The organism is Curvibacter sp. GW821-FHT01G03 (assembly GCF_059422285.1).
In genome coordinates, this window is the sequence record NZ_JBWKWP010000004.1 from 226,791 (window position 1) to 284,273 (window position 57,483).

Sequence of the window (57,483 nt, forward strand, 5' to 3'; positions counted from 1 at the left end):
CTGGCCGGCGAAGCCGGGGCCTCCGATGCCCAGTTCGTGGCCCAGCTGCGCAAGGAATTCGGGCTGGACCAGCCCCTGTCCACCCAGCTCGGCAGCTACCTGGGACACGTGGCCACGCTGGACCTGGGCTGGTCGTACCGCCAGCAGCAGCCCGTGCTCAAGTTGATCGCCGACCGCCTGCCCGCCACCTTGCTGCTGACCGGCAGCGCCTTTGCCCTGTCGCTGCTGTTCGGCGTGGCCCTGGGCGCCATGGCGAGCCGCAGGGTGGGCAGTTGGCAGGACAGTGTCATCACGGTGGTGGCGCTGATCTTCTTTGCCACACCGCTGTACTGGCTGGCCATGATGGCGGTGCTGATCTTCACCGTGCAGCTGGACTGGCTGCCGGGCTTCGGCTTCTTCACCGTGGGCACCCAGCTCAGCGGTCTGGATCAGGTGCTGGACATCGGCAAGCACCTGATCCTGCCTGCGCTGACACTGGCCCTGTTCTACATGGCCGTCTATGCCCGCATGACCCGCGCCTCGATGCTTGAGGTGGCACAGATGGACTTCGTCAAGACGGCCCGCGCCAAGGGCGTGCGCCCTGGCCGCATCCAGCGCAACCACATTCTGCGCAACGCCCTGCTGCCCGTGGTCACCCTGGCCGGCATCCAGGCCGGCGGGATGATCGGTGGCGCCGTGCTGACCGAGACCGTGTTTGCCTGGCCCGGCATCGGCCGGCTGATGTTCGACGCCCTGCTGCAGCGCGACTACAACCTGCTGCTGGGCTGCTTTCTGGTCACCGCCGCGGTGGCCGTGCTGTTCAACCTGCTCACCGACCTGGTCTACACCCTGGTCGATCCGCGCATCGAAATGGCCTGAGGTCCTCCATGAGCTCCCCCTCCAAGAACTCTTTCTGGCGCCGTTTCCGGCGCAACCGCGGCGCCCTGTTCGGCCTCATCGTGCTGATGCTGGTGGCGCTGGTGGTGGCCTTCGGGCCGCTGCTGGCGGCCCACGACCCCTGGGACATGGTCGAACAGCCCTTTCTGCAGCCCGGACAGCAAAGCGGCTTCGCGCTGGGCACCGACACCCTGGGCCGCGACATCCTGTCAGGGGTGGTCCTGGGGGCACGGGTCTCGCTGCTGATCGGCATTGTCTCCACCCTGGTGTCGCTGCTGATCGGCGTCAGCGTCGGTGCCGTGGCCGGCTACTTCGGGCGCTGGGTGGACGCCACGCTGATGCGCTTCACCGAGCTGTTCCAGGCCATCCCCAGCTTTGCACTGGCCATCGTGCTGGTGGCCATCTTCGAGCCCTCGGTCAAATCCATCGTGGCGGCCATCGCCATCGTCTCGTGGCCGCCCGTGGCACGCCTGGTGCGCGGTGAATTCCTCACGCTGCGCCAGCGCGACTTTGTGGCCGCAGCCCAGCTGTCCGGCCAAAGCACGCCGCGCATCATCCTCACGCAGATCCTGCCGAATGCGGCCTCGCCCATCGTGGTGATGGCGTCGCTGATGGTGGCCACCGCGATCCTGCTGGAGTCCAGCCTGAGCTTTCTGGGCCTGGGCGATCCCAACCAGATGAGCTGGGGCTACATGGTGGGCTCGGCCCGCACCGTGCTGCGCCAGGCCTGGTGGATGGCCGTGTTTCCAGGCGCTGCCATCGTGCTCACCGTGCTGGCCCTCAACCTGGTCGGCGAAGGGCTCAACGATGGCCTGAACGCCCGACTCGATGGGAGACGCTGATGAACGCCGTGATGCAAGACACCCCCAAGCCCAACGCGCTGCCTCACGATCTACCCAACGATCTGCCCACCCCCCAGCCCCGTGCCGAGGCCCTGACCGGAAGCCACCCCATGCCTGCCAACGATCCCCTGCCCGACACCCCTGTGCTGGAAGTGCGCGGCCTTGACATCAAGCTGCCCTCGGGCGGCGACCGTCGCCTGGCAGTGCAAGGCGCCTCCTTCACGCTCCAAGCCGGCCAGACACTTTGCGTGGTCGGCGAGTCGGGCTCGGGCAAATCGATGATTGCCAATGCCATCATGGGCCTGCTGCCACGCCCCCATGTCGAGCCGGTGGCTGGGCAGATCCTGTTTGACGGGCAAGACCTGCTGCAACTCAGCGAAGCCCAGATGCGCGAGCTGCGCGGGCACCGCATCGGCATGGTGTTCCAGGAGCCCATGACCGCCCTCAACCCGGTGATGCGCATTGGCGAGCAACTGGCCGAGGTGTTCGACGCCCACTTGAAGCTCGGTGCCGCCGAGAAGCGCAGCCGCATCCTGGCCGCCCTGGCCGATGTGGGCCTGCCCGACCCGGCCCTGCTGATCGACAGCTACCCCTTCCGCCTCTCCGGTGGGCAGCGCCAGCGGGTGATGATCGCCTGCGCCATGCTGCTGGAGCCCCGGCTGCTGATCGCCGACGAACCCACCACCGCACTCGACGTCACCACGCAAGCGCAGATCCTCAAGCTGATGCGCGAGCTGCAACAGCGCCGCGGCATGGCCCTGCTGTTCATCACCCACGACTTCGGCGTCGTCTCCGAGATCGCCGACCACGTGGTGGTGATGCAGACCGGCCAGGTCGTCGAGGCCGGCCCGGCCCGCCAGGTGCTCAGCCAGCCCAGCCACCCCTACACCCGCAAGCTGATTGCCGCCATTCCCCAGGGTGCGCCGCTGGTGCGCGAAGGCGAGCCCGACCTGATGCACGTGCTGCAGGTGCAGGACCTTTGCAAGACCTACACCTCGGGCGGCGGTCTGTTCCGCAAAGGGCGGCAGGTCAGCGCGGCCAAAAACGTCAATTTCGAACTGCGCCGCGGCCAGACGCTGGGCCTGGTGGGGGAGTCGGGCTCGGGCAAATCGAGCGTGGGCCGCTGCATCGTCGGCCTGGCCCCCTTCGAATCGGGCCGCATCCTGTTCAAGGGACGCAACCTGATGTCGGGCGCAGCGCTGCGCCAGCAGGCCAAGGGCAAGATCCAGATGGTCTTTCAAGACCCCTACGCCTCGCTCAATCCACGCCACCGCATCGGCCCCACCCTGGCCGCCGGGCCCATCGCCCAGGGCGTGCCCCGCGATGTGGCCATGGCCCGGGCCCTGGAGCTGTTGCAACTGGTGGGCCTGGGCCCCGAAGCCGCCGACCGCTTTCCGCACGAGTTTTCAGGCGGCCAGCGCCAGCGCATCGGCATTGCCCGGGCCCTCGCCATGGAACCCGAACTGCTGGTGGCCGACGAGCCCGTGTCGGCCCTGGACGTGTCGGTGCAGGCCCAGGTGCTCAAGCTGTTTGCCGAAGTGCGTGAGCGCTTCCAGCTGGCCATGGTGTTCATCACCCACGACCTGCGCGTGGCCGGCGAGATGTGCGACCACATCGCCGTGATGCAACGCGGCCAGGTGGTCGAGTACGGCCCCAGTGCCGAGGTGCTGGGCAACCCACAGCACGACTACACGCGCCGGCTGATCGATGCCATTCCGCGCCTGAATGCCCACCAAGCCTGAGCCCGACCCAGCCATGTCCGCCCCCCTGACCATCGCCTTTCTCAGCAGCAACCTCGACTTCAGCTACCTGCTGCCCGCCTTCCGAGCCCAATTCCCCCAGGCGCGGCTGCGCCTGGGCACCGAGCTAGGCCCCCTGGAGGAGATCGATGCCGCCGTCTGCTGGTACCCGCCCGAGGGCCTGCTGGCCCGACTGCCCCGGCTGCGCCTGATCCAGTCGGTGGGTGCCGGCATCGACCACATCACGGCCGACCCGGCCCTGCCCGCTTTGCCGGTGTGCCGCATCATCGACCCCGACATGGGCCAGGGCATGACCGCCTACGTCACCTGGGCCGTGATCCAGCACCAGCGTCACATGGGGGCCTACCTGCACAGTGCCGCCGCGCGCCGCTGGGAAGAGCAGCCGGTGCAGCCACCGCGCCAGCACCGGGTCGGCATCGCCGGCCTGGGCACCCTGGGCCTGGCCTGCGCCGAGGCGCTGTTGAGCATCGGCTACAGCGTGCGCGGCTGGAGTCGCTCGCCTAAAAACGGGCTGCCCGCCGGCCTGCAGGCCTTCCATGGCGAAGCCGGGCAGGCCGAGTTCCTGGCCGGTTGCGACACCCTGGTGTGCCTGCTCCCCCTCACCGAAGACACCCGCGGCATCCTGTGCCAGCCCTTGTTCAATCAGCTGCCTCGAGGCGCCCACCTGATCAATGTCGGGCGCGGAGCCCACCTGGTCGAGGCCGACCTGCTGGCCGCCCTGGCCAGTGGCCAGCTCGCCGCCGCCACCCTGGACGCCCTGACGCAAGAGCCCCTGCCGCCCGAGCACCCGTTCTGGGCCGACCCACGCATCCTCATCACCCCGCACATCGCCACGCGCACCGACCCCTCGGTCATCGCGCGCCAGACCGCCGACAACCTGGCCCGGATCGACGCTGGCCACGCTGCCGAGGTCGCGGTGGACCTGCGCCGCGGCTACTGAGCCCCTACACCTTCCCGCCCCCAAGAAAGCCCCAACATGAACACCCCCAGCGAGCTGGCCGCCAAAGACATTGCGGCCCACCTGCACCCCTTCACCAACCTGGCCACCCATGCCGACGTCGGCCCGTTGGTGATCACCCGTGGCGACGGCATCCATGTCATCGACGAACAGGGCCGCCGCTACATCGAGGGCATGTCGGGCCTGTGGTGCAGCTCGCTGGGCTTCAGCCACCCGCGTCTGATCGCGGCTGGCACCCAGGCCCTGCAGACCCTGCCGTACTACCACACCTTCAACCACCGATCCAACCCAGCCGTGGCGCAACTGGCCGAGAAGCTGCTGGCCCTGGCCCCGGTGCCCATGGCCCGGGTGTTCTTTGCCAACTCGGGTTCCGAGGCCAATGACAGCGCGGTCAAGATGGTCTGGTACTACCACAACGCCATCGGCCAACCGGCCAAGAAGAAGATCCTGGCACGCCAGCGTGCCTACCACGGGGTGACCGTGGCGGCCGCCAGCCTCAGCGGCCTGCCGGCCAACCACCAGGACTTCGACCTGCCGATAGACCGCATCAGCCATGTCGAGTGCCCGCACCACTACCGCTACGGCCTGCCCGGTGAAAGCGAGGCCGACTTTGCCACCCGCCTGGCCGATTCGCTGGAGCAGCGCATCCTGCAGGAAGGCCCCGACACCGTGGCCGCCTTCTTTGCCGAGCCGGTGATGGGCGCGGGCGGCGTGATCGTGCCGCCCGAAACCTACTTCGAGAAAGTGCAGGCGGTGCTGCGCAAGTACCAGGTGCTGCTGGTGGCCGATGAGGTGATCTGCGGCTTTGGCCGCACCGGCAACATGTTCGGCTCCACCACCTTCGGCCTGCAGCCCGACATCCTGACCTGTGCCAAGGCCTTGTCCTCGGGCTACGTGCCGATCTCGGCCGTGATGGTGTCGCCCGCGATCCACGATGCCCTGGCCGCCAACAGCGGGCGCATCGGCACCTTTGGCCACGGCTATACCTACTCGGGCCACCCGGTGGCCTCGGCCATCGCGCTTGAAACCCTGAAGGTGTACGAGGACGACCACATCCTGGAGCGGGTGCGCGAACTCGCGCCCGGCTTCCAGGCCCGCCTGCGCCAGTTCGGCCAGCGCCGCTGTGTGGGCGAAGCCCGCGGCGTGGGCCTGATCGGCGCCCTGGAGCTGGTGGCCGACAAAGCCAGCCGCCAGCCCTTTGCCCCCGCCCTCAAGGCCGGCCCGCGCCTGGCCCAACTTGCCCAGGAGCAGGGCCTGATCGTGCGTGCCATGGGCGACACCGTGGCCCTGTGCCCGCCCTTGATCATCAGCGCCGCCGAACTCGACACCCTGTTCGCTCGCCTGGACCAGGCCTTCGACCTGTTCGAAGCCAGCCTGCCCGCCTGAATCGCAAAAACCGCCAGAACCGCCCCAAGCCACCGGAGCGCCCCATGCAAGCCTTCTTCTCGCCCGACCAGATGCTGCACACGCCGCAGCAGTTCATGCGCCTGGGCCGCCTGATGCCCGCCGCCGACCTGCCCAGCCGCGCCAGCGCCCTGCAGGCCACGCTGCAGGCCTGCGGCGTGCCGGTGCACGAGCCCCCTGAGCTGGGCCGCGAACCCCTGGCGGCGGTCCATGCCCCGCACTACCTGGACTACCTGGAAACCGCCTGGGACCGCTGGCAAGCCCTGCGCCGCCCCGGCGTCGAGCCCGGCATCGAGGTGCTGCCCAACCTGGCGCCGTACCCGGCACCGCAAACCGGCCTGCGCCGCAGGCCCTGCCCCTCGCCCTCGCTGGTAGCCCAGACCGGCTACTACCTGGGCGACCTGTCCTGCCCCCTGGGCGCGCCCAGCTGGCGCGCCATCCTGCGCTCGGCCCACAGCGCCGTGGCCGCCGCCGACGCAGTGATCGCCGGGGCCCCCGCCGCCTATGCCCTGTGCCGCCCCTCAGGCCACCACGCCCACAACGACCGGGCCAGTGGCTTTTGCTTTGTCAACAACAACGCCTGCGCAGCGGCACGCCTGCAGGCACACTTCGGCCGCGTGGCCGTGCTTGATGTCGACGCACACCACGGCGACGGCACCCAGAACATCTTCTACGACCGCGCCGAGGTGATGACGGTCTCCACCCACGCCGATCCGGCCCAGTACTTTCCGTTCTACACCGGCTACGCCGAAGAACGCGGTACCGGGCCCGGTGCCGGTTGCAACCTGAACCTGCCGCTGCCGCACGGCAGCGGCAACGCAGAGTTCGCGCAGGCACTGGACGCGGCGCAAGCCGCGCTGCAAGCCTTCGCGCCCCAGGCCCTGGTGCTGGCCCTGGGCTTTGACACCTACAAGGACGACCCGATCAGCGTGCTGCGGCTCGACTTTGACGCCTACCGCGACGTCGGCCGCCGGGTGCGCCAGCTGGGCCTGCCCACCGTGGTGGTCCAGGAGGGCGGCTACATGGTCGAGGCCATCGGCCCCGGCCTGAAGGCGTTCCTGGAAGGCTTGCATGGCTGACACCCTCGCCCCCAGGGCTCAGGCGGCAGCGCCCCAGGCCGCTGCCGCGGCGCAACAGCGCCAGGGCATGCTGCTGTTCCTCGCCGCCCTGCTGGCCTTTGCCTGCTACGACGCCTTTGCCAAACACATGCTGGCCCATTACCCGGCCACGCTGATGAACCTGACCCGCTACGTGGCCGTGGGCAGCATGGCCGCGGTCCTGCTTTGGCGGCATGGCGACTGGCGGCTGTGGCGCCAACCGCATCAGAAGCTGCTGTTCCTGCGCAGCCTCATGCTGGCCATCGTGGCAACCAGCTTCATGACCGCGTTGGCCAGCATGCCGCTGGCCGAGGCCACCGCGATCTACTTCACCGCCCCGCTGATCATGGTGGCCCTGTCGCCCTGGGTGCTGGGCGAGCAGGTCGGGCGCGTGCAGTGGGTGGCTGTGCTGGTCGGCTTTGCCGGCATGCTGCTGATCGTGCGTCCAGGCAGTGCCCTGCCCCTGGCCGGCACGCTGCTGATGGCGCTGGCCGCCGTGTGCTACGCCCTGTTCCAGGTGCTCACGCGGCGCCTGTCAGGCCTGGTGCCGGCCCCTGCGCAATACGCCTACATGGCCGCCATGTGCCTGGTGGTGACCAACCTGCCCGCCCTGTTCACCGGCCCCATGGCCTGGCCGGGCTGGCTTGAACTGGCGGCGCTGGTGGCCGGCGGCTTCGTCAGCGGAGCGGCCCAGTTGCTGCTGTTGGCCGCCTTTCGACGCGTGTCGGCCTCGGTGCTGGCCCCGATGAACTACCTGCAACTGCTGTTGGCGGTGTTGATCAGCACCTTCTGGTTCCAGCGCCCGCCCGACGCCCTGGCCCTGGGGGGCATGGCCCTGATCGGCGCGGCCGGGGTCTATCTGGCCTTGCCCAGGCGCTTAAAGTAACGGCCCTGACAAAGACCCCGTCGAGACAACGCCGCGCCACACCATGAACCCCATCGCCGCCCCTCAACCCGAAACCCGCGCTGTCCCCTCTGCTGCCCCCGGCTTTTCGTCCATCGATCTGCCCGATCTGGTGGCCGTGGTCGAGGCGCAGTTGCAGCAGGCCATCGTCGAAGGCCGTCTGCCCCCCGGGGCCCGCATCGTCGAGGCCGAACTGGCGCGCCAGATGGGTGTCAGCCGTGCCCCGGTGCGTGAAGCCGCCCGACGCCTGGAAAGCCAGGGCCTGTTGGTGGCGCGCCCGCGCTATGGCTTCACGGTGCGCACCCTGGACCTGCAGCAGATCAACGACCTGTTCCAGGTGCGCATCGGACTGGAGGTCCTGGCCACCGGCCTGGCCTGCCGCCAGGCCAGCGACGAACAACTGGCGCAACTGCAGGCCCGCGTCGACCACATGGTGGCCCAGGCCCCGCACCTGGGTCAGGCCGAGCGCGTGGCCCTGGACCTGGGCATCCACGCCTGCATCTGCGAGATCTCAGGCAACGCCTACCTGCACCGGCTGTTCAGCAACATGCAGACCGAGATCCGCATGATCCTGGCCCTGACCGAGGGCAGCTACCGCGACCCGAACCTGATCGCCGAGTCGCACCGCCCGGTGATCGACGCCATGCGCCGACGCGATGCCGCCGCCGCCGAACACGCCCTGCGTCACCACCTGATCGAGGGGCAGGAACACGTGCAAGCCCTGTTCCTGCACGCCCAGCACAGGGCCACCACGGCGCCCCCCACCCCACCCTGAACTCCACCCTGCTCCAACGCCATGAAGATCGTCCACTCCGACCAGCACCAGGGCCACGACCCGCAACAGTTCATCGTGCGCGGCCGCATGAAGCGCAGCAACGAGCAACCCGAACGCGCCACCCGGCTGCTGGCCGCAGCCCAGGGGGCCGGCCACACGGTGCTGACCCCGGACGACCATGGCCCCGGCCCGCGCGCCGCCATCCATACACCACAGTACCTGCACTTTCTCGAAACCGCCTGGGAGCGCTGGCAGCAGCTCGAGAACGCCTCCGACGAGGTGATGCCCAACGTCTACCCCTTTCCGGGCCAGCCCTTCACCTACCCCGATCACCTGGTGGGCCAGGCCGGCTACCACATGGGCGACAACGCCTGCAGCATCGGCCACCACACCTGGCAGGCGGCCACCGCGGCGGCCCACAGCGCCACCCACGCCGCCGAACTGGTGCTGGCCGGTGAACGCGCCGTGTACGCGCTGTGCCGCCCCCCGGGGCACCACGCCTACACCGACCGGGCGAACGGCTTTTGCTACCTCAACAACAGCGCCATCGCGGCCCAGCACCTGCGCCAGCGCCATGCCCGGGTGGCCGTGCTGGACATCGACGTGCACCACGGCAACGGGACCCAGGGCATTTTCTGGCGCCGCAATGATGTGCTGACCGTCTCGCTGCATGCCGACCCCCATGTGTGCACGCCCTACTTCACGGGCCATGGCCATGAGCACGGCGAGGGCGAGGGCCTGGGTTACAACATCAACCTGCCCTTGCCGCGTGGCACGGGCGATGAAGGCTACCTGCAAACCCTTCAGAAGGCCCTGAACAGCCTGCGTGCCTACGCCCCCGGCGCGCTGGTGGTGGCGCTGGGACTGGACGCCCACGAAAACGACCCCTACCGCATGCTGGCGGTCAGCACCCCGGGCTTTGCCCGCATCACGGCCGAGATCGCGCGCCTGGGCCTGCCCACCGTGCTGGTGCAGGAGGGCGGCTACCTGGGCGATGACCTGGGGCCCAACCTGGTGAGCGCCCTGCGCGGCTTTGAGTCGGTGGCTTGAGATGAGCAGGCTCGCACCCGCCGCCTCCCTGAAACACCCGGCACACGACAGCGCGGCCCTGCTGCCCGGCGCCGCCCTGCTGAGCGCGCCCCCCGCCCCGGTCTCCCTGGACGAGGCCCGTGGGCTGCTGCGCCAGCACTATGGCCTGCACGAGCTTGAGTTGCAGGCCCTCAGCGGCGAACGCGACGCCAACTTCCTGGTCCAGCCCCGGCAGGGAGCCGCCTGCATGCTGAAGATCTCGCACCCCCAGGAAAGCGCGCTGGTGGCCGATTTTCAGACCCAGGTGCTGCTGCACCTGGCGAGCCAGGCCCCCGAGCTGCCGGTGCAGCGCCTGCTGCCCACGGTCAACGGCCAGCCCAGCCTGACCCTGGACTGGCCCGACGGAGGCCATCGCGTGGTGCGCCTGTTCAGCTACCTGGAAGGGCTGCCCATGCCCCAGGCCCCACGCTCCGAGGCCCAGCGCCTGAACGTGGCCCGCCTGCTGGCCCGCCTGGACCATGCCCTGGCCGACGTCAGTCACCCGGCCGGCGAGCAGGCCCTGCCCTGGGACATCCAGCGTGCCGATCGGGTGCGAGGCCTGCTGGTGCATGTGAACGACCCGGCCCGTCAGGCCCTGGCCCACCGGGCCCTTGACGGCTTTGTCGAGCGCGTGCTGCCCCGGCTGGGCCACCTGCCACGCCAGGCCATCCACAACGACTTCAATCTCTACAACCTGCTGGTCGATGCACAGCACACCGATCAGGTCAGTGGCATCCTTGACTTTGGCGATGTGGTGATGGGCCCCCGCGTGAACGACCTGGCCGTGGCCGCGTCGTACCAGCTGGATGCGCGCGGTGAGGGGGGTGCCCCCCAGGCGCTGGCGGCCATCGCGGGCTTTGCCGCGGCCTACCACGCTGAATGGCCGCTGCAGCCGCTGGAGCTGGAACTGCTGACCGATCTGGTGCGAGCCCGCCTGGTGATGGTGGTGGCCATCAGCGGTTGGCGCGCCGCCCGCCAACCCGACAACGCGCCTTACCTGCTGCGCAACAACGCCATCTCCTGGGCCCGCCTGCAAGCCCTGGATTCCGCCACCCCGACCCAGGCCGAGGCCGCACTTCGGCAAGCCTGCGGCTGAAAGTCATCCCCATGCACCACCCCACCGCATCGTCCGACACCGCCGCCCTGCTGGAACGCCGCGCCCGCCTGCTGGGCCCCGCCTACCGCCTTTTCTACGAAGAACCCCTGCACCTGGTGCGCGGTGAAGGGGTTTGGCTGTACGACGCCCAGGGCCGCCGCTACCTGGATGCCTACAACAACGTGGCCAGCGTGGGCCACGCCCACCCCCAGGTGGTGCAAGCCCTGGCCCGCCAGGCGGCCCAGCTCAACACCCACACCCGCTACCTGCACGAGGGCGTGCTTGACTACGCCGAGCGCCTGCTGGGCCACCTGCCCAGCGAGCTGGGCCAGGCCATGTTCACCTGCACCGGCAGCGAGGCCAATGACCTGGCGCTGCGCATCGCACGCGCCCACACCGGGGCGCAGGGCCTGGTCATCACCCGCTGGGCCTATCACGGCGTGACCACCGTGCTGGCCGAGGCCTCGCCCTCGCTGGGGGCCGGCATGAAGCTGGGCGCCGCCGTGCGCACCGTGGCCGCCCCCGACAGCTACCGTGAGCCTGCCACTGATCTGGGCCAACGCCTGGCCCGCGATGTGCGCGCCGCCATCGCCGACCTGCAAGCCCAGGGCCTGCGCCCCGCGGCATTGCTGGTCGACACGGTGTTCTCCAGCGACGGTCTGTGCACCGCCCCGGCCGGCTTTCTGCAGCCCGCCGTGCAGGCCATGCGCGAGGCTGGCGGCCTGTTCATCGCCGACGAGGTGCAGCCCGGCTTCGGCCGCACGGGCGAGGCCTTCTGGGGCTTTGAACGCCACGGCTTGGTGCCCGACATCGTGACCCTGGGCAAGCCCATGGGCAACGGCCACCCGGTGGCGGGCCTGGCCGTGCGGCCCGAGGTGCTGGCCGCCTTCGGGCGCGAGTGCCGTTACTTCAATACCTTTGGCGGCAACCCGGTGTCGATGGCCGTGGCCAGCGCCGTGCTCGACGTGATCGAGCAAGAGGCCCTGCAGGCCAACGCCCTGGCCGTGGGCCAGTACCTGCGCGATGGCCTGCAGTCACTGGCCGCCCGCCATGAGGCGGTGGGGGATGTGCGCGGTGCCGGCCTGTTCGTGAGCGTGGAGCTGGTGAATGACCGGGCCCGCCAGCAGGCAGACGGCCCGCTGGCCGCCCGGGTGGTGAACGGCCTGCGCCGCGCCGGCGTGCTGCTCAGCGCCTCGGGCCCGCAGGCCAACTGCCTGAAGATCCGCCCGCCCCTGGTGTTTTCAAAAACCAACGCCGACGAGCTGATCGACAAGCTGGATGGTGTGCTGAAAGACGGCGGCTGAGGCCCAACTTCCCATCACCTCTCCATTTGAATGGCCCCGAAATGACCTCTCACCCCGCACCGACAGCCGCAGCGCTGCAACAGGCCGTGGCGCAACTCGACGCCGAGATGATCGACACCCTGAGCGCCTTCGTGGCCGCGCGCAGCCCCTCGGGGGCCGAGCAGCCGGCCGCCGATTTTCTGGAGGCCCAACTGCAGGCGCTGGGCCTGGACTGCGAACGCATCGTGCTCGACAGCGATCGCATCCGTCGCTCGCCCCTGTTCTCCTGCCCCTGCGACCCCGATGGCGGGCGCTACAACCTGCTGGCCCGGCACCTGCCACGCAACAAGCAAGGCCCTCGCGGGCGCTCAGTGCTGTTCAACGGGCACCTGGATGTGGTGCCGACCGGCCCTGAGGCCCTCTGGAGCGCACCGCCCTTCCAGCCCCATGTGAAGGACGACTGGCTGTTTGGCCGGGGCGCGGGCGACATGAAGGGGGGCATCGTCTGCGCCCTGATGGCCTTCAAGGCCTTGCGCCGGCTCGGCCTGCAACCGGCCGGGGTGGTGGGCTTCAATGCCGTGCTGGACGAAGAGAACACCGGCAACGGCACCTTGGCCACGGTACATGCCCTGCAGAACGCCCTGGCCAAGGCGCGCCTGACCGACTTTGACGCGGTGATCATCCCCGAGCCCTTTGCCGAAACCCTGATGGCGGCCCAGGTGGGTGTGAGCTGGCTGTTCGTCACCCTGACCGGGCGGCCGGCCCATGTGGCCTACATGGGCCAGGGCCTGAACCCCATCGAGGCGGCCCACGAACTGATGGCCGACCTGAAGCTGCTGGAAGCCGAATGGAATGCACCGGAGAACCGCCACCCGGCCTTCCGGGACGTGGCCCACCCGATCAACTTCAACCTGGGGCGCATCGAGGGGGGTGAATGGAACTCCTCCGTGCCTTGCACCTGCACCCTGGGCCTGCGTTGCAGCTACTACCCAGGCACCGAACCCGATGCCGCGGTGGCCCTGATCAGCCAGCGCTTGCGCGCCAAGGCCCAGGCCCTGAACCCGGCCCTGCAAGTCGAGATCAGCACCCAAGGCCATCGCTCGCCAGGCTGTGTGTATGACCTCGATCACCCGGCCATGCAGGCGCTGGCCCAGGCCCACCGGGCGGTGAACGGCCGCGAGGCCGAGCGCCTGGCCTGCACCGCCACTACCGACGGCCGGCACTTCAGCCTGATGACCGACATCCCGGTCACCAATTACGGCCCGCTGGCACGCGACATCCACGGCATCGACGAAGCGGTTTCGCTGGCCAGCATGCGCCGGGTCACCCTGACGCTGGCGCACTACCTGGTGAACTGGTGCGGGGTGGAATCCGTCTGAGAACGGTCGACGGTAAAAAAGCCTTGAGCCGGCTGTCAGAAAAATGGGATAATCGAGGGCTTTTGGCGAAAAGTGCTGTGCAGTGGTTTGTGCAGTGGCTCTCGCAACTTCCTAAAAGGTAAGACCATGGCCAAAGAAGGCATTCACCCGAACTACCGCGAAGTCCTGTTTGTGGACCTCTCCAACGGTTTCAAGTTTGTGACCCGTTCCTGCGTGAACACCAAAGAAATGGGCAAGACCGAAGACGGTCGCGAACTGCCCCTGTTCAAGCTGGACACTTCCAGCGAATCCCACCCCTTCTACACCGGCACCCAAAAGTCGGTGGACAACATGGGTGGTCGCGTCGAACGCTTCCGCAACCGTTTCGGCAAGCTGGCCACCGCCAGCAAGTAAGTCAAAGGCGGCGACTCTCGCCGCTCCGACTTCTGCTAAAAAGGCAGCCCGGTCCCCGAGCTGCCTTTTTTCTTGCCCGCTGCATTTTGCCCCCCGCAGCGGGCGGCCCGGTTGCCACGAATCTTCCCTACCCGCACCTTGAACTCGACCTCACCCGCCATCGTTGCCCAGAGCGCTGTCCGTCGCCTGCCCCGCTGGGCCCTGATCGGCCTGTGTGCCGCCTACGTGCTGGCCGGCTTCTGGGGCCGCGCGCCCTGGAAAGGCGCCGACATCGCCGAACTGGGCTACATGATGGAAATGGCGGCCGGCCACACCAGTTGGCTGCAGCCCACCCTGGCCGGGCTGGCCCCCGAGAACGACGGCCTGCTGGCTTACTGGATCGGCGCCTGGATGCTGCAACTGGCGCCGGCCAGCTGGGCCCCCGAGTTGGTGACCCGCTTGCCCTTCATGGCCATGCTGGCCCTGACCCTGGTGGCCACCTGGTACGGCGTGTATTACCTGGCCCGCAGCCCGCGGGCCCAACCCGTGGCCTTCGCCTTCGGAGGCGAGGCCCGCCCCAATGATTACGCCCGCGCCCTGGCCGATGGCGGCCTGCTGGCGCTGATGGCCTGCCTGGGTCTGGCCCGGCCCAGCCATGAAGTCACCTCTTACCTGGCCCAACTCACCTGCACCACGCTCACCTTCTATGCGGTCGCCGCCAGCCCCTATCGGCGCTGGGCCCCGCTGACGGCCCTGGTGCTGGGGCTGGCTGGCCTGGCCCTGAGCGGCGCCCCCACTGTGGCACTGGTGCTTGGGGCGGCCAGCGCGGTACTGGTCCGCCTGCAGACCGACGCCGACACCGAAGGCCGCCAACGCCCGGCGTGGCCCCGCGAGGCCTCGCTGGCTGCCGCCTGCGTGACGGCTGGCGTGGGCGTGCTGGTCTACCAGCTGGATCTGGCGCACTGGCGCATGGTGTGGCCCAGCTTTGGCGAGGCGCGCAGCCTGGCCCGCCTGCTGCTGTGGTTTGCCTGGCCTGCCTGGCCGCTGGCGCTGTGGTCGCTGTGGCGCTGGCGCCATCAGCTGCGCACGGGCCCCTGGCCGTTGCACCTGGGGCTGCCCATCTGCTTCGTGGCCGTGTCGGTGGTGATCACCTTCACCACCCCGCCAGCCGACCGGGCGCTGCTGCTCGGCCTGCCGGCACTGGCCACCCTGGCCGCCTTTGCCCTGCCCACGTTGAGCCGCAGCATGGGGGCGCTGATCGATTGGTTCACGCTGCTGTTCTTTACCAGCGCCGCGCTGGTGATCTGGGTGGTGTGGCTGGCCATGCAAACCGGCTTTCCGGCACAACCTGCAGCCAATGTGGCACGGCTGGCGCCTGGATTCCGGCCCGAGCTGTCGTGGTTCCCCCTGCTGTGTGCAGTGGCCGCCACCGGCGCCTGGCTGTGGCTGGTGAAATGGCGTGCCGGCCGCCACCGCGCCGCGATCTGGAAGAGCCTGGTGCTGCCCGCCAGCGGTGCCGCACTGGGCTGGATCCTGCTGATGACGCTGTGGCTGCCCCTGCTCGATTACGCGCTGAGCTACGCCAGCATGGTGCAGTCGGCGCGGGCCCTGATGGGCACGGCCACCTGCGCCGAGGTCTACGGCCTGAGCCCCGACCAGACGGCAGCCTTCCAGGTGCACGGCGATCTGCGCCTGGTGCCCACCGGCGCCAACACCCGCTGCGACTGGCTGCTGGTGGACCGCAACCAGTTGGTGGGCTGGCTGGAAACCCACGACGGCCCGAACTGGATTTACGAAACCAATGTGTGGCGCCAGGGTGAGCAGCGCGAATCCGTGCTGGTCTACCGCCGGGCCGGGAGCTGAACTTGAGCGAGTTGCGCCTGATTGCCCGCCATGCGGGCACGGTGCTGGCCGGCCAATTGGCCGTGATGGCCTTCGGCGTCACCGACACCCTGGTGGCCGGCCGCCATTCACCCGAGGCCCTGGCCGCGCTGGCCGTGGGTTCGGCCGTGTACATCAGCGTCTACGTGGGCTTGATGGGGGTGCTGCAGGCCTTGCTGCCAGTCTGGGCCGAATTGGAAGGCGCAGAGCGCCCGCTGGCGGTGGGGCGTTCGGTGCGCCAGTCGCTGTACCTGTGTGCTGTCGCTTCGGTGCTGGGCATGGGCGTGCTGCTCCAGCCCGACGCCTTGCTGCGCTGGACCGGGGTGCCCGACGAATTGCGCGCCGATGTGGGCCATTACCTGCAAGTGCTGGCCCTGGCATTGCCGCCGGCGCTGCTGTTTCGCGTCTACAGCACGCTGAACCAGGCCCTGCACCTGCCGCGCCTGGTCACCTGGCTGCAGTTGGCGGGGCTGGCGCTGAAGGTGCCGCTGTCGATGTGGTGGGCCTGGGGAGGCGCCGGTGTCACCGCGCAGGGCGCCACTGGCTGCGCCTGGGCCACCCTGGCCGTGAATGGCGCAATGGCCGCCCTGGCTGCGCTGATGCTGAGCCGGCAGACGGTTTACCACCCTTACCGCCTGTGGCAACGGCCCGAGCCCCCCGACTGGCAACAGTTGGGCCAGTTTCTGCGCCTGGGCCTGCCGGCCGGCCTGTCCATCCTGGTCGAGGTGACTTCCTTCACCCTGATGGCGCTGTTCATTGCTCGCCTGGGCACCACCGCGGCGGCCAGCCATCAGATTGCGGCCAACCTGATGGCCGTGCTGTACATGGTGCCGTTGTCGATTGGGATCGCCACCAGTGCCCGGGCCAGCTACTGGCTGGGGGGGCGCCAGCCAGCCCGGGCCCGGCAGGCGATCCGAACCGGCCTGCTGCTGGCCATGGGCTTGGCCACGCTGTGCTCAGCCGCGCTGTGGCTGGGTCATGCCGAGCTGCCCCGGCTCTACACCCAGCAGGCCGAGGTGGCCCGCCAGGCCGCGCCTTTGCTGGTTTGGGTGGCGCTGTACCACCTGTTCGATGCGGCCCAGACCCTGTGCGTATTTGTGCTGCGCTGCTACCGCGTGACGGTGGTCACGCTGGTGGTGTACGGCGCCTTGCTGTGGGGTGCCGGCCTGGGCGGCGGCTACTGGCTGGCCTACCGCGGCCTGGCCGGCTGGGCACCCTGGGAACGGCCCGATGCCTTCTGGGCTGGCAGCACCGTGGCGCTGGCCGCCGTGGCGGCCATCTTCATGCCGCTTCTTTGGCGCGCTGTGCACCGCCCGATGGCATCGCCCCGGTGAGTGCGGGAACGGCCTGCCGCAAGCGGCTGGCAGGGAACACGATCGAGAACCGCGAGCCCACGCCCAGCGTGCTTTCGATGTTGAGCTGGGCCCCGTGGCGCTGCACCACGTGCTTGACGATGGCCAGGCCCAGGCCGGTGCCACCGGTTTCACGCGAGCGGCTGCGATCCACCCGGTAGAAGCGCTCGGTGAGGCGCGGAAGGTGCTCAGGCGCAATGCCAGGGCCAGAATCCCGCACGTCGAACTCGGCGCGCCCGTCCGGCAGCATGTGCCAGCTGACCTGGATGCTGCCGCCACCCGGGGTGTAGCGCACGGCATTGCTGACCAGGTTGGACAAGGCGCTTTGCAACTCGTTGTGCGAACCGGCCAGATCGAGGCCGCGGGCCGCCTCGATGTCGAAGTGGATCTGGTGACGACGCCCGCTGTGGCTGCCAATCACGCCCGACAGGGCCTGGGCCTCTTGCTCGCAGTGCATGAGCAGCCCCAACACCCCCACCCATTCGGTCAAGCCCGGGGCCGGGCTGCCTTCCAGACGCGACAACGTGAGCAGGTCGCTCACCACGGTCTGCATGCGGCTGGCCTGCTGGGACATCAGGTTCAGGTAGTGCTGACGCTCGTGGTTTTCGAGGTTGAGGGTCTGCAGGGTCTCGATGAAACCCGACAGCACCGTCAATGGGGTGCGAATTTCGTGCGACACGTTGGCCACAAAGTCACGGCGCATGGCGTCGGCCTGGTCGAGTGCGGTGATGTCGCGCGACAGCAGCAGACGCCGTCCTTCGCCATAGCCGTGCAGGTGCACCGACAGGCGCACCGGCCGGGACAAGGTGCTGCCACGGCCGTTCATCACAATGTCGTGGCTGTAGTCGCGCGAGGCGTAATAGGCGGCAAAAACCGGCTCGCGCAACAGGTTGCCGATGGACTGCATCAGGTCCCGATCCGGATCGAAACCGAAATGCTCGGCTGCGGTCTGGTTGCACCATTCGATGTGACCTTCGGGGTCCAGCAGCACCACGCCGTTGGGCGAGGCCTGGATGGCCAGCAGAAACTCCTGCAGCCGGGCTTCGCTGTCCTCGGCCTTCTTGACCAGTTGGCGCAGCATGCGTCGCGCCCGGTCGGCCACCTCGCCCCACAGGCCGCCCAGGGCGGGGGCCTCATCGAGTTGGCCTTTGCGCAACCAGCGGCGCACCCGCAGGCCACGCCACAGGTCAAGCAGAAACCACAGCCAGGTGCCCAGCAGCAAGGCCAGCAGGGCCCCCAGGGCGTCGCCCAGCGACCACCCTGCCAGGACCGCCAACAGCTGGGCCCCGGCAAAAGTCAAGAACCGGAATGTCATGAGAAAGGCCAGTCAGGCCGTCAGGCGGAAGCAACAGAAGCAGCAGAAGCCACAGGAGCAACCGACGCGGGGGCAGACACCGCCACCTGGGGCTGACCGGTGAGCCGGTAGCCCGCGCCGCGCACGGTTTCGACCATGGTGCCGGCCCCACCCAGGGCCTCACGCAGGCGTTTGACGTGCACGTCGACGGTGCGCTCTTCGATGAACACATGGTCGCCCCACACCTTGTCGAGCAATTGCGAACGGCTGTGCACGCGCTCGGAATGCTTCATGAGGTAGTGCAGCAGCTTGAACTCGGTGGGGCCGACCTTGAGCGGCTGGCCCGAGAACGTGACCCGGTAGGTGGCTGCATCGAGCACCAGTTCACCGATGGTCACCGTGTCGGACACCTGCTCCGGGGCCCGGCGGCGCAGCACGGCACGGATGCGCGCCAGCAACTCCTGGGTGGAAAAGGGCTTGGTGATGTAGTCGTCGGCACCCGCGTCAAGACCCGCCACCTTGTCGGACTCGTCGCCGCGCGCGGTCAGCATCAGGATCGGGACACCCTTGGTGCGGGCGTCGGCGCGCCATTTGCGCGCCAGGGCCACACCGCTCTGGCCGGGCAGCATCCAGTCCAGCAGGATGACATCAGGCAGCACGGCATCCAGCTCGCGCTGGGCCGAAATGCCGTCTTCGGCCCACACCGGCTGAAAGCCGTTGTGGCGCAGGTTGACCGCGATCAGCTCGGCAATCGCCGGCTCATCTTCAACGATCAGGATATGGGGCAGCTTCTTCATGGCAGATCACCGGACGGCGGACTCCACGTCGTCGATGGACGCGTGGCGCACATCCGTGCCCTTGACAACGTAAATGATGAACTCGGCAATGTTCTTGGCATGGTCACCGATGCGCTCGATGGCCTTGGCCAGGAACAGCAGATCCAGGCTGGGCGAGATCGTGCGGGGGTCTTCCATCATGTAGGTGATGAGCTTGCGCACGAAACCGTCGAACTCGCGGTCGATCAGGTCATCCTCTTTGAGAATGGCCACGGCCGTGGAGGTGTCAAGCCGGGCAAAGGCGTCGAGCGCCTTGCGCAGCAGGCCGGCCGCCAAGTCCGCCGCCACACGCAGGTCGGTGGAAGGCAGTTGGCGGGCCGAGCCGCTTTCGATGATCGACTTGACCATGCGGGCGATCTTGCTGGCCTCGTCGCCCACGCGCTCCAGGTTGGCCGTGGTCTTCGAGATGGCCAGCAACAGGCGCAGGTCGCGCGCCGTGGGCTGGCGCCGCGCAATGATGGAGGCGAGATCTCGGTCGATCTCGATCTCCATGGCATTGACCCGCTGTTCGATGTCGATCACCTGGGCCGCAGCCTCGGTGCTGAAGTTCGACAGCGAGTAGATGGCTTGATGGATCTGGGATTCAACCAGGCCGCCCAGCTCCATGACCCGCGACGAAACGCCGTTGAGATCACTGTCGAACTGGGTGGAAAGATGTTTTTCAGGCATGCTGCCCTCCTCAACCGAAACGGCCTGTGATGTAGTCTTCTGTTTCTTTGCGGGTGGGCTTGAAGAACATCTGTTCCGTCTCGCCGAACTCGACCAGATCGCCCAGGTACATGTAGGCGGTGTAGTCGCTGCAGCGTGCCGCCTGCTGCATGTTGTGGGTCACGATGACCACGGTGTAGTCATCCTTCAATTCGGCGATCAGCTCTTCCACCTTGGCGGTGGAGATCGGATCAAGCGCCGAGCAGGGCTCGTCAAGCAACAGAACCTCAGGCTTGATGGCAATGCCGCGGGCAATGCACAGACGCTGCTGCTGGCCACCGGACAGGCCCGAACCGCTCTGGTTGAGCTTGTCCTTCACCTCGGTCCAGAGTGCCGCCTTGCGCAAGGCCCATTCAACGCGATCATCCATGTCGGTGGCGCTGAGGTTCTCAAACAGCTTCACACCGAAGGCGATGTTGTCGTAGATCGACATCGGGAAGGGCGTCGGCTTCTGAAACACCATGCCGACCTTGGCACGGATCAGGGCCACGTCCTGCTTGGAGGTGAGCAGGTTCTCGCCATCCAGCACGATCTCGCCTTCGGCCCGTTGCTCGGGGTACAGCTCGAACATGCGGTTGAAGGTGCGCAGCAGGGTCGACTTGCCGCAACCCGACGGGCCGATGAAGGCGGTGACCTTCTTCTCGGGAATGTTCAGATTGATGCCCTTGAGGGCATGGAATTTGCCGTAGTAGAAGTTCAGGTTGCGCACCGCAATCTTGGCTTGCTCGTCGGGCACGGTGAATGTGGTCATGAAAAATCCTTGCCTTTACTTCTGACGGGTCAGCACGCGCGCCAGGATGTTGAGCCCCAGCACCGCCATGGTGATCAGGAACACGCCTGCCCAGGCCAGTTGCTGCCAGTTTTCGTACGGGCTCATCGCAAATTTGAAGATGGTCACGGGCAGGCTGGCCATGGGTTTGGACAGGTCCGAGTTCCAGAATTGATTGTTCAGCGCGGTGAACAGCAAGGGGGCGGTCTCGCCCGAGATGCGGGCCACTGCCAGCAACACCCCGGTGATCACGCCCGACTTGGCAGCGCGCAGCGTGATCGTGATGATCACCTTCCACTTGGGCGTGCCCAAGGCGTAGGCGGCCTCGCGCAGCGCCGAAGGCACCAGCGTGAGCATGTTCTCGGTGGTCCGGATGACCACCGGAATCACGATCAGTGCCAGGGCGATGATGCCGGCCCAGCCCGAGAAGCTCTTGAAACGGGCCACCACGATGGCGTAGACAAACAGGCCGATCACGATGCTGGGCGCCGACAACAGAATGTCGTTGACGAAGCGCGTGGTCGAGGCCAGCCAGCTCTTGGTGTCGTACTCAGCGAGGTAGACGCCGGCCATGATGCCGATGGGCGTGCCGATGAAGGTCGAAACGACCACCATCACCAGCGAGCCGAAGATCGCGTTGGCAATGCCACCCACCTCGTTCGGCGGTGGCGTGGACTGGGTGAACAAGGCCACGCTCAGGCCGCCAAAGCCCAGGCGAACCGTCTCCCAGAGAATCCAGATCAGCCAGAACACGCCAAAGGCCATGGCCGCCAGCGACAAGGCCAGGGCCATGGTGTTGACCCGCTTGCGGCTGGCGTAGCGCGCCTGGCGCACCGCGGCCAGCGCCGTGCGCTCAGCCAGTGCCGAAGAAGCTGCTGTGTTCATGAGCGGGCTCCTTCGTTCTTCTTGAGTTGCATCAGCAGCACCTTGGACAGGGCCAGCACCACGAAGGTGATGAAAAACAGCACGAGACCCAGGTAGATCAGCGAAGCCTGGTGCAGGCCCTCGCCCGCTTCAGCGAACTCGTTGGCCAATGCCGAGGTGATGCTGTTGGCAGCCTCGAAGACACTCAGCGAGTTGAGCTGATTCATGTTGCCGATCACAAAGGTGACGGCCATGGTCTCGCCCAGAGCCCGGCCCAGGCCCAGCATGACCCCGCCCAGAACACCGGTCTTGGTGTAAGGCAGAACCACCTTCCAGACCACTTCCCAGGTCGTGGACCCCAGGCCGTAGGCGGATTCCTTGAGCAGGGGTGGCGTCACTTCGAACACATCACGCATCACCGAGGCAATGAAGGGAATGATCATGATGGCGAGGATGATGCCGGCCGACAAAATGCCGATGCCCACCGGCGGGCCGGAGACAAACGAGCCCAGCAGCGGCACCCCCTTCAACAAGGCCTGGAGGGGCTGTTGCACGAAGCGCGCCAGAATGGGGCCAAACACCATCAGGCCCCACATGCCATAAACGATGGAGGGAACCGCTGCCAACAGCTCGATGGCGGTGCCCAAGGGGCGCTTGAGCCAGGCCGGCGAAAGCTCGGTCAGGAACAGGGCAATGCCGAAGCTGACCGGCACGGCAATGGCCAGCGCGATTAGCGAGGTGGCCAGCGTGCCGTAGATCATCACCAGACCGCCAAAATCGGACTGGACCGGATCCCAGACGCTGCGCACGAGGAAACTCAGGCCGTACTTTTCAATTGAGGGCCAGGCGCCGAAAACCAGCGACAGCAAAATGCCGAAAAGAAGGCCCAGGGTCAGAATGGCAGCGCCTTTGGCCAACCAGCCAAAAAGACGGTCAGCCATGGCACCCGACAACAAAGGGCGGGGAGATGGAGGTGTGGTCATAGGTTGAGCACGCCCCACCGAGGCGGGTGGGGCATGGTTGACCGGCAGTGTAGTGGACACGACTAAGTCCCGAAAGCAGGTCTGAGGCTGAGGTCAGAAACCGCGACTCACTTGAAGGCGACCGGCTTGTCGCCAGCCGCTTCGCGGATCTCGCTCCAGGACTTCAGGATCACTTCCTTGACGCTGTCGGGCATGGGCACGTAGTCCAGGTCAACAGCGGTCTTGTCGCCGCTCTTGTAAGCCCAGTCAAAGAACTTCAGAGCGGTGGTGGCCTGGGCCGGCTTGTCCTGCTTCTTGTGCATCAGGATGAAGGTGGCGCCCGTGATGGGCCAGGAATCCTTGCCCGGCTGATTGGTCAGGATCTGGTAGAAGCTCTTGCTCCAGGTGGCGCCCGCAGCGGCAGCCTTGAAGGTCAGGTCATCCGGAGCCACATAGGTGCCGGCTGCGTTCTGCATCTGCACATAGTTGAGCTTGTTCTGCTTCACATAGGCGTACTCGAGGTAGCCGATGGAATCCGGCAGGCGACCCAGGAAGGCGGCCACGCCTTCATTGCCCTTGCCACCCGCACCGGTGGGCCAGTTCACGGCAGTGCCTTCACCGACCTTGCTCTTCCACTCGGGGCTGACCTTGCTCAGGTAGTTCGTGAAGATGAAGCTGGTACCCGAGCCGTCGGCGCGACGCACCACGGCGATCGGCGAATCCGGCAGGGCGAGGCCTGGGTTCAGCGACTTGATGGCGGCATCATTCCAGTGGGAGATCTTGCCCAGGTAGATGTCGGCCAGCACAGCGCCGGTCAGCTTCAGTTGGCCCGGGGTCAGGCCCTTGACGTTGATCACCGGCACCACGCCGCCAATCACGGTGGGGAATTGCACCAGGCCCTTGGCCTTGAGGTCGTCATCGGTCAACGGGGCGTCGGAGGCGCCGAAGTCCACCGTCTTGGCTTCGATCTGACGGATGCCGGCACCCGAACCCACCGATTGGTAGTTGATCTTCACGCCGGTGGCCTTGTTGTAATCAGCCGCCCACTTCGAGTAGAGGGGGGCCGGGAAGCTGGCACCCGCGCCGGTGGCTTCCTGTTGCGCCCAACTGGCGGGAGAGAGCAAAGCGGCAACGGCGCCGGCAACAGCCATACGAATCGTCCAGGTCATTTCAATTCACCTTGGTGGGTTGGAGAGTTGACTGGACTCTAGTGGGCCTTGATGACAGTTGCGTGACAGGTCCCAAAGAGGCTGAAGATCCCGATTTTTTGTCACAATCAGCGCAAATTCGGTCACCCAACTGTCATAAACGGCTTCTAGACTGCGAAACGCGTGAAAAATACGGGGTCGTCGGTTGGTGTCCTGTCGGTCGCAGCCACAATCGCTGCTGTCAGGTTCAGCCGCCACGCAGGCGGGAGTCCGATATCCAGCGAACTTGCCTCGACAGACTCCGGAACCCGAACCCCCTCTCTTCACAGCCCAGTACGCAAGCGGCGACGAACTCAGCTGCCGCCGCAGAGTGACCGGACCCAAGCGCTGCCAACAAATGCAAAACGGAACACTCATTGCCGCTGTCGACCTGGGGTCGAACAGCTTCAGACTTGAAATTGGCCGCCTGCAACACGGCCAGATCCAGCGCAGCGAATACCTGAAGGAAACAGTTCGTCAGGGCAGCGGCCTGGACGAGGAGCGTCGGCTTCGTGCCGAGGCCATGCAACGCGGCTGGGATTGCCTGGCCCGCTTTGCAGAACGTCTGGCCGGATTTCCGCGCACCCAGGTGCGTGCGGTGGCCACCCAGACCCTGCGTGAAGCCCGCAATCGGGACGACTTCCTGACCCGGGCCACCGAGATCCTGGGTTTTCCGATTGACGTGATCTCGGGCCCCGAGGAGGCCCGCCTGATCTACCAGGGCGTGGCACGACTGCTGCCCCAGTCGGATGAGCGTAGATTGGTGATCGATATCGGAGGGCGCTCTACCGAAATGATTCTGGGCCAGCAGTACAACGCCCACATGATGGCGTCGTACCGCGTGGGCAGCGTCGCCTGGTCAATGAAATATTTTCCCCAGGGCCTGTTCACCCAACAGGCCTTCATGACCGCCGAGATCGCGGCCAAGGCCGTGCTCGACGAAGCCCTGGACAGCTACCGCCGCGACAGTTGGGACATCGCCTACGGCTCGTCCGGTACGGTCGGTGCCGTGGCCGACGTCCTTGCCGCTGCCGGTGAACCTGGCGGCATCATCACCCGCAGCGCGCTGCATTGGCTCAAGGAGCGCCTGCTGCGCGCCCAAAGCGCAGAACGGGTGCGCATGGAAGGTTTGAAAGACGACCGCCGCGCCGTCATTGGCGGTGGGGTCAGCGTGCTCACGGCCATTTTTGACCTGTTGGGCATTGATGAAATGCACGTGGCCCAAGGTGCCTTGCGCCAGGGCGTGCTGTACGACCTGCTGGACCGCGAACAGCCCCACACCGACTTGCGCGCCACCACGGTGGTGTCACTGTGTGAACGTTTTCAGGTCGACCTGGCCCAGGCAGAGCGCGTGCGAGACGCGGCACTGGCGCTTTACCAGCAGGTCGAAAGCCCGCTGGACGAGCGTGCCGAACGCAAGCTGGCCTGGGCTGCCAGCCTGCACGAGATCGGCATTCAGATCTCGCACAGTGATTACCACCGGCACGGCGCCTACATTCTGGACAACACCGATGCACCGGGCTTTGCCCTGCCCGAACTCCACCGGCTCAGCCTGCTGATCCTGGGTCACCGCGGCAAGCTGCGCAAACTGGAGGCCGATTTCAGCGACGCGGCCTTTGTGGCGCAGTTGCTTTGCCTGCGCCTGGCCGTGGCCCTGTGCCACGCCCGGCGCACCCCCGATCTGGCCCCGCTGGAGCTGGCCTGTGACGGCATGGCCTACACCCTGCACCTGAGCCAGGCCTGGTGCCAGCAATACCCGCAATCGGCCCACCTGCTGCGCGAGGAAGCGATCGCCTGGCAAAAGACACCCTGGTCGCTGGATCTGCTGGTGTCCTGAGCGCGCTGTCCCAGCCGACCGGCCATCCCATGAGCCCCCGGCACCTTGCGGTGACCGGGGGTTTTTCATGCCGGGTGCAGGCACCCGACTGGCATCACCGCAGCCTTACAAACATCGAATTAAACCGTATATACTGTTTATACCGATTCACTCAAGGAATGTTGATGACCAGCACCAGCGACAAAAAAGAGACCCCGACAACCCCAGTGGCCACCCCCGTGGTCGCAACGCCCGTGACGGCGGCTGCCCCTGCCAGCGCCCCGGTGAGCAAGGCGGCCGAAAAGCCGGCCGCCAAGCCCGCCCCCAAGGCGGTGCCCGCCGCCCCCGTGAAGGCAGCCGCTCCGGCCAAGGCCGCCACACCTGCCAAGGCCAAGGCTGCGGCTCCGGCCAAGGCCCCCGCCAAGGACACCAAAGCCATCAAGGCCAGCCCCGCCCCCAAGAAGGCCGCGAGCAAGCCTGCCGCCAAGCCCAAGGCCGCGCCGGTGGCTGTCGCCGCGCCCGTGCCCGCACCGCCCAAGGCGAAGGTCGAAGCCCCCAAGAAGATCAAGGACAGCAAGCCCAAGAAGGCTGCCGAGCCCGAACTGAAGGCCAAGAAGGCGAAGCTGGTGCGCGACAGTTTCACCATCCCCAAGGATGAGTACGACGTGCTGGCCGACCTGAAGCAACGCGCCCACCTGCTGGCCCACAGCCCCAAGAAGAGCGAGATCCTGCGCGCAGGCGTGCGTTTGTTGGCCGGCCTGGGTCAAGAAGCCTTCCTGAAAGCCCTGAAGGCCATTCCTTCGATCAAGACAGGCCGTCCCGCCGCCGAAAAGCCGGCTGCTGTGGCCCCCAAGAAGGCCGGCAAAGCCTGACAGAGTCGCCCCCGGTCAAATCGGGGGCTGGGGGTTACAGCAGCTCCGGAATCTGGACCGTGACCACCACGGTCTGAGATTCGCCTTGCCGTTCCCGGTGGCGCAGCCACCAGACCGCCCCCTTGCGCACCGAGCACTCCCCCTCAGGCAAGCCCAGCAGATGGGCCACGGTCTGGCCCAGCATGGGCTGGTGTCCGATCACCAGCACGGCCCCTCGTTGACGAGGCCATTGCACCAACTCGAGCAGATCCGACACCTGCCCCCCGGGCAGCAGTTCGGCGCGCAATTTGTACTTGCGACCCAGGGCCAGCGCCGTCTGCTCAGTGCGCCGGGCGGGGCTGCACAACACCCTCAAGCCCTCAGGCAGTTGGCGATCCAGCCAGGCTGCCATGCGCATGGCCTGCTTCTCCCCCCTGGGGGTGAGGTTGCGGGCCAGGTCTTCCATGGCCCCGGCATCGTCTTCAGCTTCGGCATGTCGCCACAAGATCAGGTCCATGGGGGTCACTCACTCCAGGTCAGGTTTTCTTGGGTTTGGGGTCGCTGCCGTAACGGTCCATCAGGGCCTGCTGGACACCGTGGGCCACATCCCCCAACGGAGCAACCCGCTGGTAGACGCCATCGGCACCCAAAGTCCAGGCATCACGGTCGTCGCACAGGTAGCCGACCAGGCATTCGTCAATGATGCGTTGGCGCAGTTCTGGGTCATGGACGGGCCACGACACCTCGACCCGGCGCAGCATGTTGCGGTTCATCCAGTCGGCGCTGGACAGGTAGAGATGCTCTTGCTCGCCCATGCGGTAATAGAAGACCCGGGAATGCTCCAGAAAGCGCCCGATGATGGAACGCACCCGGATGTTGTCGGTCTGCCCCGGGACGCCCGCGGGCAACATGCAGGCGCCGCGGATGATCAGGTCGATGCGGGCCCCGCGCTGACCCGCCTCGATGAGCGCGCGGATCAGGGGCTCGTCGGTCAAGGCGTTCATCTTGGCGACGATGCGCCCCCCCTCGCCTCGCTCGGCCGCCAGACCCACCTGGCGAATGGCCTCCAGGGTCTTGGCGTGCAGATGGAAGGGTGCCACCCACAGGTGCTTGAGGCGAGGCAGGCGGTTCTGGCTGGCCAGATGAGAGAACACCTGGTCCATCTCGGAGGTCAGATCCGGGTTGGCCGTGAGGTAACTCAGGTCGGTGTAGAGGCGCGCGGTGCGGGGGTTGTAGTTGCCCGTGGAGAGGTGCCCGTAGCGGCGCAGCACGCGGCCCTCGCGACGGGTCACGAGCAGCATCTTGGCGTGGGTCTTGAGCCCCACCACCCCGTAGACCACCTGGGCACCGATGGACTCAAGTGCCTCGGCCCAGTTGATGTTGGCCTCTTCGTCAAAACGGGCCTTCAACTCGACCACGGCCGTCACTTCCTTGCCGCGACGCACTCCTTCGCGCAACAGCTCCATCAACTCTGAATCAGACCCGGTGCGGTAGATGGTTTGCTTGATGGCCAGCACCTGAGGGTCGTTGACGGCCTCGCGCAAAAAGCCCAGCACGCCGTCAAAACTCTCAAAGGGCTGGTGGATCAGCACATCCCGCTGCGCCACCTGCTCAAAAATCGAGGTGCCATGCTGCAACTGACGCGGCAGTGCGGCCTTCCAGGCCGGAAACAGCAGCGAGGGCTCGGTCATCAGATCGATGAGCTGCGTCAGGCGAACCAGGTTGACCGGACCGTGCACACGGTAGAGCGCCCCCACCGGCAGACTGAACTGGGACAGCAGGAAGTCGGACAGGAATTTGGAGCAACCAGCCGACACCTCAAGCCGCACGGCCTGGCCGTAGTTGCGGTGCTCCAGGCCCTGGCGCAGCGCGGCACGCAAGTCACGCACATCTTCCTCATCAAAGGCCAGGTCGGAGTGGCGCGTGACCCGGAACTGCGAGAACTCGGTCACTTCGCGGCCGGCAAACAGATCGTGCAGATGCGCCCGGATGACGCTGGACAGGCTGACGAAGCTGACCCCCTTGCCCGCCACCCGGGCCGGCATGCGGATGACCCGGGGCAGCACCCGAGGCACCTTGACGATGGCCACTTCGTTCTCGCGCCCAAAGGCGTCCTGGCCCCGCAGGCGAACAATGAAATTGAGCGACTTGTTGGCCACCTGGGGGAACGGGTGCGCGGGGTCCAGGCCCACCGGCACCAGCAGGGGGCGCACCTCGCGCTCGAAGTAATCGTGCACCCAGCGGCGTTGCTCGGCATTGCGCTCGCCGTGAGAGACGATGCGGATGCCCAGGCGCGCCAGCGCGGGCGTCAACTGGTCGTTGTAGAGCTTGTATTGGCGTTCGACCAGATCATGGGCACGCTCCGACAGGGCCTCAAACGAGTTGCTGCTGTAGGTGCCGCGCGGATCGCGCAATTGCAGGGCAATCAGGTGCGGCGCCACACGCACCTCGAAAAACTCGTCGAGGTTGGACGACACGATGCACAGAAAACGAAGCCGCTCCAGCAGCGGCACATCGCCGCGGCGGGCCCAGTCCAGCACACGGTCGTTGAAGGCCAGGATGCTGTGATCGCGATCCAGCAAAGGGAACGGCTGCACCGTGTCGGGCACGGCAGGTTCGGATGGGGATGACGTAGCGGAGATGGACAAGCAAGAAACCTCAGACAAGCATGCCGGCTGACGCCGGGTGGCGGCACTCAGACGGAAGGCAACCCGCCGACCCGGCAGGGCAGGAACAGGTCGCCAACATTATTCATACCGAGCCCGGCCTTTTGATGACAAATGCATGACAAGTCGATTTTCGACCAATGGGTTCCACTTTATCAATAGAGGACCGACTCAGACACTGAGCGCGTTGATCGCCGTCCCGTGCGGCTGGCCCAGGCTCGGGTTCCAGTGCACCAATTCGAGTCGACCATCAAAGTGCTCGACCAAGGCCGTGTGGCTTTCCACCCAATCGCCATCGTTGCAGTACAGCGTGCCCTGGATGGTGCGCATTTCGGCCCGGTGGATGTGCCCGCACACCACCCCATCGAGACCCCGGCGTCGCGCCTCGGTGGCCACGGCCACCTCGAAGTCCATCACGTAATTCAACGCCTTCTTGACCTTGCCCTTGAGGTAGGCCGAGAGGGACCAGTAAGGCAGACCCAGCCGGCCCCGCAGGTTGTTGAGGTGCCGGTTCAAGCGCAGCAGCAATTCATAAAGGTTGTCGCCCAGGTAGGCAAGCCACTTGGCACACTGGATCACACCATCGAAATGATCGCCATGGATGACCCAGAGGCGGCGGCCGTCCAAGGTGGTGTGGATGGCCTGCTCGACCACCTCGATGCCCCCAAAGGAATGCCCGACAAAGCCGCGGGCAAATTCGTCGTGGTTGCCCGGAATGAAGATGATCTGACACCCCTTGCGGGCCCGTCGCAACAGCTTCTGCACCACGTCGTTGTGAGCCTGGGGCCAGAACCAGCGGCGGCGCAACTGCCAACCGTCAATGATGTCCCCCACCAGATACAGGGTGTCGCTGGGGTGGTGCTTGAGGAAGTCGAGCAGTGCCTCGGCCTGGCAGCCCGGGGTACCCAGGTGCAGGTCGGAGATGAACACGGCTCGCACCCGGTTGCGCCCCTCGTCCCCGCCCGGATCCGTCTCGACTTCAGTGGGCGGGCCCTGAGTGGCCCACTGGTTCAGCGCCTCGAAGCTGGTTCTCATCAGACACCCAGAAAGTGCTTGCGGTAGCGTGACGGCAGGTCGGAGATGCGCATGAGCATGGGCAGATCGGCGGTGTTGAAGTCAGGGTCCCAGGCGGGTGCACCCAGCACTTTGGCCCCCAGGCGCAGGTAGCCCTTGATCAGCGCTGGCGGCTCGATCTGCAGGCTGTCATCGAGTTGCTCGACCGGCAAGGCCAGGCGAGGCAGCACGTGGTACTCGATGGGGGCCAGGTGCGTGTCACGCAGTTGGCGCCAGATGCTGGCCGCTGCGTCGCCACTGACCACCCCGTTGTGCAGCATGGGAATGCTGGCACAGCCGATCATGGTGTCGAGTTGGTTGCGCACCATGAACTCGGCCAAAGCGCCCCACAAAGCCATGATCACGCCGCCCTGGCGGTGCTCGGGGTGCACGCAGCTGCGGCCCAGCTCGACCATGCGCGAGCGCAGCATGCGCAGGCGGGTCAGGTCGAACTCCATGTCGCTGTAGGTGCTGCCGATGCGCTTGGCCTGGACCGGGGTCAGCACACGGTAGGTTCCGATCACCTTGCCACTGTGCTGCTCACGCACCAGCAGATGCTCGCAGTAGTCGTCGAACAAATCCACGTCGTGACCGGGCACTGAGGTGGCCAGGCGGGCGCCCATCTCACCGGCGAAGATGTCGAACCTCAGGCGCTGGGCTTCACGCACTTCGTCAAGGTGTCGCGCCCACGAAACCTGAATACCCCCGCGCCCAGTTGACGCATCCGCAGCGCCGTGCGGGCGCTCAGCTGAGTGGTCGCCTCGATGAAGCGACCCCCGAGGCAAGGCAATCGGCGACAGCGGGAAGGTCGGGTTGGGCAACTCTTTCATCGTGGGCTCCTGGGCGACTGACAGGCGGGGCTGCACCTGGTCAGCCGCACACCGAATGCTGAAAGGGGCCGCCACCCAACGTGGCCTACCCCACCGTTGCAAGCTCGGCGCCGCGCCGGATCACACCAGGACGAGGACAGCCAGCTGCTCTGGGGGGAAGTCTCTTCAGCCGCGATGACCGGGTCATGTCATGGGCATGGCAAAACCGTGACACTGCCCTGGGTGCCCAGGAAGCCCTGTGGTCTGACGGTCTTCTCAGCAGGGTGAACGGCATAATCAACCCAGTTCACCTACGCACCTTTGCCGCCATGCCCTCCGTGAAACCCTGGACTGCAGCACTGCTGACCTTCCTGCTTTCCATGGCGGCCTCCGTGGCCTTGGTCCAGGTTTTGCAAAACCACGAGCGAAGCGAAGCCATCGCCCGTTTGTCCGATCTGGCCAATGACCATGCCCAGGCCGTGCAGCGCGCATTGGAGCAGGCACTGGCCGCCAACTACGCCTTGGCCGCGCTGGTGCAGCAAAGCCGCGGCAATGTGAGTCAGTTCGATGCGGCAGGGGAGATGCTGCTCAAATTTCATCCCGGGGTCACCATGCTGGGGCTCGGGCCCGGGGGGCGGATCAGTCAAGTGGTCCCCCTGGCGGGCAATGAGCGTGCGATCGGCTTCAACCCGCTGGAAGACCCGCTGCAACGCGATGAAGCGCTGCGGGCCCGGCAGGCCAAGCAGCTCAGCATGGCCGGCCCCCTGAAGCTGGTTCAAGGTGGGGTGGGTGTGGTGGGGCGCCTGCCCGTGTTCTTGCCCGACGGCACAGGCCAAGACAGTTTCTGGGGTTTCACCAACGTGACCATTCGATTGGACCCCGTCTTGAACCAGGCCCAATTGCCCCGTTTGAGCGAACGCGGCTTTGTCTACCAACTGTGGCGGACCGCACCCGACACCGGCGCCAGACAGGTGATCGCCGAAGGCGGCCACGGCTTGCTGGATCAGCCCGTCGAGCGGACGATTGCACTGCCCAATGCCGAATGGCACCTCAGCGTCAGTCCGGCTGACGGCTGGACGTCCCCCCTGAACCACTTGGTTCATGGACTGGGTGCGACCCTGGTCTCGATGCTGCTGGGGTACCTGGTGTATCTGCTGGCGCGTCAGAGGCTGCAGGAGCGCTGGCTGGAGACCCAGGTTGCCACCCGCACGGCCGAAATCGAAGCCGCACAACAGCATCTGCAGGCCACGCTACAGGCCGTACCCGACCCCATGTTCGAGTTCGACCTGGAAGGCCTGTGCCTGGGGGCGCAGGTGCCTGTCTATGGCACCGGTGTTCTTCACACCGAACTGGTGGTAGGCCGCCCCCTGCAGGAGACCCTTGATGCGGAAGCCAGCAATGAGGTGATGAGCGCCCTGGATGAAGCCCATCGACTGGGATGGTCGGGGGGGCGTCTGTTCGTGCTGCACCATGAGGACGGCCCCCATGAATTCGAACTGTCTGTGGCCCGATCAGCCGTGTCTGCAGGGGCCATGCCGAGGTTTGTGGCGGTGGTGCGAGACGTCACACGACGGCAGATGGACCAGGAGATGCTGCGCCTGACCGCCAAGGTGTTCGAACTCAGCAGCGACGCCTTCGTCGTGACCGATGCGCATGAGCACATCATGATGGTCAATCAGGCGTTCTGCACCTTGACCGGATTTAAACGCCAGGAGGTGCTTGGCAGACCCGCCAAGTTGCTCGCCGCGCACCGTGAGGACGACCGCTTCGTGCACCTGGTGCGCGCTGCCATTCACCAGCACGGCCATTGGGAAGGCGAGGCCTGGAACCAGCGCAAAGACCGCAGCCGCTACCTGCAGTGGCTGTCCGTGAGCAGTCTGGTGTCGCCCCAAGGCCAGACCAGCCACTACATCGCGGCCTTTCGTGACATCACCCTGCAAAAGCAATCTGAAGAACGCATCCGGAGCCTGGCCTACTTTGACCCCCTCACTGGGCTGCCCAACCGGACCTTGCTCCAGGAGCGAAGCCAGGCGGCCTTGAACACGGCCCGGCGCACCGGCCAGGGTTTCGCCGTCTTCTTCCTGGACATTGATCATTTCAAGAACGTGAACGACTCCCTGGGCCACGGAGTCGGGGATCAGCTGCTGCTTGAATTCGCCCGCCGCTTGCACGATCTGGTGACCGAACCAGACACCGTGGCTCGCCTGGGAGGGGATGAGTTCGTGTTGCTGATTGGCCAGGCGCAGGCGCCCGAGGCACAGAAATTGGCCCAGGCAGTGCTGGATCTGGCGACCGAGGCTTTCATGGCAGGAGGCCATGAGCTCAACGTGACCTTGTCGATTGGCGTGGCCCTGTTCCCGCAACACGGCACCGATTTCCAGGCGCTGCAGCAGCGGGCGGACGCGGCCATGTACCGTGCCAAGCGCAGCGGCCGAAACCAGTATTGCCTGTTCACCGATGCGATCCAGGCCGACGCCAATCGGGTCCTGGTGCTGGAGAACGCCTTGCGACGGGCCCAGGAGCGCGGACAGTTGAGCTTGCACTACCAACCCCAGCTCGACCTGAACACCGGTGCGGTGGTGGGCGCTGAAGCCTTGATGCGTTGGAACCACCCGGAGCTGGGGGCTGTTTCGCCAGCCGAGTTCATTCCGATTGCAGAAGACACCGGCCTGATTCTGGGCTTGGGGGAATGGGTGCTGCGCACCGCACTGGGCCAGTTGCGGCAATGGGTCGATCAGGGCCTGCCGCCATTGACCCTGGCCGTGAACGTGTCTGCCGTGCAGTTCCGTCAGTCCCAGCTCCCTGATTTGGTCAAGCGGCTGGTCGACGAAGCGGGCGTTGCCCCTGATCTGGTGGGGCTCGAACTGACCGAGGGTGTCGCGCTGGAGGATCCTGTCGGGGCCAGCCAGATCATGGACCGATTGCATGCGCAAGGCATCCGGCTGCTGATCGATGACTTTGGCACAGGCTACTCGTCACTCAGCCAACTCAAACGCTTCCAGGTGAGCACGCTCAAGATTGACCGCTCCTTCATCAACGATCTGCAGAACAACCCCGAGGACCGGGCTCTGGTGCGGGCCATCATCAGCATGGCACAGGCCCTGGACATGGTGACCCTGGCAGAAGGGGTGGAAAGCGCTTGGCAAATGGACTTCTTGCGCCAAGAGGGTTGCCAGGAAGTCCAGGGCTTTCACTTCAGTCGCCCCTTGCCGGCCCACGAATTCGAGACCTTTGTCAGGCAACACCACCAGGCACTGCTGGCCACCGCCGCCTGAACCAGGGGGCATGACCATGGGCAGGCCTGCCGGCTCAGCCAGCCCGCGCGGCGTCGGCCATCTGATGGGCCAGCGAGCTGGCCAGGCTGGCATCGCGGGCCTCCACCATCACGCGCAGCAGCGGCTCTGTGCCACTGGGGCGGATCAACACCCGCCCCTGCCCCGCCAAAGCGGCCTCCGCCTGGGCAATGGCCTGCTTGAGCAAAGCGTTGTCCTGCCAGGTCTGGCCCGGGCGCAGACGGACGTTGACCAGGGTCTGCGGGAACAAGGTCACGGGTGCCAGCCACTGCGCCAGGGTGCGACCACCACGCACGCAGGCCTGCAGCACCTGCAAGGCACTGATGAGACCGTCGCCCGTGGTATGGCGATCCAGGGCCAGCAGGTGTCCGGAACCCTCGCCACCCAGGGTCCAGCCTCTTTGCTCAAGCTGTTCGAGCACATAGCGGTCACCCACCTTGGCCCGCACAAAATCAACGCCGTGTTCACGCAGCGCCAACTCCACCGCCATGTTGGTCATCAAGGTGCCGACAACACCAGGCACTGGCAGGCCCCGCTCCAGTCGGTCCATGGCAAACAGGTAGAGCAGTTCATCGCCGTTGTAGAGCCGCCCGGTCGCATCGACCATCTGCAGGCGATCGGCATCCCCATCCAGCGCCACGCCAAGATCGGCCTGGTTGGCCCGGACAGATCGCACCAGGGCATCCGGGTGGGTGGCACCGACTTCGTGATTGATGTTCAGGCCGTCGGGGTTGCACCCCAGCGCAATCACCTCGGCGCCCAACTCATGAAACACCTTGGGGGCGATGTGGTAAGCCGCACCGTGGGCAGCGTCCACCACGATGCGCAAGCCCTTGAGCGTGAGTTCGTTGGGAAAGGTGCTCTTGCAGAACTCGATGTAGCGACCGGCCGCATCGTCGAGACGCCGGGTCTTGCCCAGCGAAGCCGAGTCCACCCAGACGGGGGCTTCCTGCAGGGCGGCTTCAACATCCAGCTCCCAGGCATCGGGTAGCTTGGCGCCCTGGGCACTGAAGAACTTGATGCCATTGTCCTGAAACGGATTGTGGCTGGCACTGATGACCACGCCCAGGCTGGCGCGCTGGGCGCGGGTCAGATAAGCCACGCCGGGCGTCGGCAGAGGGCCCAGCAACACCACGTCAACCCCGGCCGAATTGAAGCCGGATTCCAGTGCGCTCTCCAGCATGTAGCCTGAAATGCGGGTGTCCTTGCCGATCAGCACGGTGGGCCTGCTTTCGGTTTGGCGCAGGACCCGACCCACGGCATGGGCGAGTCGCAACACAAAGTCAGGGGTGATGGGCGCCTGGCCCACCGTGCCTCGGATACCGTCGGTGCCGAAATACTGTCGTGTCATGTCAATCCCTCGTCTGGCCCGGTGAATCTCAGGCCGCTTGTTGAATGCTTGGTTTCTCGGCATCGCGAACCGCCTGCCACACCTGCAAGGCGGCCCGGGTCTCCCGCACATCGTGCACTCGCACCACACGGGCCCCCCGGTCCACGGCGAGCACGGCCGCCGTGGTACTCGGCACCAGGCGCTGCTCCACCGGCAATTGGGTCACGGCCCCCAGCGACGACTTGCGCGACCAGCCCGCCAGCCAGGGCAGGCCCAGCACATCCAGCTCACTTTGGCGGGCCAGCAGAGCAAAATTCTGCGCCACGGTCTTGCCGAAGCCGACTCCGGCGTCCAGCACCACCCGCTCGGGGTCCACCCCCGATGCGAGCAGGCGATCAAGCTCTTGTCGCAAAAAGGCGTTCACGGCAGGAACGACGTCGCCTTCCAGAGGTTCCAGCTGCATGGTCTGAGGGTCGCGGTGCATGTGCATCAGACAGACCCCGCAGCGCGGATGACGGGCCACGACCTCACGTGCACCGGCCTGCCGCAAGGCCCAGATGTCGTTGATGACATCGGCACCCAGGTCCAGCACGGCCTGCATCACCTCGGGCTTGTAGGTATCGACCGACACCGGCACGCCCAGGCGCACTGCGTCCTGTACCACGGGCAGCACACGGGCCAATTCATCCTCCAGCGAGACCGCCGGGCTGCCCGGACGCGTGGACTCACCACCGATGTCCAGCAGATCTGCCCCTTGGGCCAGCAGTTGCTCGGCATGCCGCAAGGCCTGAACAGCCGTGGCGTGGTGACCGCCATCGGAGAAGGAGTCGGGGGTGACGTTGACGATGCCCATCACCTGCGGGCGGCTGAGGTCGATCCGAAAACGCGAAGTCTGCCAAAACATCCCAAAAAACCGATCCGAAATAGGCAACGGGGCCAGTCAAGGCCCCGTTGAGGAGAGACGCCCTGGGCGTCGATCAAGGTCAGCGCCCGAGACTCAGGCGGCCGTCGGTGCTGCCGGAGCCGCCTCGGTGTTGACAGCTGGGGTACCACCGCCACCGCCATCACCACCGGTGGGGGTGCGGGGCGTCCAGTCCTTGGGAGGACGGGGGGCCTTGCCAGCCATGATGTCGTCAAGTTGCTCGCCGTCGATGGTCTCCCACTCCAGCAAGGCCTTGGCCATGGCGTGCATCTTGTCGCTGTGCTCTTCGATCAGGCTGCGCGCAAGCGCGTACTGCTGGTCGATGATGCGACGCACTTCAGAGTCGACCTTTTGCATGGTCTGCTCGCTCATGTTGGTGGTCTTGGTCACCGAGCGGCCCAGGAACACTTCGCCTTCGTTCTCGGCATAGACCATCGGGCCCAGCGATTCGGTCATGCCGTAGCGCATCACCATGTCGCGGGCAATCTGAGTGGCACGCTCAAAGTCATTGGAAGCGCCGGTGGTCATCTGGTTCATGAACACTTCTTCGGCAATCCGGCCACCGAACAACATGCTGATCTGGTTGAGCATGTAGTCGCGGTCGTAGCTGTAGCGGTCTTGCGCCGGCAGGCTCATGGTCACGCCCAGCGCACGGCCGCGCGGGATGATGGTGACCTTGTGCACCGGATCGCACTTGGGCAACAGCTTGCCGATCAAGGCGTGGCCCGACTCGTGGTAGGCCGTGTTGCGGCGCTCTTCCTCGGGCATGACCATGCTCTTGCGCTCGGGGCCCATGAGGATCTTGTCCTTGGCCTTTTCAAAGTCTTGCATTTCAACAGTGCGCGCATTGCGGCGGGCAGCCATCAGGGCAGCTTCGTTGCACAGGTTGGCCAGGTCGGCACCGCTCATGCCGGGCGTGCCACGGGCAATGATGCCGGGGTTCACGTCCTGACCAATGGGCACCTTGCGCATGTGCACATTGAGGATCTGTTCACGGCCGCGGATGTCGGGCAGGGTGACGTAGACCTGACGGTCGAAACGGCCCGGACGCAACAAGGCCGCGTCCAGGATGTCAGGGCGGTTGGTGGCAGCCACCACGATCACGCCGAGGTTGGTCTCAAAACCATCCATCTCGACCAGCATCTGGTTGAGGGTCTGTTCGCGCTCGTCGTTACCGCCGCCCAGCCCGGCGCCGCGCTGGCGTCCGACCGCATCGATTTCATCGATGAAGATGATGCAGGGCGCGTTCTTCTTGGCGTTCTCGAACATGTCGCGCACGCGGGCTGCGCCCACGCCAACGAACATTTCCACGAAATCAGAGCCCGAAATGCTGAAGAAAGGCACCTTGGCTTCGCCAGCAATCGACTTGGCCAGCAAGGTCTTGCCGGTACCCGGAGGGCCCACCAGCAGGAGGCCACGGGGAATGCGCCCACCCAGCTTCTGGAACTTCTGCGGGTCCTTCAAGAAGTCGACCACCTCTTTGACTTCTTCCTTGGCTTCATCGCAACCGGCCACATCGGCAAAGGTGACCTGGTTGTTGTTCTCGTCGAGCATGCGAGCCTTGCTCTTGCCGAAGCTGAAAGCGCCGCCCTTGCCACCACCTTGCATCTGACGCATGAAATAAACCCACACGCCGATCAGCAACAGCATGGGGCCCCAACTGACCAGCAGGGTCATGAGCAGGGAGCCCTCTTCGCGCGGCTTGACGTCGAACTTGACGTTGTTGTTGATGAGGTCACCCACCAGACCGCGATCGAGGTAGGTGGCGGTGGTGCGCAGTTTGCGGTCGTCGGTGGTGACGGCCACGATCTCAGTACCACCCTGGCCTTCTTGGATGGTGGCGCTCTTGATGCGATTGCCACGCACTTCCTCGAGGAAATCGGAGTACCCGACATAGCCCGCACCCGAACCACCACGCGAGTCGAACTGCTTGAAAACAGTGAACAGCACCATGGCAATCACGAGCCAGACGGCAATTTTCGAAAACCACTGATTATTCAAGCGGGGCTCCAGAAGCGTAAGTCAACGAGGGAAACGTGGGGCCCATTTTAGGCCTTTCAAGTCGTCAGGGGATCTGATTTCTCGATTGCAGCCATAGGGCAAACAAGGGTTTTGACGCAGGAAGCCCTGATTTTCTTGATCTGACTCACGGTTTGCCCGGGTTCTTCAGCCCCATGCCGATCAGAAAGGTCTCCGACGATTTGTCGCGCGAGGACTTGGGCTTGAGCGGCTTGACCACCTTGAAGGTCTCTTTGAACAATTGCACCAGTTGGGTGTAGCCGCTGCCATGGAATACCTTGGTGACCAACGCGCCCTCAGGCTTCAGGTGGTTCTGTGCGAAGTCGATCGCCAGCTCGATCAGATGGGCAATTCTGGCGGCATCGACGTTCTCGACACCCGACAGGTTGGGTGCCATGTCGGACACCACCACATCGATCGGTCGCCCCTGCACCACAGATTCGAGTTGCGCCAGCACCTCGGCTTCACGGAAGTCACCCTGAATGAAAATGACCCCTTCGATCGGATCCATGGGCAGCAGGTCGAGCGCAATGATGGCGCCATTGAGCTCGCCCACGGCGGCACCCGCCGGCGACAGCTTGCGTCGCACGTACTGGCTCCAGGCCCCCGGCGTGGAACCCAGATCCACCACCAGGTGGCCTGGCTTGATCAAGCCCAGTGCTTCATCGATTTCCTTGAGTTTGTAGGCCGCACGGGCCCGATAGCCGTCGCGTGCAGCCTGCTTCACGTAGGGGTCGTTGACATGGTCGTTCAACCATGCCTTGTTGACCTTTTTGCTCTTCGTTTTGATCTTCATGTTTCCTTGCCGGCGGCCTGGCCGCCAGGTCACCCTGGTTCTAGGGGCGGCCAAGCCCGATAATACGGCCATGCCCCAAATTCAACTTACACCCGCCGAGCGCCGGGAACAACGGGCCAACGCCCACCACCTCGATCCCGTCGTGCTCATCGGGAGCGATGGTCTCACCCCTGCCGTCCAGAAAGAAGTGGACGCCGCCCTGAATGCCCACGGCCTGATCAAGGTCCGGGTGTTCTCGGACGACCGAGCCAACCGCGAACAGATTTACCAGACCCTGGCCAATGACCTGGGTGCCGCCCCGGTGCAGCACATCGGCAAGCTGCTGGTGCTGTGGCGCCCGCAAGCCGAAAAGCAACGCCCCGAGGACGAAGACCGCATGCCAGGTCCGCGCGACGTCAAGGTGCTGAAGTACAGCAAGCGCGCAGGCCACAAGCCTGAGGTCAAGACGCTTCGCGTGCTCGGCAACCAGCGCCTGACGGCGGGTGGTGTGGTCAAGCGCGCCAAGCCCAAGCAGAAGTCGATCAAGAAACGCCAGGCCGACTGAACGCATGAGCCCGGTACCCGACACGGCGATCACCTACAACGGTGATCGCCACGTCATCTGCATGAAATGGGGCACGAAATACGGCCCCGAATACGTCAACCGGCTTTACGCCATGGTGCGCCGCCACCTCAGCGGCCCCTTCAATTTTGTCTGCCTGACAGACGATGCCACCGGCATACGACCCGAGGTCCAGTGCCTGCCCATTCCTGCCCTGAACCTGCCAGCCGGCATTCCCGAACGGGGCTGGACCAAGCTGGCCACGTTCAGTGCCGACCTGCACGGCTTGAACGGCACCGCCCTCTTCCTCGATGTGGACGTGGTCATCACGGGCTCGCTGGATGCGTTTTTCACCCAGCCTGGCGAGTTCCTGATCATCCATGACTACAAACGCCCTTGGCGCATCACAGGCAACTCGTCGGTGTACCGCTTTCAACTGGGGGCTCATCCGGACGTATTGGCGTACTTCAGAGACCATTTCGATCAGATTCGCCAACAGTTCCGCAACGAGCAGGCCTATCTGTCGGATTTTCTGCATCGACAGGGCAAGCTGGCCTATTGGCCTGCCGATTGGTGTCCCAGCTTCAAGTACCACTGCATCCCCGCCTGGCCCAGCAACTACTGGAAAGCCCCTTTTGTGCCCCAGGGCGCGCGTGTGGTGATCTTTCACGGTGAATGCAACCCCCCGGATGCCCTGGCAGGCCGACGCAACCGCCGCTTCCGTCACATCCAGCCCGCCACCTGGGTGGCCGATCACTGGCACGAGTAAAAGCCCTGCAAGCCACCCCTTCAGGCGGCTTGCCGGTGCGACTCACCCGCGACGCCACTGAGGCGCCACAACAGCAGTCCGACCCATACCCACTGCAACAAATACAGGCCACTGCCCAATGAATGCCACAGCTTGAGATTGTCTCGGGCCACGATGTGTGGCGCCACGCCAAACTCAGACAGCAAGGCACACAGCATGGCTGCCAGCACAAAGCCCAGCCACGTCGTCGGCCAGACCGGGGCCGAGGCATCTTGATCGGCTGATGGACGCAAGAACATCAGCAACAACAAGCCACAGACCGTCCCAACCCAGGTTTGAGCCGTGAACAGATGGGCGGCCATGCCCCCGGCTACCGCAGGGGTGCCCAACTTGGCAAACAGCAAGGGCACCACCATGAAGCCGACGGCACTCAGGCTGCCCCACCACAGGCCTGCCACCAGAATCGGCAGGCGCGCCCGGAGTCGCTGACGCCAGGTGCTGGTCACAGGTAATGCACCGCCACCACTTCGTAGCGCTTGATGCCGCCCGGGGCCTGCACCTCGGCCACATCGCCTTCTTCCTTGCCGATCAAGGCACGAGCGATCGGGCTGGAGACATTGATCAGGCCTTGCTTGAGATCGGCCTCGTCCTCACCCACGATCTGGTACTTCACGGCGTCACCGGTGGCCTCGTCTTCCAGCTCAACGGTGGAGCCGAACACCACACGGCCGCCTGCATCGAGGGCCGACGGATCGATGATCTGCGCCGCCGACAGCTTGCCTTCGACTTCCTGAATCCGGCCTTCGATAAAGCCTTGACGGTCTTTGGCAGCTTCGTACTCGGCGTTTTCGCTCAAGTCGCCCTGGGCGCGCGCCTCGGCGATGGCGTTGATGACCCAGGGGCGGTCGACAGTCTTGAGGCGATGCAGCTCTTCCTTGAGCTTTTCAGCGCCACGCTTGGTGATGGGGATGGTAGCCATGGGGTTACTCCGTCATTTTTTCTTCGAAGTCTGCCTTGCTGACACGGCAGGCTGGCAGGGCACAAAAGCAAACCGCCGCACGTTGCCGCGCGGCGGTTTCATTTCAGCGGTGGATTATGCCGCGATTAGGGCGGTGAACTCAGGCAGCCGTCAATTGCGCATGCAACTCTTGCACCGAGTACACGTCCAGGTTGTCCATGTACTTCATGCCCTCGACAGCCGCCTCGGCACCCGCAATGGTGGTGAAGGTGGTGACACGGGCCAGCAAGGAGCTGGTGCGGATCTGACGCGAATCAGCGATGGCGTTGCGACGCTCTTCAACCGTGTTGATGACCAGGGCAATCTCGTTGTTCTTGATCATGTCGACGATGTGAGGACGGCCTTCGGTGACCTTGTTCACCGTCACGCAGGCCACGCCTGCGGCGGTGATGGCCGCCGCGGTGCCCTTGGTGGCCACCAGCTCGAAGCCTTGCGCCACCAGTTGACGGGCCACTTCGACGGCGCGCGCCTTGTCGTTGTTCTTCACGGTCAGGAAAGCCTTGCCCGCGCGCGGCAGCTTGGTGCCGGCACCCAGCTGGCTCTTGACGAAGGCTTCGCCGAAGGTCTTGCCCACGCCCATGACCTCGCCGGTGGATTTCATCTCCGGCCCGAGGATGGTGTCCACACCCGGGAACTTGACGAAGGGGAACACCGCTTCCTTGACGCTGAAATACGGCGGTGTGACCTCTTCGGTGACGCCTTGGGAGGCCAGGGTCTGACCGGCCATGCAACGAGCAGCCACCTTGGCCAGCTGAATGCCGGTGGCCTTGGACACGAAGGGCACGGTGCGTGAGGCACGCGGGTTCACTTCGAGCACATAGATCACGTCCTTGCCGTCGATGTGCTGGATGGCGAACTGCACGTTCATCAAACCCACCACGTTCAGCGAGGCCGCCATGGCGCGGGTCTGACGCTTGATCTCAGCCACCGTCTCTGCGCTCAGGCTGTAGGGCGGCAGCGAGCAGGCGGAGTCACCGCTGTGCACGCCAGCCTGTTCGATGTGCTCCATCACGCCACCGATGAAGGTCTTGCCTTCAGGGTCGCGCAGGCAGTCGACATCGCATTCGATGGCGTCGTTCAAGAAGCGGTCCAGCAGCACGGGCGAATCGTTGCTGACCTTGACGGCTTCGCGCATGTAGCGCTCCAGGTCGCGCTGCTCGTGCACGATTTCCATCGCACGGCCACCCAGCACGTAGCTCGGGCGCACCACCAGGGGGTAACCCAGGGCGGCCGCCTTGTCGAGGGCTTCGGCTTCGGTGCGCGCGGTGGCGTTCGGGGGCTGACGCAGACCCAGCTCTTGCAGCAGCTTCTGGAAACGTTCGCGGTCTTCGGCCGCGTCGATCATGTCAGGGCTGGTGCCGATGATGGGCACGCCCTCAGACTCCAGGCCCAGGGCCAGCTTCAGAGGGGTCTGGCCACCGTACTGAACGATCACGCCGGCCGGCTTTTCCTTGTCGACGATCTCCAGCACGTCTTCCAGCGTCAGGGGCTCGAAGTACAGGCGGTCGGAGGTGTCGTAGTCGGTCGAGACGGTCTCAGGGTTGCAGTTGACCATGATGGTTTCATAGCCGTCCTCGCGCATGGCAAGGGCCGCATGAACGCAGCAGTAGTCGAACTCGATGCCCTGACCGATGCGGTTCGGGCCACCGCCCAGCACCATGATCTTCTTCTTGTTCGTGGGCTCGGCTTCGCACTCGTCTTCATAGGACGAGTACAGGTAGGCCGTGTCGGTGGCAAATTCGGCGGCACATGTGTCCACGCGCTTGTAGACCGGGCGCACGTTCAGGGCCTTGCGGGTGTCGCGGATCGCCTTTTCAGGCACCTTGAGGAGCTTGGCCAGACGGCGGTCCGAAAAACCCTTTTTCTTCAGGCTGCGCAAGGTGCCGGCATCGATCGAGGCCAGAGCGGCATCGCCCTTCTCGGCAGCCAGCTTGTCCAGTTCGAGTTCGATCTTGACGATCTCTTCGATCTGCACCAGGAACCAGCGGTCGATCTTGGTCAGATCAAACACTTCGTCCACGCTCAAACCCATGGCAAAGGCATCGCCCACATACCAGATGCGCTCGGGGCCGGGCTCACCCAACTCTTTTTCGAGCACTTCGCGGTCTTGCGTCTTTTCGTTCATGCCGTCCACGCCGACCTCCAGGCCGCGCAGGGCCTTTTGGAACGATTCCTGGAAGGTACGACCCATGGCCATCACCTCGCCCACCGACTTCATCTGGGTGGTCAGGCGGCTGTCGGCCGTGGGGAACTTCTCGAAGGCAAAACGGGGAATCTTGGTGACCACATAGTCGATGCTGGGCTCGAAGCTGGCCGGCGTGGCGCCACCCGTGATTTCGTTGCGCAGCTCATCGAGGGTGTAGCCGACAGCCAGCTTGGCCGCCACCTTGGCAATCGGGAAGCCCGTGGCCTTGGAGGCCAGCGCCGAGGAACGAGACACCCGCGGGTTCATCTCGATCACGATCATGCGGCCATCTTTGGGGTTGACCGAGAACTGAACGTTGGAGCCGCCGGTATCCACACCGATTTCACGCAGCACCGCCAGCGAGGCGTTGCGCATGATCTGGTATTCCTTGTCGGTCAGCGTCTGGGCGGGTGCCACAGTGATCGAGTCACCGGTGTGGACGCCCATGGGGTCCAGGTTCTCGATCGAGCACACGATGATGCAGTTGTCCGCCTTGTCACGGACCACTTCCATCTCGTACTCTTTCCAGCCCAACAACGATTCTTCGATCAGCAACTCATTGGTCGGAGAGGCTTCCAGACCGCGCTTGCAAATGATTTCGAACTCTTCAGCGTTGTAGGCAATGCCGCCACCCGTGCCCCCCAGCGTGAAGCTGGGGCGGATCACGGTGGGGAAGCCCACGGACTTCTGCACCGCCCAGGCTTCGTCCATGCTGTGGGCAATGCCTGAACGGGCCGAACCCAGACCGATCTTGGTCATTGCGTCCTTGAACTTCAGGCGGTCCTCAGCCTTGTCGATGGCCTCGGGCGTGGCGCCGATGAGCTCCACCTTGTACTTGTCGAGCACACCGTTGTGCCACAGGTCCAGGGCGCAATTCAGAGCGGTCTGCCCCCCCATGGTCGGCAGGATCGCGTCAGGGCGCTCCTTGGCGATGATCTTTTCGACCGTCTGCCAGGTGATGGGCTCGATGTAGGTGACGTCGGCGGTGGCCGGGTCGGTCATGATCGTGGCAGGGTTGCTGTTGATCAGGATGACCTTGTAGCCCTCTTCGCGCAGGGCCTTGCAGGCCTGCACGCCAGAGTAGTCGAACTCACAGGCCTGGCCGATGATGATCGGGCCGGCGCCAATGATCAGGATGCTTTTGAGGTCTGAACGCTTAGGCATTTTTGTGTTGCTCCATCAGTGCCGTGAAGCGGTCAAAGAGGTACGAGATGTCATGCGGGCCGGGCGACGCTTCAGGGTGACCCTGGAAGCAGAAGGCCGGCTTGTCGGTGCGGGTCAAACCTTGCAGCGTGTTGTCGAACAGGCTGATGTGCGTGGCACGCAGGTTGGCCGGGAGCGTCTTTTCGTCGACGGCAAAACCGTGATTCTGGCTGGTGATGCTGACGCGACCGGTGTCGAGGTCTTTCACCGGGTGGTTGGCGCCGTGGTGACCGAACTTCATCTTGAAGGTCTTGGCGCCCGAGGCCAAGGCCATGATCTGATGCCCCAGGCAGATGCCAAAGGTCGGAATGCCGGTTTCGATCAACTCACGGGCCGCAGCAATGGCGTAGTCGCAGGGCTCCGGATCGCCGGGGCCATTGGACAGGAAGATGCCATCGGGCTGATGCTTGAGCACTTCGGCTGCAGGCGTCTGCGCCGGCACCACCGTGACCTTGCAGCCGCGTTCAGCCAACATGCGCAAGATGTTTTTCTTGACACCGAAGTCGTAGGCCACGACATGGAACTTGGGCTCAGACTGCACACCGTAGCCCGCGCCCAGCTTCCACTCGGTCTGGGTCCAATCGTAGGCTGCGGGCACGGTCACCACACGGGCCAGATCCAAACCGGCCATGCTTGGGGCCCCCTGGGCGGCGGCCACCGCCTGATCGATCAGCGACTGGGTCACTTCCTGACCAGCTGCCAAGCCGACAATCGCACCGTTCTGAGCCCCCTTGCTGCGCAACAGGCGGGTCAGCTTGCGGGTGTCGATGTTGGCGATCGCCACCGTGCCTTCGCGCTGCAGGTAGGCCGACAGCGTCATGGACATGCGGAAATTGGATGCCAGCAAAGGCAAGTCTTTGATGATCAGGCCAGCGGCGTGGACTTTCTCAGCTTCGACGTCTTCCTCATTGACCCCATAGTTGCCAATGTGCGGATACGTGAGCGTCACGATCTGCTGGCAGTAGCTGGGGTCGGTGAGGATTTCCTGGTAGCCGGTGATGGCGGTGTTGAACACCACTTCACCGACCGTGGAGCCGGGGGCTCCGATCGAGTTGCCAATAAAGACCGTGCCGTCTGCGAGCGCCAGGATGGCGGGCGGGAAGCTTCCCTGTTGAGACAAAAGCACTGGGTTCTCCGGGTTGGTTACGGGTACGCCCAAGCGGATTCCGACGAGTTGCCTCTGTGGATGTGCTTTTGGAGGGAATGGCTGGAATGCGCTAGGCGTGGGTGTTGCGTGAAAGCCTCTCATTATAGCTGATCGGCGGCACAACTGACGCGAAGTTGACAACCGAGACCCATTTTGAGGTAGGTATTTTTTCGAAACCGCACCTCAAACCAAACAGCCAAACTGGCCGCCCATCAACTCTTCAAGGCAGCCAGCGCACTGGCATGCAGGCAAATGGCCGCAGCAGCTGCCACATTCAAGGACTCTTCACCCCCCGGTTGCCCGATGCGCACGGCCCATTCGGCGCGCGCCATCAGCGCCTCGCAAACGCCCTGCCCTTCGTGGCCCATGGCCCAGGCACAAGGCCAGGGCAAGGATTGATCCTGGATCAGCGCCCCCTGGTGTGAGCTGGTGACAATCAAGGGCACCTTGAGCTCAAGCACCTGCTCCAGCGCCAGGCCCTCAATCAGGTCCAGGGCGAAGTGCGCCCCCATGCCCGCTCGCAGAACCTTGGGCGACCACAAAGCCGCCGTACCCTTGACAGCCAGCACCTGCTTGAAGCCGAACGCAGCGGCGCTGCGCAGGATGGAGCCGACATTGCCCGCATCCTGTACCCGATCCAACACCACGGTCGGCACCGCACCGTTGACGGCTGACGGCACCGGCAAGGCCATCACAAAGGCCATTGGGGCGGGCGATTCAAGGCCACTAAGGTCTTTGAACAGGGCATCGGGCAGCACCAGATTTCGCGGAGCGTGAGACGCCCAGTCCGCCCCTTCGCGGCTCCAGAAGGATTCAGCGTAGACACCCAGTGCCGGGCGCAGGCCCCGCTGCAAAGCCGCGCGGGCCAGATGATCACCCTCCAGCCAGACCCGCCCCTGTTTGCGGTAGGCCGTGCTGTCCTGGGTGAGGCGACGCAACTCCTTGAGTTGCGGATTGTCACGCGAAGTGATCGGGGTGAAGTTGGCGTTCTGAGTCACAGACAGCATTGTCGCGCACCCGCCAAGGCTTGCGCCTCACGCACTGGCGCGAACGTGTGCCTGTGCTGAGGACAGGGCCCCTGCTCACGCAAGGCCGCCAGGTGCGCGGCGGTGCCATACCCCTTGTGCGAGTCAAAGCCGTAAAGCGGATACTGCTGATGGTATTGCTGGCACCACCGATCACGGTGCACCTTGGCCAAGATGGAGGCCGCCGAAATGGATGGAATCAAGGCATCGCCCTTGACCACGGCCTCAGCCAGCACATCGAGACGAGGCAGTTGATTGCCATCCACCAGCACCTTGACAGGCTTGAGTCGCAAGCCCTCCACAGCCCGGCGCATCGCCAGCAAGGTGGCCTGCAAGATGTTGAGCCTGTCGATCTCCTCCACCGAGGCTTCTGCGATCGAGCAACACAAGGCCTTGGCCCTGATTTCATCAAACAGCTTCTCCCGCCGCGCCGCGGTGAGCTTCTTGGAGTCGGCCAGCCCCTGGATCGGCCGCAGCTCATCCAGGATGACGGCTGCAGCCACCACGGGCCCCGCCAGTGGGCCACGCCCAGCCTCATCGACTCCCGCCTGCAAACCAGGGGGGTCCCAGAGCAGCGTGGATTGTTCAGCGTGCAAGAAGCTTCTCGATCGCATCGGTGGCCAGGCGAGCGGTGTCGCGTTGAAGGGTTTGGTGGAGTTGAAGAAAATGAGCCTGAAGGTCTGCGACCCTGGCTGGGCTGTCCAGCCAATCACCCACTGCCGCTGCCAGCGCCGAAGGCGTGGCCGCCTCCTGCAGCAACTCGGGCACCACGAAGTCTCGAGCCAGGATATTGGGTAGGCCCACCCAGGGCTGCAGCTTTTTACCCTTCATGATCTGCCAGCTCAACCAAGGCATGTTGTAGGCAATCACCATCGGGCGCTTGAACAGGGCGGCCTCCAGCGTCGCCGTACCACTGGCAATCAGGGTCACATCACAGGCCGCCAGCGCAGCGTGGGATTGCCCCTCCAGAATGGTCAGCATCCCCTCGGTCAGGCCCGCACGCCGCGCCGCAGCCTCCACCTCGGCTCGCAAGGCTGGCAAGGTGGGAAGCACAAAGCGAAGATCGGGGTAACGTGCCCGCAACAGACCGGCAGCCGCCATGAAACGATCCACCAGGTAGTGCACCTCGGAACGCCGGCTGCCCGGCAGCAAGGCCACGATGCGCCCATCCTGCGGCAGGCCGATTTGGCGCCGCGCTGCCGCGCGATCAGGCTCCAGCGGAATCATGTTCGCAATCGGATGCCCAACATAGGTGGCCGCAACACCATGGGCGGCCAGGAGCTCTGGCTCGAAAGGGAAAACGCACAGCACGTGATCGGCTGCGCGGCGCAACTTTTCGACCTTCTTGGCACGCCAGGCCCAAAATGAGGGACTGACGAAATGCACCGTGGGGATCCCGGCCTCGCGCAAGCGGATTTCCAGATCGAAATTGAAATCAGGGGCATCTACCCCCACGAACACATCAGGGCGGTCGGCCAGCAGGCGGTCGCCAAGGGCACGGCGCATGGCCAGCAGCTCACGCAGGTGCGGCAGCACCTCGACATAGCCCCGAACGGCCAGACGCGCCTGAGGCCACCAGGCCTCGAAGCCTCGCTGAGCCATCGCCGGCCCACCGATGCCCCGCGCAGTCAAGGCAGGCCAACGGGCCTTCAACCCATCCAGCAGCAAGGCGGCCAACAAGTCACCGGACGCCTCGCCGGTCACCATGGCGAAACGCGGATCCATGGTCACTTCGGGGTCAGCGCACGATGCCGCGGCTGGGCGGCGTCTGCTCAAGGAATTCGAGCATCATCTGCACGTCTGCCGCAGCTTCAGGATGGCTTTCGGTCAAACGCGAAATCTCGGTGCAGGCCACATCCAGCGCCAGATTGTTGCGGTACAAAAGCTTATGAATGCTCCGCACGGCAGCAATGCGTTCGGACGAGAAGCCCCTGCGGCGCAAACCTTCGAAATTCATCGAACGGGCCTGGGCCGGCTGCCCCTGAGCCATGACAAATGGCGGTAGGTCAGCAAACAACAGCGAGCACATGGCCGTCATGCAATGCGCACCAATGCGCACAAACTGGTGCGCCACGGTGAAGCCGCCCAGAATCGCCCAGTCACCGACTTCCACATGACCTGCCAGCTGCGAATTGTTGGCAAAAATGGTGTTGTTACCCACCATGCAATCGTGAGCCAAGTGGACGTAAGCCATGATCCAATTGTCATTGCCGACGCGTGTCACCCCTCCGCCACCAGGTGATCCGATGTTGAAGGTGCAAAACTCACGAATCGTATTGCGATCGCCGATGAACAGCTCGCAAGGCTCGTTGTCGTATTTTTTGTCCTGCGGAATCGCACCCAGTGAGTTGAACTGGAAGATGCGGTTATCGCAACCGATCGTGGTGTTGCCCTCGATCACGCAGTGAGCACCGATCGTGGTGCCCGCACCAATGATCACGTCCGGCCCGATGATGGTGTAAGGCCCCACCGAGACCGTGCTGTCGAGCTCGGCTGCGGGGTCCACGATGGCGGTGGAATGGATTTGGGCCATGGCGTGCTCCTGGGATTGATCAGGCAATGGTGCGCATGGTGCACATGAGTTCGGCTTCGCAGGCCACTTCTTCGCCCACGCGGGTGATGCCCTTGAACTTGAAGATGCCGGCCTTCATGCGCTCCAGCGAGACGTCCATGATCAGTTGATCACCCGGCTCGACAGGGCGTTTGAAACGCGCACCATCAATGCCGGCGAAGTAATACACCGTCTTGTCGTCAGGCGTGACACCCAGGGTGTCAAAAGCCAGCAAAGCTGCCGCCTGAGCCATGGCTTCCAGCATCAGCACACCCGGCATCACAGGGCGATGAGGGAAATGGCCCATGAAGTAGGGCTCATTGATCGACACGTTCTTCAAGGCCTTGATGGTCTTGCCCTTTTCAACCGACAGCACACGATCTACCAGCAGGATGGGATAACGGTGGGGCAGTTGCTTGAGGATTTGATGAATGTCCAACATGGGGTACTTTATGAATTCGATTCTTGTTTTGACGACTCAAGCGCTTTGATGCGCTCGCGAAGGCCGTGAAGTTGCTTGAGCGTGGCCGCATTCTTCTCCCACTGACGGTTGTCGTCCAGAGGGAACACGCCAGTGTACTGGCCAGGCTTGAGCAAGGAACGGGTCACCACCGAGGCGGCCGAAATGTGAACATGGTCTGCCAACGTCAGGTGCCCCAGCACCACGGCACCACCACCCACCGTGCAATGCGCCCCGATGGTGGCACTGCCCGCCACCCCCACACAACCGGCCAGCGCTGAGTGCGCACCAATGCGGACGTTGTGGCCGATCTGGATCAGGTTGTCCAGCTTCACGCCGTCCGCCAGCACCGTATCGTCCAGCGCGCCGCGGTCAATGCAGGTGTTGGCGCCGATCTCCACATCGTTGCCGATGCGCACCGCCCCCAGTTGTTCGATCTTTTCCCAAACCCCATCCACCGGTGCAAAGCCGAAGCCATCGGCACCAATGACCACACCCGGGTGAAGAATGCAGCGATCACCGACTGAACACCCCTCACCCACCGTGACGCGGGAGTAGAGCAAAGTGTCCGCACCGACGCGAGCCCCTCGCTCGATCACGCACAGGGCGCCAATGCGGGCGCTGGGATGCACCTCCGCCTCGGGATCGATCACCGCACTGGGATGGATACGGGTAGCACCTGCAGGGCGCGTAGCCTGCTTCCAAAAGCGGGTCAGTCGAGCAAAGTACAGGTAGGGCTGATCAGTGACGATGCAAGCACCCCGCTCACTGGCCGCAGCACGGAAAGCGGGCGCCACGATCACGCAGCCAGCCTTTGTCAGCGATAACTGCTGCTGGTATTTGGGATGGCTAAGAAAACTGATGGCGTCGGTCTCAGCCGACTCCAGCGGGGAGATGCGAGCAATGCCCAGCGACGGGTCTCCGATGAGTTCGCCGCCGAGTGCCTCAACAATCTGCCCCAGATGCAGGACCATGCCTGTCACCCGGCTCACTTGCCCGTGCTGCCCGAGGCTGCGCTGGCAGCATTCAAAGCCTTGATCACCTTGTCAGTGATGTCGTGCTTGGGATTGATGTAGATGGCTTCTTGCAGAATCACGTCGTACTTTTCAGTTTCGGCGACTTGCTTGACCACCTTGTTGGCGCGATCGATGACCTGCTGCAGTTCTTCGTTTTTGCGGGTGTTCAGGTCTTCCTGGAATTCACGGCTCTTGCGCTGGAAATCGCGGTCTTGATCGACCAGCTGCTTCTGGCGGCTGGTGCGCTGCGTTTCAGACAGGGTCGGTGCCTCACGCTCGAACTTGTCCGAGGCGGTCTTCAACGCGTTGCGCTGATCGACCAATTCTTTTTCGCGCTTGGCAAATTCAGCTTCGAGCTTGGCCTGGGCAGACTTGGCCATGTTTGCTTCGCGGAAGATGCGGTCGGTGTTGACGAAACCGGCACGGAAGTCTTCGGCCATGACCGGAGCAGCAGCGAACGCGGAGGCACCCAGCACTGCGGCCAGGGCCCATTGACGAGAAATGGATTTCATTAGAAAGACGTTCCGATCTGGAATTGCAATCTCTGGATTCTATCGCCAGGGAACTTGCGTACCGGATTGGCAATGGCAAAACGCAGAGGCCCCATGGGAGATACCCAACTCAAGCCAATACCCACCGAAGTGCGGAGTTGGCTGGAGGTGATTTTTTCATTTTCACCAAAAATGTTGCCAACGTCCGTGAAGCCGAAGACACGAAGTGTGCGGTCATTGCCGGCACCCGGGAACGGCGCCGTGACTTCGGCGTTGAGAACCACCTTCTTGGCACCGCCCACGATGGCGCCTGTGACGTCGTGCGGGCCCAAGGTACCTTGATCAAAGCCCCGGACAGAACCCAGACCACCGCCGTAGAAGTTCTTGAACACCGGGAATGGGCGTCCACCCAACCCCTTGCCCAGACCGATTTCGCCGTTGAAAGCAAACGTGAACTTCTTGGTGATGGGCACGTACTGCTGATACTGGTAGTTGTTGCGGGTGTATCGCGCGTCCCCGATCATGCCCAGTTCTGAATTGAAGCGCTGATAGCGCCCACTGTTGGGTGCCAGGGCGCTGTCCCGATCATCCCGGGACCAGCCGAGCGTGAGAGGGGCAGCCCAGCTGGTGTAGCCGTAGGTTTCCGCGTAGGTCAGATATGCGGCTGGAATGTTGGTACCCGCCTGGATGGTGGTTTGCTCAGCATTCATGCCCACAAACACGCGATCGGTCTCGCTGAACGGGATACCGAAACGCAGACCAGCGCCCGTGGTCAGCAAGCGGTAGTTACCCCCCTGATCTGCGTAGGGCCGCAGCGCGCGGTGGTAGAGATCGATGGTGCGGGAGATGCCATCGACCGTGAAGTACGGGTCGGTCGCATTCACCGAAATGACGCGGTTGTACTTGCTGGTGTTGATCTCGAAGCCGAGGTAATTGCCCGAGCCAAACACGTTTTCATTGCGGATGCTGAACGAGAGCGAAACGCGCTCGGCACTCGAAAACCCGGCACCCAACTGAATGCTGCCTGCCGGCTTCTCCGTCACATTGATGACCAGATCAACCTGGTCTGGCGAGCCTGGCACCTCCTGGGTTTCGATGTTGACGTCCTTGAAGAAACCCAGACGATCCACCCGGTCACGCGACAGCTTGATGCGGTCCCCGTCGTACCACGAAGCTTCAAACTGGCGGAACTCACGGCGAACCACTTCATCACGCGTGCGGCCATTGCCTGTCACGTGGATGCGGCGGACGTAAGCGCGGCGAGACGGTTCCGCTGCCAGCACAAAAGAAACGCGATTGGTGCTGCGATCAATGTCGGGGCGAACCTCCACCCGAGCAAAGGCAAAGCCAAAATTGCCAAAATAATCAGAGAAGGCCTTGCTGGTGTGAGCAACGTCATCGGCGTTGTAGGGCTCACCCACCTTGATCGAAACCAAAGACTTGAATTCGTCTTCTTTGCCCAGGAAATCGCCCTCCAGCTTGACACCAGACACGACAAAGCGCTCACCCTCAGTCACGTTGATGGTGATGGAAATGTCTTTCTTGTCAGGCGAGATCGCGACCTGGGTCGAGTCAATGCGGAATTCAAGATAACCACGTGCCAGGTAATAGGAGCGCAGGGATTCCAGATCGGCATTGAGCTTGGCACGGGCATAGCGATCCGACTTGGTGTACCAGCTCAGCCAGCCGCCGGTGTCCAGGTCAAACAGGCCGCGCAGCGTCGATTCGCTGAAGGCCTTGTTACCCACCACCTGGATGTCCTTGATTTTGGCGGGTTCACCCTCGACCACCGAGAAGGTCAGATTGACCCGGTTGCGCTCAATGGGCGTGACGGTGGTCACCACTTCGGCGCCGTAAAGACTGCGGCTGATGTATTGGCGTTTGAGTTCCTGTTCAGCCCGGTCGGCCAACGCTTTGTCAAAGGGTCGCCCCTCTGCCAGGCCCACGTCGCGCATGGCTTTTTTCAGAGTGTCTTTGTCGAACTCTTTGGTACCGACGAAATCGACTTCGGCCACTGTGGGGCGCTCTTCAACGACCACCACGAGCACGTCGCCATTGGCTTCGAGTCGCACGTCCTTGAAAAGACCCAATGCAAACAGCGCACGGATGGCTGCCGAGCCCTTGTCATCGTTGTAGGTCTCACCGACCCGGAAAGGGAGTGACGCAAAGATGGTTCCGGGCTCAACCCGCTGGAGGCCCTCAACGCGGATGTCACGCACAGTGAAGGGGTCGACGGCCCAGGCATGCGAGGCTACCAGGAGGGTCGTCACTGCAGCCACAGTGCGCAGGCAAAAACGGGAGAGATGTTTGTTCATGAATGAGCGCGGGCCGCGGCGCCAAGCGCTGCGACCACAAGGTTAACCAAAGAGCCGGGTGACGTCGTTGAAGAACGCGACGGACATCATGGCCATCAGCAGGGCGATCCCCCCCCGCTGCAGCCGCTCCATCCAGGCATCTGACACGGCCTTGCCGGTCACCGCCTCCCAAAGATAATACATCAGGTGTCCACCGTCCAAGACCGGCAGGGGAAGCAGGTTCAAGACGCCAAGGCTCACACTGATCAAGGCCAAAAACACCAAGTACTGACTCAACCCCAGGCTGGCTGACTTGCCGGCGTAGTCCGCGATGGTCAATGGGCCACTGATGTTGCGGATCGAGGCCTCGCCAATCACCATCCGCCCCATCATGCGCAGGGTCAGCGACGACACCTCCCAGGTCTTGACAGCGCCTCGCCAAAGCCCATCGATGGGCCCAAGGCGCACGGTCACGAATTCAGGTGGCGCACCAATCATGGCCCCCACGCGGGCCACCCGGCCGTCGCGGCCGTCTGGCTGCATCTCGGGCTTCATCTCGAGGGAACGCACCACCCCGCCCTGCTCGACGCGCCAGGTCTGGGCCAGCGGCACGCCCTGCACCACTGAAGAGCGGATCAATTCACGCAACTGCTGCCCATCGACGATGGGTGTGGCGCCGATCTGGTGGACAAGATCACCCCGGCGCAATCCACCCCGCTCTGCAGGGCTGCCAGGCATCACATCGCCCACTTCAGGGCGGGTCCACGGCCCCATGAGTCCAATGCGGCGAAAAAGCTGAGCGTCAGCCTCTTTGACCTGAACCCGGGACAGGGGCAACAGGTAGTCACGCGTGCCGGCGTGCTCTCCCATCGCCACTTCGAGCTGAACGTCTCGGCCATTGAGTGCAGCCTGCGTCAACAGCCAGCGCAGGTCTTCAAAGGAAGTCACCGCCTCCAGTTCTTCGCCGGCCAAGGCCGCGCGGCGCACCGTCTCACCCCCCTGCAAACCAGCCTGGGCCGCAATCGACCCTTGCACAGGGCTGGCCAGGATCGCCGCAGGCTCTTCAACGCCCGTCCAGTTCACCACCGTGTAGAGCAGGACGGCCAACAGCAGATTGGCCACCGGACCCGCTGCCACCACCGCCGCACGCTTGAACAAAGGTTGGGCATTGAATGCCAGGTGCCGCTCCGCGGCAGCCACCGGGGCCTCGCGCTCATCCAGCATGCGGACATAGCCGCCCAAAGGAAATGCACTCAGAACAAACTCAGTCGGCGAGCCTTTGGGCTGCCATCGCAACAGGACCTTGCCAAACCCGATGGAGAAGCGGAGCACTTTGATGCCGCAGGCCACGGCAACTCGGTAGTGCCCATATTCATGAACGGCAATCAGCACGCCCAAGGCCAGAAGAAAAGCCAACACGGTCATCAACATGGGCACTCCTCAGCCATCAGGTCTGCATGCGCTGGGCGGCCTGCCCGGCGACTTCACGCGCACGGGCATCCAGCAACAGCAGTTCTTCAAGTGTGGCCGGCTGCTGGGGCAACACCGCAGCCAACGCTTCCAGATTCACATGGTGAATCTGATCAAAGCGGATGCGACGGTCCAGGAAGGCCTGAACAGCCACCTCATTGGCTGCGTTGAGCACGGCAGCGGTGCCGGCAGGCCCCTCCAGGGCGTCCCAGGCCAGTTGCAGGCCTGGAAAGCGGGCCGGGTCAGGTGGCTCGAACGTCATGGCCGGCAAGGCCGTGAAATCGAGGTGCGCAGCGCCACTGTCAATTCGTTCGGGCCATGCCAATCCGTAGGCAATGGGCGCACGCATGTCGGGCACGCCGAGCTGCGCCACCACAGAGGTATCGTGGTACTGAACCATCGAATGCACGATGCTCTGAGGGTGGATCACCACCTCGATTCGCTTGGGTGCCAGGCCGAACAGATAGCGCGCCTCGATCACCTCAAGGGCCTTGTTCATCATGGTGGCGGAGTCGACCGAGATCTTGCGCCCCATCGACCAATTGGGATGGGCACAAGCCTGCTCGGGCGTCACCTCGGACAATGTCCGCGGGTCACGGGTGCGGAAGGGCCCACCAGAAGCCGTGAGGATGATCTTGCGCACCCGCCGATCCCAGGTGGAGGCATCGTCGGGCAAAGACTGGAAGATGGCCGAGTGCTCGCTGTCAATCGGCAGCAGCACCGCCCCGCCCTCGCGCACAGCCTGCAAAAAGACCTCAGCCCCCACGACCAGGGCCTCCTTGTTGGCCAGCATGAGGCGTTTGCCGGCTCGCGCCGCCGCCAGACAGGGCGCCAGACCTGCCGCGCCGACGATGGCCGCCATCACAGCATTCACCTGCGGGTGGGCAGCCACCGCCTCGATGGACTCGGCACCCCACAACACCTCGACAGGCAGACCTTCAGCCTTGACCCGATCCGCCAGACGTCGGCCATGGACTTCGCTGGCCATCACCGCAAAACGGGGGCGATAGCTCGCACATTGCTTGAGCATGAGCTCAACCTGCGTCGCCGCCGTGAGTGCGAATACTTCATAGCGCTCGGGGTGGCGCGCCATGACGTCCAATGTGCTTTGACCGATGGAACCGGTCGATCCCAGAATGGTGATGCGTTGTGTCATGTCTTCAAACCAGAGTGCTCAGCATCATGGCGAGCGGCAAAGTGGGCAACAAGGCGTCGATGCGGTCAAGCACGCCGCCGTGGCCCGGCAGCAGGCCGCTGCTGTCCTTGGCGCCCGCGCTGCGCTTGATGAGCGACTCCACCAGATCACCCACCACGCTCATCGCACCCATGAACACCACAGCCAGCATGGCAAAGGGCCAGCCAGGCGCCATCAAACGACTGTAAAAACTGGGGACCGTGGCCCCCAATGACGCATCAGCCAGCGGCCATACCCAGGCCAGAACGATGACCCCAGCCAGCCCACCCCAGACGCCCTCCCAGCTCTTGCCAGGACTGATGCTGGGGGCGAGTTTGCGGCGCGTGAAGCGCAATCCAAATGCACGCCCGGCGAAATAGGCAAAGATGTCGGCCACCCAGACCAGAACCAGAACCGAAAGCAGAAAATTGACGCCCACCCCCTTGGCCTGAGCCACCGCCAGCCAGGCCGTCACCAAGGCCAAAAGGCCCGCCACCCAGCGAACCAGCAGGGGCACACGGGGCCAGCCCGCCACTCCACCACGCAGCAACGCAGCACTGCCCAACACCCACGCGGGCCCGGCTACCACCCAAAGGCTGCGCAGTGAAACATCCAGCGCCCCCGCCCACCAGGCCAGCGCACAAATGAGCAGACAGACCCCGGCAGTGGCCCAGGACATGGGTTGCGACAAACCATTCAGGCGCCCCCACTCCCAACCGCCGGCAGCGATGAACAACAGCATCAAGGCACAAAAAGGCTGCGGCTGCGCATAGAACAAGGCGGGCAGCAAAACAGCCAGCAGAATCAGTGCGGTGATGACACGCTGCTTGAGCATGGAAATCGCCTTTCTCAGACCTTGGGGGATGCAGACGAGGTCGCCTGCGCCATCTGCTCAGACGTCTTGCCGAAGCGACGTTCACGGGCACCATAGGCTGAAA

51 protein-coding genes (2 of these 51 running past the window's edge) are annotated in these 57,483 nt (G+C 64.6%); 20 read left to right on the forward strand and 31 right to left on the reverse strand.

The genetic code is table 11. The features are described 5' to 3' along the window. From AC07VS_RS07085 to AC07VS_RS07155, 15 genes are all read left to right on the forward strand, one after another. Positions 1–858 carry the 3' portion of an ABC transporter permease gene (locus AC07VS_RS07085; protein WP_492346363.1) on the forward strand. The gene continues 117 nt to the left of window position 1, outside the view, so the window shows 858 of its 975 coding nt (coding positions 118–975); the start codon falls outside the window, past its left edge; the stop codon is at positions 856–858. 8 nt (positions 859–866) lie between these two features. Further along, the gene (locus tag AC07VS_RS07090; protein WP_492346362.1) at positions 867–1,718 is read left to right on the forward strand and encodes an ABC transporter permease; all 852 of its coding nucleotides are present in this window, start codon (positions 867–869) and stop codon (positions 1,716–1,718) included. A gap of 110 nt (positions 1,719–1,828) precedes the next feature. Continuing rightward, the gene (locus tag AC07VS_RS07095) at positions 1,829–3,460 is read left to right on the forward strand and encodes an ABC transporter ATP-binding protein (protein ID WP_492346666.1); all 1,632 of its coding nucleotides are present in this window, start codon (positions 1,829–1,831) and stop codon (positions 3,458–3,460) included. Between the two features lie 13 nt (positions 3,461–3,473). Further along, on the forward strand, positions 3,474–4,418 hold the full coding sequence (locus tag AC07VS_RS07100) for a 2-hydroxyacid dehydrogenase (RefSeq protein WP_492346361.1): 945 nt from the start codon (positions 3,474–3,476) through the stop codon (positions 4,416–4,418). Positions 4,419–4,454: 36 nt separating this feature from the next. After that, entirely contained in the window at positions 4,455–5,822 is a 1,368-nt protein-coding gene (locus AC07VS_RS07105) for an aspartate aminotransferase family protein (protein WP_494657468.1), read from the forward strand. Between the two features lie 44 nt (positions 5,823–5,866). After that, complete coding sequence (locus AC07VS_RS07110; protein ID WP_494750573.1) at positions 5,867–6,919, forward strand: histone deacetylase family protein; 1,053 nt, start codon at positions 5,867–5,869, stop codon at positions 6,917–6,919. Continuing rightward, positions 6,912–7,823, forward strand: coding sequence for a DMT family transporter (locus tag AC07VS_RS07115; RefSeq protein WP_494657470.1), 912 nt, complete (start codon positions 6,912–6,914; stop codon positions 7,821–7,823). Before AC07VS_RS07110 ends, AC07VS_RS07115 begins: the two co-directional genes overlap by 8 nt. Before the next feature lie 43 nt (positions 7,824–7,866). Then, entirely contained in the window at positions 7,867–8,616 is a 750-nt protein-coding gene (locus AC07VS_RS07120; RefSeq protein WP_494657471.1) for a GntR family transcriptional regulator, read from the forward strand. Positions 8,617–8,637: 21 nt separating this feature from the next. Next, on the forward strand, positions 8,638–9,666 hold the full coding sequence (locus AC07VS_RS07125; protein WP_494750574.1) for a histone deacetylase family protein: 1,029 nt from the start codon (positions 8,638–8,640) through the stop codon (positions 9,664–9,666). A gap of 1 nt (position 9,667) precedes the next feature. Beyond that, positions 9,668–10,780, forward strand: a complete 1,113-nt coding sequence (locus AC07VS_RS07130; protein WP_494750575.1) for a phosphotransferase — start codon at positions 9,668–9,670, stop codon at positions 10,778–10,780. An 11-nt stretch (positions 10,781–10,791) separates the two neighbouring features. Further along, positions 10,792–12,084: an aspartate aminotransferase family protein gene (locus AC07VS_RS07135; protein ID WP_494750576.1), complete on the forward strand. Its 1,293-nt coding sequence runs from the start codon at positions 10,792–10,794 to the stop codon at positions 12,082–12,084. Positions 12,085–12,125: 41 nt separating this feature from the next. Continuing rightward, positions 12,126–13,442: an ArgE/DapE family deacylase gene (locus AC07VS_RS07140; protein WP_494750577.1), complete on the forward strand. Its 1,317-nt coding sequence runs from the start codon at positions 12,126–12,128 to the stop codon at positions 13,440–13,442. Positions 13,443–13,568: 126 nt separating this feature from the next. Then, complete coding sequence (locus tag AC07VS_RS07145) at positions 13,569–13,835, forward strand: type B 50S ribosomal protein L31 (protein ID WP_019573252.1); 267 nt, start codon at positions 13,569–13,571, stop codon at positions 13,833–13,835. Between the two features lie 138 nt (positions 13,836–13,973). Next, positions 13,974–15,677, forward strand: a complete 1,704-nt coding sequence (locus AC07VS_RS07150; protein WP_494750578.1) for a glycosyltransferase family protein — start codon at positions 13,974–13,976, stop codon at positions 15,675–15,677. Positions 15,678–15,679: 2 nt separating this feature from the next. Continuing rightward, positions 15,680–17,029: an MATE family efflux transporter gene (locus AC07VS_RS07155; protein ID WP_494750579.1), complete on the forward strand. Its 1,350-nt coding sequence runs from the start codon at positions 15,680–15,682 to the stop codon at positions 17,027–17,029. Here the strand turns inward: AC07VS_RS07155 and phoR are convergent. The 7 genes from phoR to pstS form a co-directional block, all read right to left on the reverse strand. Beyond that, positions 16,977–18,362 carry a phosphate regulon sensor histidine kinase PhoR gene (gene phoR / locus AC07VS_RS07160; protein WP_494750580.1) on the reverse strand — a complete coding sequence of 462 codons (1,386 nt, stop codon included), beginning with the start codon at positions 18,360–18,362 and terminating at the stop codon, positions 16,977–16,979. The two genes, AC07VS_RS07155 and phoR, sit on opposite strands and share 53 nt — an antisense overlap. Before the next feature lie 20 nt (positions 18,363–18,382). Next, the gene (gene phoB, locus AC07VS_RS07165) at positions 18,383–19,138 is read right to left on the reverse strand and encodes a phosphate regulon transcriptional regulator PhoB (RefSeq protein WP_492346350.1); all 756 of its coding nucleotides are present in this window, start codon (positions 19,136–19,138) and stop codon (positions 18,383–18,385) included. A 6-nt stretch (positions 19,139–19,144) separates the two neighbouring features. Next, positions 19,145–19,846: a phosphate signaling complex protein PhoU gene (gene phoU / locus AC07VS_RS07170; protein WP_492346349.1), complete on the reverse strand. Its 702-nt coding sequence runs from the start codon at positions 19,844–19,846 to the stop codon at positions 19,145–19,147. A gap of 10 nt (positions 19,847–19,856) precedes the next feature. Beyond that, positions 19,857–20,636, reverse strand: coding sequence for a phosphate ABC transporter ATP-binding protein PstB (pstB, locus tag AC07VS_RS07175; RefSeq protein WP_492346348.1), 780 nt, complete (start codon positions 20,634–20,636; stop codon positions 19,857–19,859). Between the two features lie 15 nt (positions 20,637–20,651). Then, positions 20,652–21,539: a phosphate ABC transporter permease PstA gene (gene pstA / locus AC07VS_RS07180; RefSeq protein ID WP_492346347.1), complete on the reverse strand. Its 888-nt coding sequence runs from the start codon at positions 21,537–21,539 to the stop codon at positions 20,652–20,654. Next, positions 21,536–22,459 carry a phosphate ABC transporter permease subunit PstC gene (pstC, locus tag AC07VS_RS07185; protein WP_492346346.1) on the reverse strand — a complete coding sequence of 308 codons (924 nt, stop codon included), beginning with the start codon at positions 22,457–22,459 and terminating at the stop codon, positions 21,536–21,538. Before pstC ends, pstA begins: the two co-directional genes overlap by 4 nt. A gap of 149 nt (positions 22,460–22,608) precedes the next feature. Beyond that, positions 22,609–23,649 (reverse strand): phosphate ABC transporter substrate-binding protein PstS, encoded by a 1,041-nt coding sequence (gene pstS, locus AC07VS_RS07190; protein WP_494657478.1) that lies wholly within the window; start codon positions 23,647–23,649, stop codon positions 22,609–22,611. Between the two features lie 376 nt (positions 23,650–24,025). Here pstS and ppx point away from each other — a divergent pair, with 376 nt between their 5' ends. Next, positions 24,026–25,504 carry an exopolyphosphatase gene (gene ppx / locus AC07VS_RS07195; protein WP_494657479.1) on the forward strand — a complete coding sequence of 493 codons (1,479 nt, stop codon included), beginning with the start codon at positions 24,026–24,028 and terminating at the stop codon, positions 25,502–25,504. A gap of 164 nt (positions 25,505–25,668) precedes the next feature. After that, a complete protein-coding gene (locus tag AC07VS_RS07200; RefSeq protein ID WP_494750581.1) occupies positions 25,669–26,355 on the forward strand; it encodes a hypothetical protein in 687 nt (228 codons plus the stop codon). A gap of 34 nt (positions 26,356–26,389) precedes the next feature. Here AC07VS_RS07200 and AC07VS_RS07205 read toward each other — a convergent pair whose 3' ends face one another. From AC07VS_RS07205 to AC07VS_RS07220, 4 genes are all read right to left on the reverse strand, one after another. Then, positions 26,390–26,851 (reverse strand): SixA phosphatase family protein, encoded by a 462-nt coding sequence (locus tag AC07VS_RS07205; protein ID WP_494657481.1) that lies wholly within the window; start codon positions 26,849–26,851, stop codon positions 26,390–26,392. A gap of 19 nt (positions 26,852–26,870) precedes the next feature. Continuing rightward, positions 26,871–28,943: a polyphosphate kinase 1 gene (ppk1, locus tag AC07VS_RS07210; protein WP_494657555.1), complete on the reverse strand. Its 2,073-nt coding sequence runs from the start codon at positions 28,941–28,943 to the stop codon at positions 26,871–26,873. Between the two features lie 228 nt (positions 28,944–29,171). Beyond that, positions 29,172–30,035, reverse strand: a complete 864-nt coding sequence (locus AC07VS_RS07215) for a UDP-2,3-diacylglucosamine diphosphatase (RefSeq protein WP_494657482.1) — start codon at positions 30,033–30,035, stop codon at positions 29,172–29,174. Further along, positions 30,035–30,883, reverse strand: coding sequence for a GNAT family N-acetyltransferase (locus tag AC07VS_RS07220; protein WP_492346340.1), 849 nt, complete (start codon positions 30,881–30,883; stop codon positions 30,035–30,037). The genes AC07VS_RS07215 and AC07VS_RS07220 overlap by 1 nt, the downstream gene beginning before the upstream one ends. Positions 30,884–31,191: 308 nt before the next feature. Here AC07VS_RS07220 and AC07VS_RS07225 point away from each other — a divergent pair, with 308 nt between their 5' ends. Then, positions 31,192–34,137 (forward strand): bifunctional diguanylate cyclase/phosphodiesterase, encoded by a 2,946-nt coding sequence (locus AC07VS_RS07225; RefSeq protein ID WP_494750582.1) that lies wholly within the window; start codon positions 31,192–31,194, stop codon positions 34,135–34,137. A gap of 34 nt (positions 34,138–34,171) precedes the next feature. Here AC07VS_RS07225 and glmM read toward each other — a convergent pair whose 3' ends face one another. The 4 genes from glmM to AC07VS_RS07245 form a co-directional block, all read right to left on the reverse strand. Beyond that, positions 34,172–35,506, reverse strand: a complete 1,335-nt coding sequence (gene glmM, locus AC07VS_RS07230; RefSeq protein WP_492346338.1) for a phosphoglucosamine mutase — start codon at positions 35,504–35,506, stop codon at positions 34,172–34,174. A 28-nt stretch (positions 35,507–35,534) separates the two neighbouring features. After that, positions 35,535–36,389 (reverse strand): dihydropteroate synthase, encoded by an 855-nt coding sequence (gene folP / locus AC07VS_RS07235; protein WP_492346337.1) that lies wholly within the window; start codon positions 36,387–36,389, stop codon positions 35,535–35,537. A 93-nt stretch (positions 36,390–36,482) separates the two neighbouring features. After that, positions 36,483–38,408 (reverse strand): ATP-dependent zinc metalloprotease FtsH, encoded by a 1,926-nt coding sequence (ftsH, locus tag AC07VS_RS07240; RefSeq protein ID WP_492346336.1) that lies wholly within the window; start codon positions 38,406–38,408, stop codon positions 36,483–36,485. 145 nt (positions 38,409–38,553) lie between these two features. Next, positions 38,554–39,222: an RlmE family RNA methyltransferase gene (locus AC07VS_RS07245; RefSeq protein WP_492346335.1), complete on the reverse strand. Its 669-nt coding sequence runs from the start codon at positions 39,220–39,222 to the stop codon at positions 38,554–38,556. 70 nt (positions 39,223–39,292) lie between these two features. Between AC07VS_RS07245 and AC07VS_RS07250 the strand changes: the two genes are divergently transcribed. Next, positions 39,293–39,766: a YhbY family RNA-binding protein gene (locus AC07VS_RS07250; protein WP_492346334.1), complete on the forward strand. Its 474-nt coding sequence runs from the start codon at positions 39,293–39,295 to the stop codon at positions 39,764–39,766. 4 nt (positions 39,767–39,770) lie between these two features. After that, entirely contained in the window at positions 39,771–40,532 is a 762-nt protein-coding gene (locus AC07VS_RS07255; RefSeq protein WP_492346333.1) for a glycosyltransferase, read from the forward strand. Positions 40,533–40,552: 20 nt separating this feature from the next. Here AC07VS_RS07255 and AC07VS_RS07260 read toward each other — a convergent pair whose 3' ends face one another. The 16 genes from AC07VS_RS07260 to uppS all read right to left on the reverse strand — a co-directional run. After that, positions 40,553–41,017 (reverse strand): DUF4149 domain-containing protein, encoded by a 465-nt coding sequence (locus tag AC07VS_RS07260; RefSeq protein WP_494750583.1) that lies wholly within the window; start codon positions 41,015–41,017, stop codon positions 40,553–40,555. Next, positions 41,014–41,490, reverse strand: coding sequence for a transcription elongation factor GreA (gene greA / locus AC07VS_RS07265; protein ID WP_492346331.1), 477 nt, complete (start codon positions 41,488–41,490; stop codon positions 41,014–41,016). Before greA ends, AC07VS_RS07260 begins: the two co-directional genes overlap by 4 nt. 139 nt (positions 41,491–41,629) lie before the next feature. Next, entirely contained in the window at positions 41,630–44,878 is a 3,249-nt protein-coding gene (gene carB, locus AC07VS_RS07270) for a carbamoyl-phosphate synthase large subunit (RefSeq protein WP_494750584.1), read from the reverse strand. Continuing rightward, on the reverse strand, positions 44,871–46,043 hold the full coding sequence (carA, locus tag AC07VS_RS07275) for a glutamine-hydrolyzing carbamoyl-phosphate synthase small subunit (protein ID WP_494750585.1): 1,173 nt from the start codon (positions 46,041–46,043) through the stop codon (positions 44,871–44,873). The genes carB and carA overlap by 8 nt, the downstream gene beginning before the upstream one ends. Positions 46,044–46,276: 233 nt before the next feature. Next, positions 46,277–47,071, reverse strand: a complete 795-nt coding sequence (locus tag AC07VS_RS07280) for a TrmH family RNA methyltransferase (protein ID WP_492346328.1) — start codon at positions 47,069–47,071, stop codon at positions 46,277–46,279. Beyond that, positions 47,059–47,703 carry a ribonuclease HII gene (rnhB, locus tag AC07VS_RS07285; protein ID WP_492346327.1) on the reverse strand — a complete coding sequence of 215 codons (645 nt, stop codon included), beginning with the start codon at positions 47,701–47,703 and terminating at the stop codon, positions 47,059–47,061. Before rnhB ends, AC07VS_RS07280 begins: the two co-directional genes overlap by 13 nt. Continuing rightward, entirely contained in the window at positions 47,675–48,796 is a 1,122-nt protein-coding gene (lpxB, locus tag AC07VS_RS07290) for a lipid-A-disaccharide synthase (protein WP_492346663.1), read from the reverse strand. The genes rnhB and lpxB overlap by 29 nt, the downstream gene beginning before the upstream one ends. Positions 48,797–48,827: 31 nt before the next feature. Then, complete coding sequence (gene lpxA, locus AC07VS_RS07295; RefSeq protein WP_492346326.1) at positions 48,828–49,622, reverse strand: acyl-ACP--UDP-N-acetylglucosamine O-acyltransferase; 795 nt, start codon at positions 49,620–49,622, stop codon at positions 48,828–48,830. Positions 49,623–49,641: 19 nt separating this feature from the next. Beyond that, positions 49,642–50,082 carry a 3-hydroxyacyl-ACP dehydratase FabZ gene (gene fabZ, locus AC07VS_RS07300; protein WP_492346325.1) on the reverse strand — a complete coding sequence of 147 codons (441 nt, stop codon included), beginning with the start codon at positions 50,080–50,082 and terminating at the stop codon, positions 49,642–49,644. Between the two features lie 8 nt (positions 50,083–50,090). Next, the gene (lpxD, locus tag AC07VS_RS07305; protein ID WP_494750586.1) at positions 50,091–51,074 is read right to left on the reverse strand and encodes a UDP-3-O-(3-hydroxymyristoyl)glucosamine N-acyltransferase; all 984 of its coding nucleotides are present in this window, start codon (positions 51,072–51,074) and stop codon (positions 50,091–50,093) included. A gap of 14 nt (positions 51,075–51,088) precedes the next feature. Continuing rightward, positions 51,089–51,628, reverse strand: coding sequence for an OmpH/Skp family outer membrane protein (locus AC07VS_RS07310; RefSeq protein WP_027478711.1), 540 nt, complete (start codon positions 51,626–51,628; stop codon positions 51,089–51,091). Next, on the reverse strand, positions 51,628–53,922 hold the full coding sequence (bamA, locus tag AC07VS_RS07315) for an outer membrane protein assembly factor BamA (protein ID WP_492346323.1): 2,295 nt from the start codon (positions 53,920–53,922) through the stop codon (positions 51,628–51,630). Before bamA ends, AC07VS_RS07310 begins: the two co-directional genes overlap by 1 nt. A gap of 42 nt (positions 53,923–53,964) precedes the next feature. Beyond that, a complete protein-coding gene (rseP, locus tag AC07VS_RS07320; RefSeq protein ID WP_492346322.1) occupies positions 53,965–55,332 on the reverse strand; it encodes an RIP metalloprotease RseP in 1,368 nt (455 codons plus the stop codon). 16 nt (positions 55,333–55,348) lie between these two features. Further along, a complete protein-coding gene (ispC, locus tag AC07VS_RS07325; RefSeq protein ID WP_492346321.1) occupies positions 55,349–56,527 on the reverse strand; it encodes a 1-deoxy-D-xylulose-5-phosphate reductoisomerase in 1,179 nt (392 codons plus the stop codon). 4 nt (positions 56,528–56,531) lie between these two features. Continuing rightward, entirely contained in the window at positions 56,532–57,380 is an 849-nt protein-coding gene (locus AC07VS_RS07330) for a phosphatidate cytidylyltransferase (protein WP_494750587.1), read from the reverse strand. Between the two features lie 14 nt (positions 57,381–57,394). Then, positions 57,395–57,483: the final stretch of a polyprenyl diphosphate synthase gene (gene uppS, locus AC07VS_RS07335; protein WP_494657494.1), read on the reverse strand. The gene runs 655 nt beyond the window's last position; 89 of the gene's 744 nt are visible here — the last part of the coding sequence; its start codon lies off the right edge, out of view — the gene reads right to left on this strand; its stop codon occupies positions 57,395–57,397.

Bases quoted from the DNA above. Each gene is read 5' to 3' on its own strand.
- AC07VS_RS07215 (WP_494657482.1), bottom strand. From the start codon at position 30,035: ATGAGAACCAGCTTCGAGGCGCTGAACCAGTGGGCCACTCAGGGCCCG.
- AC07VS_RS07310 (WP_027478711.1), bottom strand. From the start codon at position 51,628: ATGAAATCCATTTCTCGTCAATGGGCCCTGGCCGCAGTGCTGGGTGCC.
- AC07VS_RS07110 (WP_494750573.1), top strand. From the start codon at position 5,867: ATGCAAGCCTTCTTCTCGCCCGACCAGATGCTGCACACGCCGCAGCAG.
- lpxA (WP_492346326.1), bottom strand. From the start codon at position 49,622: ATGGCCCAAATCCATTCCACCGCCATCGTGGACCCCGCAGCCGAGCTC.
- AC07VS_RS07090 (WP_492346362.1), top strand. From the start codon at position 867: ATGAGCTCCCCCTCCAAGAACTCTTTCTGGCGCCGTTTCCGGCGCAAC.
- AC07VS_RS07130 (WP_494750575.1), top strand. From the start codon at position 9,668: ATGAGCAGGCTCGCACCCGCCGCCTCCCTGAAACACCCGGCACACGAC.
- lpxD (WP_494750586.1), bottom strand. From the start codon at position 51,074: ATGGTCCTGCATCTGGGGCAGATTGTTGAGGCACTCGGCGGCGAACTC.
- AC07VS_RS07205 (WP_494657481.1), bottom strand. From the start codon at position 26,851: ATGGACCTGATCTTGTGGCGACATGCCGAAGCTGAAGACGATGCCGGG.
- ispC (WP_492346321.1), bottom strand. From the start codon at position 56,527: ATGACACAACGCATCACCATTCTGGGATCGACCGGTTCCATCGGTCAA.
- AC07VS_RS07135 (WP_494750576.1), top strand. From the start codon at position 10,792: ATGCACCACCCCACCGCATCGTCCGACACCGCCGCCCTGCTGGAACGC.
- AC07VS_RS07330 (WP_494750587.1), bottom strand. From the start codon at position 57,380: ATGCTCAAGCAGCGTGTCATCACCGCACTGATTCTGCTGGCTGTTTTG.
- rseP (WP_492346322.1), bottom strand. From the start codon at position 55,332: ATGTTGATGACCGTGTTGGCTTTTCTTCTGGCCTTGGGCGTGCTGATT.
- fabZ (WP_492346325.1), bottom strand. From the start codon at position 50,082: ATGTTGGACATTCATCAAATCCTCAAGCAACTGCCCCACCGTTATCCC.
- AC07VS_RS07125 (WP_494750574.1), top strand. From the start codon at position 8,638: ATGAAGATCGTCCACTCCGACCAGCACCAGGGCCACGACCCGCAACAG.
- AC07VS_RS07225 (WP_494750582.1), top strand. From the start codon at position 31,192: ATGCCCTCCGTGAAACCCTGGACTGCAGCACTGCTGACCTTCCTGCTT.
- greA (WP_492346331.1), bottom strand. From the start codon at position 41,490: ATGGCTACCATCCCCATCACCAAGCGTGGCGCTGAAAAGCTCAAGGAA.
- bamA (WP_492346323.1), bottom strand. From the start codon at position 53,922: ATGAACAAACATCTCTCCCGTTTTTGCCTGCGCACTGTGGCTGCAGTG.
- AC07VS_RS07200 (WP_494750581.1), top strand. From the start codon at position 25,669: ATGACCAGCACCAGCGACAAAAAAGAGACCCCGACAACCCCAGTGGCC.
- AC07VS_RS07145 (WP_019573252.1), top strand. From the start codon at position 13,569: ATGGCCAAAGAAGGCATTCACCCGAACTACCGCGAAGTCCTGTTTGTG.
- pstS (WP_494657478.1), bottom strand. From the start codon at position 23,649: ATGACCTGGACGATTCGTATGGCTGTTGCCGGCGCCGTTGCCGCTTTG.
- AC07VS_RS07255 (WP_492346333.1), top strand. From the start codon at position 39,771: ATGAGCCCGGTACCCGACACGGCGATCACCTACAACGGTGATCGCCAC.
- pstA (WP_492346347.1), bottom strand. From the start codon at position 21,539: ATGAACACAGCAGCTTCTTCGGCACTGGCTGAGCGCACGGCGCTGGCC.
- AC07VS_RS07140 (WP_494750577.1), top strand. From the start codon at position 12,126: ATGACCTCTCACCCCGCACCGACAGCCGCAGCGCTGCAACAGGCCGTG.
- phoR (WP_494750580.1), bottom strand. From the start codon at position 18,362: ATGACATTCCGGTTCTTGACTTTTGCCGGGGCCCAGCTGTTGGCGGTC.
- AC07VS_RS07250 (WP_492346334.1), top strand. From the start codon at position 39,293: ATGCCCCAAATTCAACTTACACCCGCCGAGCGCCGGGAACAACGGGCC.
- AC07VS_RS07100 (WP_492346361.1), top strand. From the start codon at position 3,474: ATGTCCGCCCCCCTGACCATCGCCTTTCTCAGCAGCAACCTCGACTTC.
- AC07VS_RS07280 (WP_492346328.1), bottom strand. From the start codon at position 47,071: ATGCTGTCTGTGACTCAGAACGCCAACTTCACCCCGATCACTTCGCGT.
- AC07VS_RS07220 (WP_492346340.1), bottom strand. From the start codon at position 30,883: ATGAAAGAGTTGCCCAACCCGACCTTCCCGCTGTCGCCGATTGCCTTG.
- folP (WP_492346337.1), bottom strand. From the start codon at position 36,389: ATGTTTTGGCAGACTTCGCGTTTTCGGATCGACCTCAGCCGCCCGCAG.
- pstC (WP_492346346.1), bottom strand. From the start codon at position 22,459: ATGGCTGACCGTCTTTTTGGCTGGTTGGCCAAAGGCGCTGCCATTCTG.
- phoB (WP_492346350.1), bottom strand. From the start codon at position 19,138: ATGAAGAAGCTGCCCCATATCCTGATCGTTGAAGATGAGCCGGCGATT.
- carB (WP_494750584.1), bottom strand. From the start codon at position 44,878: ATGCCTAAGCGTTCAGACCTCAAAAGCATCCTGATCATTGGCGCCGGC.
- AC07VS_RS07245 (WP_492346335.1), bottom strand. From the start codon at position 39,222: ATGAAGATCAAAACGAAGAGCAAAAAGGTCAACAAGGCATGGTTGAAC.
- AC07VS_RS07115 (WP_494657470.1), top strand. From the start codon at position 6,912: ATGGCTGACACCCTCGCCCCCAGGGCTCAGGCGGCAGCGCCCCAGGCC.
- AC07VS_RS07120 (WP_494657471.1), top strand. From the start codon at position 7,867: ATGAACCCCATCGCCGCCCCTCAACCCGAAACCCGCGCTGTCCCCTCT.
- lpxB (WP_492346663.1), bottom strand. From the start codon at position 48,796: ATGGTGACCGGCGAGGCGTCCGGTGACTTGTTGGCCGCCTTGCTGCTG.
- pstB (WP_492346348.1), bottom strand. From the start codon at position 20,636: ATGACCACATTCACCGTGCCCGACGAGCAAGCCAAGATTGCGGTGCGC.
- AC07VS_RS07095 (WP_492346666.1), top strand. From the start codon at position 1,829: ATGCCTGCCAACGATCCCCTGCCCGACACCCCTGTGCTGGAAGTGCGC.
- glmM (WP_492346338.1), bottom strand. From the start codon at position 35,506: ATGACACGACAGTATTTCGGCACCGACGGTATCCGAGGCACGGTGGGC.
- ppx (WP_494657479.1), top strand. From the start codon at position 24,026: ATGCAAAACGGAACACTCATTGCCGCTGTCGACCTGGGGTCGAACAGC.
- rnhB (WP_492346327.1), bottom strand. From the start codon at position 47,703: ATGCGATCGAGAAGCTTCTTGCACGCTGAACAATCCACGCTGCTCTGG.
- phoU (WP_492346349.1), bottom strand. From the start codon at position 19,846: ATGCCTGAAAAACATCTTTCCACCCAGTTCGACAGTGATCTCAACGGC.
- AC07VS_RS07105 (WP_494657468.1), top strand. From the start codon at position 4,455: ATGAACACCCCCAGCGAGCTGGCCGCCAAAGACATTGCGGCCCACCTG.